45 protein-coding genes and 1 riboswitch are annotated in these 57,671 nt (G+C 71.9%); of the genes, 19 read left to right on the forward strand and 26 right to left on the reverse strand.

The features are described 5' to 3' along the window. Positions 1-75: 75 nt before the first annotated feature. Complete coding sequence (locus ACIO5E_RS27540) at positions 76-1,722, reverse strand: NRAMP family divalent metal transporter (protein ID WP_400672707.1); 1,647 nt, start codon at positions 1,720-1,722, stop codon at positions 76-78. A gap of 361 nt (positions 1,723-2,083) precedes the next feature. Continuing rightward, a riboswitch (M-box (ykoK) riboswitch) is annotated at positions 2,084-2,260 on the reverse strand. A gap of 136 nt (positions 2,261-2,396) precedes the next feature. Between ACIO5E_RS27540 and ACIO5E_RS27545 the strand changes: the two genes are divergently transcribed. From ACIO5E_RS27545 to ACIO5E_RS27560, 4 genes are all read left to right on the forward strand, one after another. Next, on the forward strand, positions 2,397-3,251 hold the full coding sequence (locus ACIO5E_RS27545; protein ID WP_400672710.1) for an ABC transporter ATP-binding protein: 855 nt from the start codon (positions 2,397-2,399) through the stop codon (positions 3,249-3,251). Then, on the forward strand, positions 3,248-5,989 hold the full coding sequence (locus ACIO5E_RS27550) for an FtsX-like permease family protein (RefSeq protein ID WP_400672712.1): 2,742 nt from the start codon (positions 3,248-3,250) through the stop codon (positions 5,987-5,989). Before ACIO5E_RS27545 ends, ACIO5E_RS27550 begins: the two co-directional genes overlap by 4 nt. A gap of 256 nt (positions 5,990-6,245) precedes the next feature. Then, positions 6,246-6,614, forward strand: a complete 369-nt coding sequence (locus tag ACIO5E_RS27555) for a BlaI/MecI/CopY family transcriptional regulator (protein ID WP_400672983.1) — start codon at positions 6,246-6,248, stop codon at positions 6,612-6,614. Next, positions 6,611-7,522, forward strand: coding sequence for a M56 family metallopeptidase (locus ACIO5E_RS27560; protein WP_400672714.1), 912 nt, complete (start codon positions 6,611-6,613; stop codon positions 7,520-7,522). Before ACIO5E_RS27555 ends, ACIO5E_RS27560 begins: the two co-directional genes overlap by 4 nt. A gap of 123 nt (positions 7,523-7,645) precedes the next feature. Here ACIO5E_RS27560 and ACIO5E_RS27565 read toward each other — a convergent pair whose 3' ends face one another. The 6 genes from ACIO5E_RS27565 to ACIO5E_RS27590 form a co-directional block, all read right to left on the reverse strand. Further along, positions 7,646-10,285, reverse strand: coding sequence for a TniQ family protein (locus ACIO5E_RS27565; protein ID WP_400672716.1), 2,640 nt, complete (start codon positions 10,283-10,285; stop codon positions 7,646-7,648). Beyond that, positions 10,282-11,358, reverse strand: a complete 1,077-nt coding sequence (locus tag ACIO5E_RS27570) for a TniB family NTP-binding protein (protein WP_400672718.1) — start codon at positions 11,356-11,358, stop codon at positions 10,282-10,284. Before ACIO5E_RS27570 ends, ACIO5E_RS27565 begins: the two co-directional genes overlap by 4 nt. Further along, positions 11,355-13,397 carry an integrase gene (locus ACIO5E_RS27575; RefSeq protein ID WP_400672721.1) on the reverse strand — a complete coding sequence of 681 codons (2,043 nt, stop codon included), beginning with the start codon at positions 13,395-13,397 and terminating at the stop codon, positions 11,355-11,357. Before ACIO5E_RS27575 ends, ACIO5E_RS27570 begins: the two co-directional genes overlap by 4 nt. Then, the gene (locus tag ACIO5E_RS27580; protein WP_400672724.1) at positions 13,394-14,074 is read right to left on the reverse strand and encodes a TnsA-like heteromeric transposase endonuclease subunit; all 681 of its coding nucleotides are present in this window, start codon (positions 14,072-14,074) and stop codon (positions 13,394-13,396) included. The genes ACIO5E_RS27575 and ACIO5E_RS27580 overlap by 4 nt, the downstream gene beginning before the upstream one ends. Before the next feature lie 206 nt (positions 14,075-14,280). After that, positions 14,281-15,027: an SMI1/KNR4 family protein gene (locus ACIO5E_RS27585; RefSeq protein WP_400672727.1), complete on the reverse strand. Its 747-nt coding sequence runs from the start codon at positions 15,025-15,027 to the stop codon at positions 14,281-14,283. Positions 15,028-15,269: 242 nt separating this feature from the next. Then, complete coding sequence (locus ACIO5E_RS27590) at positions 15,270-15,839, reverse strand: exonuclease domain-containing protein (RefSeq protein ID WP_400672730.1); 570 nt, start codon at positions 15,837-15,839, stop codon at positions 15,270-15,272. Positions 15,840-16,262: 423 nt separating this feature from the next. Here ACIO5E_RS27590 and ACIO5E_RS27595 point away from each other — a divergent pair, with 423 nt between their 5' ends. Beyond that, positions 16,263-16,793 carry a hypothetical protein gene (locus ACIO5E_RS27595; protein ID WP_400672732.1) on the forward strand — a complete coding sequence of 177 codons (531 nt, stop codon included), beginning with the start codon at positions 16,263-16,265 and terminating at the stop codon, positions 16,791-16,793. On the opposite strand, the gene ACIO5E_RS27600 is transcribed toward ACIO5E_RS27595, so the two are convergent. From ACIO5E_RS27600 to ACIO5E_RS27620, 5 genes are all read right to left on the reverse strand, one after another. Continuing rightward, on the reverse strand, positions 16,794-17,663 hold the full coding sequence (locus ACIO5E_RS27600; protein WP_400672735.1) for a TniQ family protein: 870 nt from the start codon (positions 17,661-17,663) through the stop codon (positions 16,794-16,796). It abuts the gene before it with no gap. Further along, positions 17,647-18,717: a TniB family NTP-binding protein gene (locus ACIO5E_RS27605; RefSeq protein ID WP_400672737.1), complete on the reverse strand. Its 1,071-nt coding sequence runs from the start codon at positions 18,715-18,717 to the stop codon at positions 17,647-17,649. The genes ACIO5E_RS27600 and ACIO5E_RS27605 overlap by 17 nt, the downstream gene beginning before the upstream one ends. Next, a complete protein-coding gene (locus ACIO5E_RS27610; protein ID WP_400672739.1) occupies positions 18,711-20,783 on the reverse strand; it encodes a Mu transposase C-terminal domain-containing protein in 2,073 nt (690 codons plus the stop codon). Before ACIO5E_RS27610 ends, ACIO5E_RS27605 begins: the two co-directional genes overlap by 7 nt. Next, positions 20,776-21,501, reverse strand: a complete 726-nt coding sequence (locus ACIO5E_RS27615; protein ID WP_400672986.1) for a TnsA-like heteromeric transposase endonuclease subunit — start codon at positions 21,499-21,501, stop codon at positions 20,776-20,778. Before ACIO5E_RS27615 ends, ACIO5E_RS27610 begins: the two co-directional genes overlap by 8 nt. A gap of 285 nt (positions 21,502-21,786) precedes the next feature. After that, positions 21,787-22,857, reverse strand: a complete 1,071-nt coding sequence (locus ACIO5E_RS27620; RefSeq protein ID WP_400672741.1) for an NlpC/P60 family protein — start codon at positions 22,855-22,857, stop codon at positions 21,787-21,789. Between the two features lie 303 nt (positions 22,858-23,160). On the opposite strand from ACIO5E_RS27620, the gene mutA reads away from it, so the two are divergent. The 4 genes from mutA (at position 23,161) to ACIO5E_RS27640 (ending at position 28,712) form a co-directional block, all read left to right on the forward strand. Then, a complete protein-coding gene (mutA, locus tag ACIO5E_RS27625) occupies positions 23,161-25,080 on the forward strand; it encodes a methylmalonyl-CoA mutase small subunit (RefSeq protein ID WP_400672743.1) in 1,920 nt (639 codons plus the stop codon). Further along, positions 25,077-27,284, forward strand: a complete 2,208-nt coding sequence (gene scpA, locus ACIO5E_RS27630; RefSeq protein ID WP_400672745.1) for a methylmalonyl-CoA mutase — start codon at positions 25,077-25,079, stop codon at positions 27,282-27,284. The genes mutA and scpA overlap by 4 nt, the downstream gene beginning before the upstream one ends. Before the next feature lie 12 nt (positions 27,285-27,296). After that, positions 27,297-28,289: a methylmalonyl Co-A mutase-associated GTPase MeaB gene (gene meaB / locus ACIO5E_RS27635; RefSeq protein ID WP_400672747.1), complete on the forward strand. Its 993-nt coding sequence runs from the start codon at positions 27,297-27,299 to the stop codon at positions 28,287-28,289. A gap of 120 nt (positions 28,290-28,409) precedes the next feature. After that, a complete protein-coding gene (locus ACIO5E_RS27640; protein WP_400672989.1) occupies positions 28,410-28,712 on the forward strand; it encodes a GNAT family N-acetyltransferase in 303 nt (100 codons plus the stop codon). 88 nt (positions 28,713-28,800) lie between these two features. Here the strand turns inward: ACIO5E_RS27640 and ACIO5E_RS27645 are convergent, their stop codons facing one another. The 5 genes from ACIO5E_RS27645 to ACIO5E_RS27665 all read right to left on the reverse strand — a co-directional run bounded on the left by ACIO5E_RS27645 (position 28,801) and on the right by ACIO5E_RS27665 (position 33,918). Further along, entirely contained in the window at positions 28,801-30,270 is a 1,470-nt protein-coding gene (locus tag ACIO5E_RS27645) for a DUF6529 family protein (RefSeq protein ID WP_400672749.1), read from the reverse strand. Next, complete coding sequence (locus tag ACIO5E_RS27650; protein WP_400672750.1) at positions 30,267-31,220, reverse strand: metallophosphoesterase family protein; 954 nt, start codon at positions 31,218-31,220, stop codon at positions 30,267-30,269. The genes ACIO5E_RS27645 and ACIO5E_RS27650 overlap by 4 nt, the downstream gene beginning before the upstream one ends. Continuing rightward, positions 31,217-31,738 carry a plastocyanin/azurin family copper-binding protein gene (locus ACIO5E_RS27655; RefSeq protein WP_400672753.1) on the reverse strand — a complete coding sequence of 174 codons (522 nt, stop codon included), beginning with the start codon at positions 31,736-31,738 and terminating at the stop codon, positions 31,217-31,219. The genes ACIO5E_RS27650 and ACIO5E_RS27655 overlap by 4 nt, the downstream gene beginning before the upstream one ends. Positions 31,739-32,041: 303 nt before the next feature. Beyond that, the gene (locus ACIO5E_RS27660) at positions 32,042-33,073 is read right to left on the reverse strand and encodes a glycosyltransferase family 2 protein (protein WP_400672756.1); all 1,032 of its coding nucleotides are present in this window, start codon (positions 33,071-33,073) and stop codon (positions 32,042-32,044) included. Between the two features lie 242 nt (positions 33,074-33,315). Then, a complete protein-coding gene (locus ACIO5E_RS27665) occupies positions 33,316-33,918 on the reverse strand; it encodes a superoxide dismutase (RefSeq protein ID WP_363587062.1) in 603 nt (200 codons plus the stop codon). A 178-nt stretch (positions 33,919-34,096) separates the two neighbouring features. Here ACIO5E_RS27665 and tsaD point away from each other — a divergent pair, with 178 nt between their 5' ends. After that, entirely contained in the window at positions 34,097-35,149 is a 1,053-nt protein-coding gene (gene tsaD, locus ACIO5E_RS27670; RefSeq protein ID WP_400672991.1) for a tRNA (adenosine(37)-N6)-threonylcarbamoyltransferase complex transferase subunit TsaD, read from the forward strand. Between the two features lie 259 nt (positions 35,150-35,408). Next, positions 35,409-37,676, forward strand: a complete 2,268-nt coding sequence (locus ACIO5E_RS27675; RefSeq protein ID WP_400672758.1) for a M9 family metallopeptidase — start codon at positions 35,409-35,411, stop codon at positions 37,674-37,676. A gap of 94 nt (positions 37,677-37,770) precedes the next feature. Here the strand turns inward: ACIO5E_RS27675 and ACIO5E_RS27680 are convergent, their stop codons facing one another. After that, positions 37,771-38,223, reverse strand: a complete 453-nt coding sequence (locus tag ACIO5E_RS27680) for a DUF5990 family protein (RefSeq protein WP_400672761.1) — start codon at positions 38,221-38,223, stop codon at positions 37,771-37,773. A gap of 212 nt (positions 38,224-38,435) precedes the next feature. Here ACIO5E_RS27680 and ACIO5E_RS27685 point away from each other — a divergent pair, with 212 nt between their 5' ends. The 3 genes from ACIO5E_RS27685 to ACIO5E_RS27695 all read left to right on the forward strand — a co-directional run bounded on the left by ACIO5E_RS27685 (position 38,436) and on the right by ACIO5E_RS27695 (position 40,856). Continuing rightward, complete coding sequence (locus ACIO5E_RS27685) at positions 38,436-38,588, forward strand: hypothetical protein (protein WP_400672763.1); 153 nt, start codon at positions 38,436-38,438, stop codon at positions 38,586-38,588. A gap of 178 nt (positions 38,589-38,766) precedes the next feature. Next, positions 38,767-39,780 carry a cytochrome P450 gene (locus ACIO5E_RS27690; RefSeq protein WP_400672766.1) on the forward strand — a complete coding sequence of 338 codons (1,014 nt, stop codon included), beginning with the start codon at positions 38,767-38,769 and terminating at the stop codon, positions 39,778-39,780. 59 nt (positions 39,781-39,839) lie between these two features. Then, positions 39,840-40,856, forward strand: coding sequence for a JmjC domain-containing protein (locus tag ACIO5E_RS27695; protein WP_400672769.1), 1,017 nt, complete (start codon positions 39,840-39,842; stop codon positions 40,854-40,856). On the opposite strand, the gene ACIO5E_RS27700 is transcribed toward ACIO5E_RS27695, so the two are convergent. The 3 genes from ACIO5E_RS27700 to ACIO5E_RS27710 all read right to left on the reverse strand — a co-directional run bounded on the left by ACIO5E_RS27700 (position 40,786) and on the right by ACIO5E_RS27710 (position 45,039). Then, positions 40,786-41,151, reverse strand: a complete 366-nt coding sequence (locus ACIO5E_RS27700; protein WP_400672772.1) for a hypothetical protein — start codon at positions 41,149-41,151, stop codon at positions 40,786-40,788. The genes ACIO5E_RS27695 and ACIO5E_RS27700 overlap by 71 nt on opposite strands. Positions 41,152-41,536: 385 nt before the next feature. Further along, entirely contained in the window at positions 41,537-44,713 is a 3,177-nt protein-coding gene (locus ACIO5E_RS27705) for a type 2 lanthipeptide synthetase LanM family protein (RefSeq protein WP_400672773.1), read from the reverse strand. Positions 44,714-44,859: 146 nt separating this feature from the next. Beyond that, positions 44,860-45,039: a hypothetical protein gene (locus tag ACIO5E_RS27710; RefSeq protein ID WP_280680520.1), complete on the reverse strand. Its 180-nt coding sequence runs from the start codon at positions 45,037-45,039 to the stop codon at positions 44,860-44,862. A gap of 371 nt (positions 45,040-45,410) precedes the next feature. On the opposite strand from ACIO5E_RS27710, the gene ACIO5E_RS27715 reads away from it, so the two are divergent. Continuing rightward, on the forward strand, positions 45,411-45,965 hold the full coding sequence (locus ACIO5E_RS27715) for a histidine kinase (RefSeq protein ID WP_400672776.1): 555 nt from the start codon (positions 45,411-45,413) through the stop codon (positions 45,963-45,965). A 22-nt stretch (positions 45,966-45,987) separates the two neighbouring features. Here ACIO5E_RS27715 and ACIO5E_RS27720 read toward each other — a convergent pair whose 3' ends face one another. Both ACIO5E_RS27720 and ACIO5E_RS27725 read right to left on the reverse strand, forming a co-directional pair. Next, a complete protein-coding gene (locus tag ACIO5E_RS27720; RefSeq protein ID WP_400672779.1) occupies positions 45,988-48,348 on the reverse strand; it encodes an FtsX-like permease family protein in 2,361 nt (786 codons plus the stop codon). Positions 48,349-48,365: 17 nt separating this feature from the next. Further along, the gene (locus ACIO5E_RS27725) at positions 48,366-49,055 is read right to left on the reverse strand and encodes an ABC transporter ATP-binding protein (protein WP_400672780.1); all 690 of its coding nucleotides are present in this window, start codon (positions 49,053-49,055) and stop codon (positions 48,366-48,368) included. Positions 49,056-49,275: 220 nt separating this feature from the next. Between ACIO5E_RS27725 and ACIO5E_RS27730 the strand changes: the two genes are divergently transcribed. Then, positions 49,276-50,517 (forward strand): sensor histidine kinase, encoded by a 1,242-nt coding sequence (locus tag ACIO5E_RS27730; protein ID WP_400672782.1) that lies wholly within the window; start codon positions 49,276-49,278, stop codon positions 50,515-50,517. Further along, positions 50,514-51,251: a response regulator gene (locus ACIO5E_RS27735; protein WP_400672785.1), complete on the forward strand. Its 738-nt coding sequence runs from the start codon at positions 50,514-50,516 to the stop codon at positions 51,249-51,251. Before ACIO5E_RS27730 ends, ACIO5E_RS27735 begins: the two co-directional genes overlap by 4 nt. A 134-nt stretch (positions 51,252-51,385) precedes the next feature. On the opposite strand, the gene katG is transcribed toward ACIO5E_RS27735, so the two are convergent. Then, on the reverse strand, positions 51,386-53,614 hold the full coding sequence (gene katG, locus ACIO5E_RS27740) for a catalase/peroxidase HPI (RefSeq protein WP_400672787.1): 2,229 nt from the start codon (positions 53,612-53,614) through the stop codon (positions 51,386-51,388). Positions 53,615-53,803: 189 nt separating this feature from the next. Between katG and ACIO5E_RS27745 the strand changes: the two genes are divergently transcribed. Next, a complete protein-coding gene (locus tag ACIO5E_RS27745) occupies positions 53,804-54,220 on the forward strand; it encodes a Fur family transcriptional regulator (protein ID WP_400672790.1) in 417 nt (138 codons plus the stop codon). A 322-nt stretch (positions 54,221-54,542) separates the two neighbouring features. Beyond that, entirely contained in the window at positions 54,543-55,829 is a 1,287-nt protein-coding gene (locus tag ACIO5E_RS27750) for a hypothetical protein (protein WP_400672793.1), read from the forward strand. A gap of 37 nt (positions 55,830-55,866) precedes the next feature. Here ACIO5E_RS27750 and ACIO5E_RS27755 read toward each other — a convergent pair whose 3' ends face one another. Both ACIO5E_RS27755 and ACIO5E_RS27760 read right to left on the reverse strand, forming a co-directional pair. After that, a complete protein-coding gene (locus tag ACIO5E_RS27755) occupies positions 55,867-56,706 on the reverse strand; it encodes a helix-turn-helix domain-containing protein (RefSeq protein WP_400672796.1) in 840 nt (279 codons plus the stop codon). 113 nt (positions 56,707-56,819) lie between these two features. After that, complete coding sequence (locus tag ACIO5E_RS27760) at positions 56,820-57,620, reverse strand: SDR family NAD(P)-dependent oxidoreductase (RefSeq protein WP_400672798.1); 801 nt, start codon at positions 57,618-57,620, stop codon at positions 56,820-56,822. Between the last annotated feature and the right edge of the window lie 51 nt (positions 57,621-57,671).

A 57,671-nucleotide genomic window follows, 5' to 3' on the forward strand; every position in this document is an offset into this window, starting at 1 on the left:
CCTTCTGGGGGAAGACGGACGGATGGGCGGCGGGCCGCTGCCCACCACCCGTCCGTTCGGGCTGCGGTCGGCGGCTCAGTGGCTCAACGCGGTCTGGACGATCTTGATGATGACCATCACCATCGCGAGCAGCAGGTAGGCGCGCAGGGCGCCCATGCCGACCTTGCGGGCGGTGGACATGACCGGCCTGCTCAGGGTCTCCAGCGGGGGCATCCGCCACTGCTCGCGGCCGGTGCGGTCGATCGGGTCCTCCTTGGTGGCCGTGCGGCCGAAGGTGAAGGAGTACCCGGCGACCAGGACGCCCGCCACGCCGCAGCCGGCCATGATCCACAGGATCGCCGCGGAGCTGATGTCCGGCCAGACCACGGCGGCGGTCAGGATCAGCGACAGCGTGACCAGGACGCCGACCACGGCCGAGGTGAAGGCGTTGGTCTTCGGCCCGTTGACCCAGGGGCCGAGGACGTCCTTGTCGTTGCAGAGCAGCAGCAGGAACACCGTCGCCGAGGGCAGCAGCACACCGGCGAGCACCTGGACGAACTGCGTCATCAGACCCTGGGTGTACTCGGTGGACAGCAGGGTGATCGCGGCGGCCACCACGACCAGTCCGGCGTAGATCCCGTAGAAGCCCTTGGCACCCTTGACACCCCGGTGCAGCGAGTGCTTGATCCCGAACACGTCGCCGATCGCGTAGGCGGTGGAGAGGGACACCGCGAAGGCGCCGATGATCGAGGCGTCCAGCAGGGCGATCGCGAACAGCACGCCCGCCAGGTGGCCGGCCTTGTCCTCGATGCCCCGGGCGAGGGCGGCCGCGTCGGAGAACTGCCCGAAACCGTCGGTGCCGGCGAAGGCCGCTGAGGTGAAGCCGATCATCGCGGCGGCGCCGACGATGACCACGACGATCCCGATCCACAGGTCGACCTTCTCGTACTTCATGAAACGCGGAGTGATCCGCTTGTCGATGACGTACGACTGCTGGAAGAACAGCTGCCAGGGCGCGACGGTGGTGCCGACGATGGAGATGATCACCAGCATCACGGCCGCCAGCTGGCCCGAGCCCCCCGGCATGCTGGGCACCACGAAGTCGTGCGCCATCTGCGAGGTCTTCGGGTGGACCATGAAGTAGATCGGCACCAGCAGCAGCGAGCCCGCGCAGAGGGTGACGGCGACGCGCTCGAAGCGCTGGAAGGAGCCGGTGAAGGCCGAGGCGATGATGATGCCGGCGGCCAGCACCACCGAGGCGGCCTTGGGCAGGCCGAGGTAGCCGGCCGCCAGGGTGACGCCGATGAACTCGGTGACCAGCGTGAGGGCGTTGAGCAGGAACAGGTCGATGACGCTGAACGCGCCCCAGAACTTGCCGAAGCGCTCCAGGATCAGCCGCGCGTGGCCGACGCCGGTGACGGCGCCCAGGCGCAGCACCATCTCCTGGTTGACGTAGAGGACGGGGACGAGCATCAGGAGCGTCCACAGCAGCTGGGTGCCGTAGTTCTGCCCCGCCTGGCCGTAGGTGGAGAAGGCGCCCGCGTCATTGTCCCCGACCATCACGATCAGGCCGGGGCCGATGATCGCGAGCAGCGTCTTGAGACGGGCGGAGATTCCGTGGCGCGGGGTGGTGTCGTCGAGCTTGATGGTGCCGAGGGCGCCCTTGATGTCGCCGAGGTGGGCGTCGTCGAGGACGGCGGTGCGGGCGGTGGGGACCTTGGGGTCCAGCATCACGTTGGTCATGGCAGGGGCCTCCCTGCCCCCTTCCCAGGGGGCGACAGGGGGCACGCAGCAGCGATCCTCCCTGCGGATGCGGGCGCACGCCGGCGGACCGCACGGCGGCGCTGAGCGGCGGCGGCCGTGAGGGCATGACGATGCGTCAGACGTCTTGCGTCAAGGCGCGGTTGAGCGCATGACGAAACGTCGGGTGAACGCGCAGGGAAGGTTGTTACCGCGTGCCGGAGGTGATCGAGAGCATGCGGGGGCAGGGGCAACTGTGGCCCGGACTACTGCAGTCCATATCTCTCGCCTCCTCCCGGTCGGGGGCGCACCGACTGTGCGCCGCTTCACGACACGGCAAGGAGCGGACCGACCCGACGGGACCGGTACACCCCAACTCGTCAGAGCTTTGGCACTCCACGGCGTGTCCAGCCTGGTCGGCCGGAAGCCACTTGGGGTCAACCCTTAACTCGGGAAGACCTGTCCTGAACCTGGGCGTCTCTCGACGTCGTCGGGTCAGTGGCCTGTGTCCGTGAAGACGCCTCACCGAACGAGGTGCCTTTCAAATCTCTCCGAGCATAGACCCTCGACGACCGCCCGACTGCCGCTTTGCGACCAATCATCGACAGCTTTGTAGAAGTTTGACCAAGCCACCCCTCCACAAGCACCCTCGTCCGGCATATATAGTTCACCGACATATGCAGTTCGAAAGCCCACTAGGGGGAAGTGTGTCCCACAGCGATCCGACCCGTTCCGCACCCGTCCTGCACCTGGCCAACGTCACCCGGGTGCACGGGCGGGGCGCAGCCGAGGTGCACGCCCTGCGCGGCGTCGATCTCGCCGTCCATCCGGGCGAGTTCGTCGCCGTCATGGGGCCCTCCGGCTCCGGGAAGTCCACCCTGCTGACCCTGGCCGGCGGACTCGACGCACCCAGCGAGGGCGAGGTCCGGGTCGAGGGCGTCACCCTCGGCGGCCTCGGTCGAGGCCGACTCGCCGACCTGCGGCGGCGTTCCATCGGCTACGTCTTCCAGGACTACAACCTGATCCCCGCCCTCACCGCCGCGGAGAACATCTCGCTGCCGCGCGAACTCGACGGCGTCTCCGGACGAACCGCCCGCCGGGAGGCGCTGGCCGCGCTGGAGGAGCTCGGCATCCTCGAACTCGCCGACCGCTTCCCCGACGACATGTCCGGCGGACAGCAACAACGCGTCGCCATCGCCCGCGCGCTCATCGGCGAGCGCCGGCTCGTCCTCGCCGACGAACCGACCGGCGCCCTCGACTCCGCCACCGGCGAGGCCGTCCTCGCCGTGCTGCGCGCCCGCTGCGACGCCGGCGCGGCCGCGATGATGGTCACCCACGAGGCGGCGCACGCCAGTTGGGCGGACCGGGTGGTCCACCTGAAGGACGGCAGGGTCGCCTCCGAGAGCCACGGGCGCCGCACCGGCAAGCGCCGACTGGGCGGCGACCCGCTCGGCGCCCCCGCAGGGGGCCTCGGCCACGCGAACGACGGGGCCGGGCACGCGGCCGGCGGCTTCGGCGAGGTGGCCCGATGAGACTCGGCGCATGGAAGGTCGCCCTGCGCATCGCCCGCCGCGACGCGCTGCGCGCCAAGGGCCGCAGCGCCCTGATCGTCGCCATGGTCGCGCTGCCCGTCCTCGGCGTCACCGGCGCCGACGTCGTCCACCGCAGCGGGCAGCTCACGCCGGCCGAACGGGTCGAACGGGTCGTGGGCGGCGCGGACGCGCTGGTCACCGCGCTCGCCCCCGGCCGGAGCGTCGAGCAGGCCCCGGTCGCCGAGGACGGCGCCTTCGCGGTCGAACCCCGCCCCGGGCAGGCGCCCACGCCCGAGCAGCAGAAGGCCGCCGGCACCGACCCGGTCGCCCTGGTCACCGGCCTGCTGCCGCCCGGCAGCGTGCTGACCGCCGCCCGGCCGGGTCCGGAGACCGGCGCGACCTCACCCGAAGGCCTGGTCCGCACCCTCACCGCCGAAGCCGACGTCGCCGACCCGCTCTGGCACGGCCGGCTCAACCTGGTCGACGGCCACGCCCCGGGAGGCCCCCGCGAACTGGCCGCCACCCGGGCCTTCCTCGACCACGCCGGGCTCGCCGTCGGCGGCACCACCACCCTCCCGGGCCTGGAACGGACGACCTTCACCATCACCGGCGTCGTCGAGCACCCGGACGACCTCCGCCGGGTCGAACTCGTCGCCCAGCCGGGCGCGTTGCTGGACCAGATCGCCGCCGCCACGCCACCCGACAGCCCCGCCGGGGAGCGCTCCGGGCCCGAACACGGCGCCTGGCTGGTCCGGCTCCCCGCCGGGGCCGCCCTCGACTGGGCCAAGGTCCAGGAGTTCAACGCCCACGGCTACACCCTCACCGCCCGCTCGGTCGCCCTCGCCCCGCCGCCGCGCGCCGCCGTCCCCTACTACCGGGACGCCTACCGCTCCACCGGCCCCTCCGCCGACAACAACACCAAGGTCGTGGTGGCCACCGTCACCGGCATGGGCCTGCTGGAGGTCGCCCTGCTCGCCGGGCCCGCCTTCGCGGTCGGCGCCCGCCGCTCCCGCCGCCAACTCGCGCTGCTCGGCGCCGCCGGCGGCCGGCGGTCCCACGTCGGCGCGGTGGTGCTCGGCGGCGGCCTCGTCCTCGGCGTGGCCGGGGCAGTGGTCGGGGTGGCCCTCGGCACCGGCGCCGTCGCCGGGCTCCGTCCGTGGATCGAACGGGCCGGCGGCGCCCGCTTCGGGCACTTCGCCCTCCCACCGCTGGACCTGCTCGCGATCGCCGGCATCGGCCTGCTCACCGCGCTCCTCGCGGCCGCGCTGCCCGCACTGCAGGCCGCCCGCCGCAGCGTCACCGCCGGGCTCACCGGCCGGGACACCGTCCGCGGCCCGAACCGGTGGGTCACCCTGCTCGGCCTGGTGCTGCTCGCCGCCGGCGCCATCCTGGCCCTGTACGGCGCGGGCGCGGTGCAACGCGGCCTGCCCGTCGTCAGCACGTACGACGCCCGCACGCTGACCGTGCTCGGCGGCTCCATCACCGCCGAACTCGGCCTGCTCGCCTGCACCCCGTTCCTCGTCGCCCTGGTCGGCCGGGCCGCCGGACGGCTGCCGCTCGGGCCCCGGCTCGCCCTGCGCGACTCCGCCCGGCACCGCTCGCGCACCGCGCCGGCCGTCGCCGCCGTCATGGCCGCCGTGGCCGGAGCCGTCGCCATCGGCGTCTACAGCACCAGCACCGACGCCGAGAACCGCCGCGACTACCGGCCGCAGGCCCCGTACGGCGCCGTCCAGCTCATCGCCACCACCGACGGACCCCAACTCGACATCATGCGCGCTGAGTTGGGCAAGCAGCTGACCGATCTCGGCCCGCGCGCCGACCTCGCCGACGCGGTGTACCGGTTCTGCGCCGGCTGCTCCAGCACCGTCCAGCTCAAGGGCACCGCGAACTGGCGCACCGCGTCCGGCCCCCCGCACCTGGCCGCCGGGGACGCCGCCGTGCTCCGCACCCAGTTCGGCGTCCACGACCCGGCCGCCGAACAGGCCCTGGCGGCCGGGAAGATCCTGGTCTTCGACCGCGCGTTCCTCGCCGGCGACGGCCGGACCGTGCTCCAACTGCGCGGAGGAAGCGGCGCGCCGCTGCAGCCGGGCGAAATCCCCAAGCCCGACCTGCAGGAGCTCCCGGTCGACGCCGTCCTGGTCGAGAACCCGACCGCCGCCCGCTTCGCCCAGGGCCTGATCCTGCCCTCGGCGCTGCCGAAGCTCGGACTCGCCGCACAGCCCACCGGCTCGATCTGGGTGCCCACCACTCCGCCCGACCGCAAGGCCCAGCAGCGCGCCGAGGCATCCGTCGTCCGCCTCAACCGGGCCGCCCAGCTGGAGGTCGAGCGCGGCTACCAGCCCCGCGGCGACGCCCTCACCCTGGCGCTCAGCGGGTTCGCCGCACTGGTCGTCCTCGGCGCGGCCAGCATCGCCACCGGGCTGGCCGCCGCCGACTCCCGCCAGGACCAGGCCACCCTGGCCGCCGTCGGCGCGCCACCGCGGATCCGCCGCACGATGGCGGGCCTGCAGTGCGCACTGATCGCCCTGCTCGGGGCGCTGCTGGGAGCGGTCAACGGCTTCGTCCCCGCGGTGGGGCTGCTCAAGTCCCGGGCGAGCGGGTTCGGCAGCCATCCGGCCCTGATCACCGCGCCCTGGGGACAGCTGCTGCTGGTCGTCCTGGTGCTCCCGGTGGTGGCGGGCCTGCTCGCCGCCCTGTTCACCCGCACCCGGATCCCGCTCGGGCGGCGGCTGTCCTGAGGCTCCGGGTGCCCTGAGGTCCGTAGCGCCCGCCTCCCCGACTCGGGGCAGGCGGGCGCTCGGCGTGCGGTGTGCGGGCGGGGCGCGTGCCGTGGGCGGGGGTGGCCCTGGATGTCCTGCGCGCCCGACGGCGCCCACGTACGACGGCGGGGCGCAGCGGGCCCTGGATGTCCTGCGCGCCCGACGGCGCCCACGTACGATGGCGGGTTGCAGCGGGCGGTGGGCGCCGGCGGTCGGCGAGGGAGACAGGGCAGTGCTGCGCGGGTTCGGCGAGCTGGAAGCCGAGATCATGGACCGGCTCTGGGCCTGGGGCCGGCCGGCCCCGGTACGCGAGGTCGTCGACGACCTCCAGCTGCAGCGGCCGGTCGCCTACACCACCGTCACCACGGTGGCCGACATCCTGCACACCAAGGGCTGGCTGCGCCGCGACAAGGTCGGCCGCGCCTGGGTGTACGAGCCGACCTGCACCCGCGAGGAGTACACCGCCAGGCTGATGCACCAGGCCCTGGAGACCACCCCCGACCGGGCGGGCGCACTGCTCCACTTCGTCGACCGGATAAGCGGCGACGAGATCTCCGCCCTGCTCGCCGCCCTCGAACAGGTGAAGGCCCGGGACACCGAGTGACCCTTGCGCTGCTCGGCCTCTACCTGGCCGTGACCGGGGTGCTGCTGCCCCGCCGGATGGCCGGATCGGCCCGCCTGCAGGCGCGTCCGGCGGCGGGCGCGGCGCTCTGGCTCGCGCTGATGGCCTCGTTCCTGGTCGCGCTGCTCCTGGCGGCGCACCACGCGGTGGAGCCGTTCGCCCACGAGCCCGCCGGGCTGGTCGGGCTGGTCCCGCACGTGGAGCCGACCGGGCCGGTCGCCGCGCACACCCACGACTGGTGGCTGCTGGCCGCCGCCGGGACCGCGCTCGCCGCGGTGGTGGCGGCCGTCGGGGTGCGGGCCGGGCGGGCCCGGCGGCGGCACCGGGCGTTGCTGGACGTGGTCGCCGTACGGGACCGGCGCTGGGGCGCCCTGGTCCTGGAGCACGCCCACCCGACCGTCTACTGCCTGCCGGGCCGCCGCTCCCGGGTGGTCCTGTCGCGCGGGGCGCTGCAGCTGCTCGACGAGCGGCAGCTCGCCGCGGCGGTCGCCCACGAGCACGGGCACATCCGTGGCCGCCACCACCTCTTCCGGCTGCCGGCGGACACCTTCGCGCTGCTCCTGCGCCCGCTGCCGCTGGCCCGGATCGGGCGCTCGGAGGTGGCGCTGCTGCTGGAGATGGCCGCCGACGACGCGGCGCTGGCGCAGGTGTCGCGCACCGACCTGGCCTCCGCGCTCTGCTCCCTGGCGACCGGCGGCGCCACGCCGGGCTCCGCGCCAGGCTCCGCGCCGGGCGGGGCCCTGGGGGTGGCCGCCACCGGGGTGCCGGCCCGGGTCCGCCGTCTGGCCCGACCGGGCGGCGGCCGGCGGCGGCGCCAACTCGCCTTCCGGCTCGGCGTGGTGGCGCTCCCCCTGCTGCCGTACCTGCTGGTCTGCGCGCCGCATCCGTAGCCCGGCGGCGGGCCGCGCGCCCCGGACGGGCCCTCACGGTACCGGCGCAAGGCCTTCACCGACGCCATGCCGACCCTCGGCGGCGGGGACGACGAAAGCCCGTGTAGGTTCCAGCATCACTTGTCATTCTGAGTGAACTCGACCTGGGGCTTTGTGTGAGTGTCCGGTCGACTTGTCATCGGTTCTGTCCAGACGACTTGTCGTCCACTTGAGATTCTCGCGGTGAAGGACGAACTCGCCGGGCGGCGCCAGAGCCTGGATGTCAGCCCGTGCCAGTGCCGCGAGGAGCTCGGCGCCTCGCTGGGTCGGGCTCATGGGTGTCCCGTTCTTGGTCTTGGCACTGCGGTGGAACAGCGGGGCGCCGATGTCGGCTTCCAGCCGGGCGAGCTGGGTGACGAGGGCGGAGGGGACGATGCCGAGGGCCTCGCCGGCCAGCTTGAGGTTCGGGAACTCAATGGCGGCCTGGAAGCGGGCAAGGCGGAGCCACCCGTAGCGGGTTCCCTGGACGGCCTTCTTGATGTCAGCCGGTGCGTCGTCCGGAAGTTGGGCCAGCATGACCTCGCTGCTGTGGACCCCGGACGGCCGGATGGGAATGTCGAGCTGACGCAGCCTGCGCAGGATGGTCATGTCCTCGGTGCCGATCTCTTCGGCGAGCGAGAGCGTCGATCGCTTGTGGTTGACGTACTGGTCTCGAAGCCAGGCCGGGTCGATGTCGACGGGGCGGGGCGAATGGTGGCGTGTGAACCCGGCGTCGTGGGCGAACTCGACCACGATGTCGCGGGGAAGGCCGTGTTCCTTGGCGATCGCCCCGGCGTTCTTGCGGGCCATGACGTACTCGCGTTGGAAGAAGTCGGCCGTCAGCAGGGTCCGGGCGCGTTCGCGGTGCTTCCAGGTCGAGCCTCGCGTTGTCGGCTCGCCGCGGCGGGGGCGCTTGGGCTCGATCAGGTCCAGCGCGAAGCGGACGTGGGTGTGGTTGGTGCGGAGCGCGGCGGCCGCCTGGACGACCGGCACGCTCTCGCGGTGGACGAGGCGGTGCAGGGCTTTGAGGTCGATATCGTCGAGGCGTGGGCCAGGCAGGCGGATGTCGTGGCAGATGTGGTCGGGGGGGCTCCATGTGAGGGGTTCGTCGATCCCGAGCGTGCGGAGGGCCTCGCATCCGTGCTCGCGCAGGGCATGGCGCTGTGCGGGTGGGAACGACTCGATGGACTGGAAGTATCGGGCGCGCTCACCCCGTTTTGTCCAGGTCAGCGGGTGGATGGGTGCGGAGAGGTCGTCGCCGGTCATCAGCTGGACCAGGTAGCGCTGGGCCTGGCGGAAGCGTGGAGTGGGTGCGGCCTTCGGGCCGTGCTCGCCAGGGTTGGTTCCGGTGCGGTAGCAGAGTTGCATCCAATCGTCTTCGGCGAGGATGTCCGCGGTGACCAGTTCCCGGCGGCGGTGGTAGTCGATCGGGCTGCCCTCGCTATCCAGGAAGTCCGCGATCCGGCAGAACACCTCCAGGAGCGGGGAGTTCCCGGCCTGAATCATGTCCTGGAGAGTGGTGGCGAGCAGATAGCGGCCGATGTGGGGGTGTAGGTGCTGGACCGTGCTCCGGATGGTGTGTTCGGGTTGTCCGACGTGAAGGACGAGCGCCGATGCGACGGCGCGGAACAACTCCGGGCGCATCGTTTCGGGCAGGATCCGCAATGTCCAGTCGGGCCAGAGGAGTTGCGGGACCAAGCGGGCGCGGCTGGCCGGCTCGTCGGTTCGCGGAAGACGTGCGGTGGAGGTGCAGGACCGCAAGCGGATCCGGCTGGTCGGTTCCAGGCCCGCGTCGGCGGCCCGGATGAACCTGCTCTGCAGGGCCGGTGAGAGCATCGCGAAGTGGCGGGGGTCCATGGTGTGAGGACGCGTGGAGAGACCGTTCGGGCGCCGGTGGTTGAGGATGCGCAGGCGGTCGATTGCGTGCTGGTCGTCGGCGCAGATCAGAGTCTGTCCCTCGCGGGCGACGACGGCGGCGACCGGGGCGGTCAGTTGTGCCTTCCAGGTGCTCGAAGCGGCGTCGGAGGCGGCGGTCGGCCGGCGCTTCCATCCTTCGGCGGCGATGGGGTCGAGGTCGGCGGTGTCACGTTCGTCCAGGGTGCGTTGCAGCCAGTTCGCCAGATACTCCAGGTCGTTGAAGACCTCGGCCGCGGTGCGGTCGGCGCCTCCCGCGGTGACGGCGTCGATCCAGTGCTGGGTGTCCAGCAACGGGCTGCTGGGGGACAGTTCGGTCACAGGAACTGTGGTCAGGTTGGTGATGCAGTGGCTCTGTCGCTTTTGCGGGGCGGCGCAGATTCCGGGCGGGGAGGGAAGCGGCATGCGCTGGTGGGGCAGAGTGTGGCAGGTGGGGCAGCGGTCGGCCAGCAGGAGGCGGTGCTGCGTGCAGGCGAAGGTCCAGGGTGACCACCAGCTGAGGCGGAACCTGCCGCCCCGATCGGCTAGGCAGGGAGGGCAGTAGCGCGGGGTGCGGGTGCGCGGCCGCCCGGGAAACCATGTGGCGGACGGGACGGTGCTGTCCAGCCGCCCGGTGGGCAGCGCCGCGAGCATCTCCAGTCTGCGGAGGTCCTCGGGTGGCCCTTCCGTGAGGAGTTCCTGCGGCTTGACGGGGCTGGGCAGGCCCAGGACGCTCAGCAGTCGGCGCACGGTGATCCCGTAGCGGCGGGCCAACGCGTGCAGCCAGCTGTCGATGCTCTCGCCGTCCAGCGGGGCGACTCGCAGCGGCAGGACGCGGGCTGCCGGGCTCACGATGCCGCCTGGCGGGCGGGCCTGCGCCTGGGGGCGGGCAGGCAGCGGCGGGCCTGCTCGGATGCCTCGTCAAGGAGGATCTCGTCGAGCAGGTCACGGGTGAGGGCCTCCGTGCCGGTGCGGATCGCGCGGTAGCAGCCTCGGACCAGCAGCGTGAAGTACGAACCGATGTGCCCGGTGGTCCGCTCGAACAGGTAGTCCTCCAGCTCGACCAGCATCCCGGGGCGGTGGTCGGCAAGCACCAGCTGCCGCTCGGTGGATTTGATCAGGCTTCGCCAGTGTCGGCGCCCGGTTCCGTCCTCCTGGTGGAACGGCTCGACCCCAAGACGTGTCCACCGGCGCGCGGTCTGGGCAAGGACGGTGTTCTTGCCCGTGAGACCGTCGGCGAAGAACCGGCGCTCGGCCAGGCCGACGCCGACGTAGATGAAGGTGACGGGCAGCTCGTTGGCCAGCCACTTCAGGTGGTTGCTGACCGCCAGACCGTCGCGGCGGGCGAGATCGATAAAGTGGATGTCGTCGATGATCCCGACGCGACTCTCGCAGCTGAGCACGCAGTCCAGCGCGTGGCTGGCCAGCGCGGCGGCGCTCGCCCGGTCGGTGGCGGGGTGGCCGTAGAACTCGCAGATCATCCGGTTCAGGGTCCGCAGGGTGGTATTCGAGGTCAGTCCGACGCGGAACACCGGGACGCGCTCGTTCCCGAGTTCGGTGACTGGGCCGTGCCGGCGGATCTGGGCGCGGTCGAAGTCGCGGCCGAACAGGTTCGCGATGGTGGTCTTGCCCAGGCCCGGCAGGGCATCGATCACCGCGGCGGAGCGAATTCGGTCGGCGTCCTGCCGGTTGCTGTGGACGATCTGTTCCAACTCCCCGTGAATGGATGCCAGTTGCGGGGTCTGGATGATGCCGAAATTGGCGTGCCAGTCGTGGCGCCGGTCGTTGTAGTCATCCACGGCGTCCTCGCCCAGGGCGGTCAGCTGGGCGAGGGTGAGCGTCTCGGGCCGGACCCGGGGCGGGGTGTCGACGAAGCGCCGCCAGCCCTCCTTGCGGGAGAGGCTGAACAGCGGCGGGGGCGTCACTGCAATACCTCGAAAGCGTCGTCGTAGAAGTCGTCGTCGGGGCCATCGAAGATCTCGTCGTCCTCGTCGGTATCACCCGCCGTCACCGCGGCCGGGACCAGGTGCAGGCCCGTCCTGGCGGCGGACTCGGACGCAGGCGAGGGCTGAGGGAAGGCTGGCCGGTCGGCCGAGATCCGAAGCGCCATCCTGCGCTCGCGGCGGCCGGTGACCGACCCCTTCTCCCAGCGCCCCAGCAACTCGGTCAGAGCCTGCTCGGGTTCGACATGCCGTCCTTCCCCGGTGGCCAGGCGCCGGGTGTAGGCGGCGGCCTCCGCGCTGAACGGCGAGGCGAGGCCTGGGGCGTGTTCCCATTCCAGCCGGTGCCAACGGCCGTCGGCCGGATCGTGGAAATAGACGAAGCGGACATCGTCCGGGTTGACCCGGATCGGCCACCGGCCCGCCAGGCGCCCGCCGTAGGGGCTGGTCTGGTTGCGGTAGCCGTCCAGCACCGCCCCGTTGTAGCGGAGTCCGCCGACCTCGACCCCGTAGTGCTGGATCGTGCGCGGTACCACCTCCAGGAAGTCGTAGGCCAGGTCCGGGTTCGGCGCCATCCGCAGCCGTCCGGCCTTCGCAATGCCAATTCGCAGCATTTCCAGCGGTGACAGCGCGACGCCCGGCCACTGCGGGATGACCAGCCCATCGTGCTTAGAGCGGTGGTGAACCTCCCGAAGCCACTCACGGATCACGTCTTCGAGCTCGTGGACGAAGAAGAACGCCTGGTCCTCGACCGCCAGCCCGCGGCTGTGGACGTCTGGGCCCTTGTAGGCGGGAAGGTGCTGGATCAGGCCCTCGCGCAGGGTCTTGAAGAACCGCTCGACGGTCGGCTTGTCCGTGGGCTTCTTCGGCTGTGCGGGCTGGATGGAGATCCCCAGCCGGGTGCAGACGCTGATCACCTGCGTGGACAGGAACGCGCGACCGTGGTCAACCACCAGGGTCTCGGGTGGGCAGAGGCCGCGGCCAGGCGAGTCCTCCTCGGTCCAGACCAGTTGGTCCGGCAGCCCGTGGAACGGGGCCAGTGTCCTCGGCTCGTCCTCCTCGGCCGGTGGCGCGATCGCCTCGAACAGCACGGCGGCGACGTCGACCGCCCGCGTGGACACCGCCGTGACGCGCAGGCCGACGATGCAGCGCGTGAACAGATCTTGTGCGACGGTGAGTTGGGTCCTCACCCAACGGCAGGTGACTTCCTCCATCGCGTAGACGTCCAGGTCCTGCGTGTCCAGCACCACGTACTCGCCCGGCCTCGTCGCCCGCAGCCGGCCATAGACGCCCTTCGGGCGCTCGGCGATCGACCGGCGGGCTTTCGCGCTGCCCGTCAGCGCGTTCGTGCCCCGTCCCAACGCCTCCAGCCGCGCGTAGGCCGTTGACCGGGCCGGCAGCGGAACCGTCCCAGGCCCGTGTCGTTCCTCCAGCAGAGCCTCGACCTTGCGGATCACGGCCGACCGCGTCGGCGTGGAGGCGTCGACCAGCGATGCGAACACCTCGCGCACCGCGTCGTCCCAGCGTGGGTCCACCCTGCTGTCGCGCCCCTTGAGCTGCCGCAGGTCCACCAGTCCGGAGACCCCGGCCTGCTCGTAGGCGGCGATCCAGCGTTGGAGAGTGCGCGCGGACACCTCCAGCTCGAAGGCCTTCGCCTCGATGCGCTCGGAGACCGCGAGCTCCGGAGAGAACTGCGGGCGAGGCTCACCGGCCGCCGCCATCTCGGCGAAGCCGCTGCGAAATCCGCTGAGGACCTCACGGATGTGCCCGGCCCGCTCCTCGACCTCCTCGCGCTGCCGATCCGACAGACCTGCCAGGGCCACTCCGCCGGTCGTCTCCTCCAACTCGGCGGCCGACTCCATCCGAGCCCCCGCCGCGAGCCGGGCGAAGGACACCGCGCTGAACGCTCCGGTACGGATGTTGCGCAACGTGATGTGCGCGCCGTCGAACTCCACCACCTCCACCAAGTCGCCGTCGAACATCAGCCGCGACCCGGCGAAGACCGCCATCGCACCGCCGGTCATGTGTCCTCCCCAGTCAGCCGGACCTCGCTCCATGCCCCGAGCAGACGGTTCAGGTCGCAGGTCAGCGCCCCGGACCAGAGCAAATACAGGACGGCGGGCCGCACCAGCTCCGGGGGAAACCGGCTCGCCAGGGCCTGCTCGATCGCGGAGATGCTGCGGTGCGTCCTCGCGGCCTGGGCCGCATGGCGCGCTGCATCTTGATCGATGACTTCCGGCCGCCGGTAGCCGGCCAGGAACCGGACGTTCTCCACCAGGACCGGATCCGCTCCGTACCACGTCTCGAACGCCCAGCCCCGCGTCGCGCAGACCTGCTCGGTCCAGGCGAACTGCGCGACCACCTCGGGTGCCTTCGCCCGCCAGGCCGCCTTCACATCGACCACCGTCACCGAGCCGTCCTCACGCGCCAACAAGAGATCGGGGACGTGCCTTCGCACCGAGGATCCGTCCGCGCCGACCGGTTGGAAGGGCTGGGCCGCGATCGCTACCACCGACGGATCGAAGTCGGCCAGCAGAATCCGTGCCAACTCCAGGCGGCTTTCGTAGGCCACCAGCCCCTGGGTGGTGGCCGCCCAGTACCAACCCGAGTAGTGCCGCCGCCCTCGGTACGAACGAAACTCGCGCACCGGCATCCCCGCCGTGACCTCGGAGACCACCAGCCGGTCCAACGAGGTCTCCACGACCTCTCCGTCGATCTGGCGATACCGGACACGGACCCTCCCGCTCCTCACCGCACCCACGCTTGCTGACCCTAGGAGCAGGAACAGGAGCGGCCAAGATCTCGATCGGGTGATTGTCCGGCGTCGTTGCAGCAGGCGACGGACAGGTCCCTGGGCTGTGGGAGTTTCGTGTGGCTACGCGATCGATCTGGAACGGAATCGAGCCGCTATCTGTCCAGGACCTCTCGCCAGACGTTGCCACCGTCGGCCCAGGTCCAAAGCCACTTCCGCAACGACTCGGCCGCGTAGGAGAGCCCGTCGTGAGGATCCTCTCCCCATTCGGGCACCCACCTATCGCAGTCGTATAGCAACACCGGGTTGTCGACGGCGAGCAATGAGACGTGCCAGTACATCGAGCAGCCGCCTGCCGTCAGCTCGAACCACGACTCCGGTACCCCCGCCGCTCGGTTGCGTTCGCGAGCACGTGCTGCGGACGGCCAGTCGCTCAGGTGGCCCGGTGCCCGGTTCCCGTCACACAGCGAGACGAGCCCACAGTCGGGCCCGAAGCCCCCGTCTGCGACCTCGGTGTAGACACGGCGGAGCAACTCGGGCAATCGAAGCCCCAGCCTGCGCTCGACGTCCTCAACCTGCGCCAAAGTGACCGGAGCAAATAGCGGACCACGCGGAGCGTCCGCGTAGTAGGCGGCCACCACCTCGGTCAACGACTTGAACGCAATCGTCCCGTCGCTGCAGGACCCGCGTCGACCGTCCTGGGACTGCCCCAACCAGTCCGTGCCGTAGCGCTCTGCTATCCACGCGCCCGGCACATGAGCCTCATCGAAGCGCCGACCGGGGTCCCAGGCACGTGCACGCAGCTTCTCGATCAACGCGTCGTCGTTCGCCGCCTCGCGAGCAGGTCCAGGCCGCCGTCCGAGGTGTGGCGGCGTGGGGACATCATGCGAAGCAGCGGTCATGCACGGGGAGCATAGCCGTGGGGCGACGGTGGTGTCCGGTCTCGGTGAGCTTGTCTTTGGATCTTGTCCTCAGCTGTGGAGTTGCCAAGTCGGCTGAGAACACTCGGCGCAGGATTCTCAGTGAATCTGGCTTCCGCGGAATATGCCGTGGGCTGAGAGCCAATCCCGGAGATCCGTCTTGATGCGCCCGGCCCCGATCTGCTGTCCGGCCTCCGCGTGCAGAGGGCTGCCCAGCACGGTCATCACTGATCCGGCCAGACGCCCCGCTCGGACAGGTGGAGAACGAGGGCGGCGATGTTCCAGGCGTCGTCCTCGCCGCGGTGGTGACGGCCTTCGAGCCGCCGCCCGGCGATCTCCAGGGCCTGCGCCATTCCAGGGCGTTTGCGCAGGCCGTATGCCTCGGTGAAGGCCGCTTTGGCGTTGGTGTGGTGCCGGCCGAAGGGATAGGGCGTCCGGGTGTTCTGGCACTGCCGGGTGAACTGGTTGCGGTCGTAGTCGCCCCAACTGGCCCACGGACGGGACCCGGTGTGGTGTTCGACCGCCAGCAGCCGACACGCCTCGGCGAAGCTGACCCCTCCGTCCACCTCGTGTTGTGTGAGGCCGGTCAACTCCGTGCAGAACTCGCTGACCGTGGACCGGGCGGGACGCACCAGAATCCGATGCCGGGCGAGGCGCTCCGCGGTGGCCAGGTCGACGACGGTCAGCCCGATCTCGATGATCTCGCTGACCGCGCCCGGCGGTCGGCCGCGGGCCCAGCAGGTGGCTTCGACATCCACGACGTTAAGGAGCCGCTCGGCCCCGGTGCTGTCCATGGCGGGAAGCGTAGGGACGAGTGGCGGCCGGGGCACCTGGATTTTCCTGCTGCGGTGCGGATGCGGCGGTGCCGCCCCCGGGCAGGCGACGGATGCGGGGCGGCGTCGCGATCGGGCGGGCCCGGTCCCGAACCAGGCGATGTTCGCCACTCTGCGGGCGAAGCGGTGAGAATCCGACAGCTCGGATGAGACCGAGCGGGAATCCGACAGCTTCCATGCGGCAGGACACCTGTGTCCTGTCGCGTTGAGCTTGTCTGTGGATCTTGCGCCGAGCTGCGGTGTTGCCAGGTCGAGTGAGAACACTCGGCTCGGGATTCTCAGTGCATCTGGCTTCTGCGGAATCCGGGGGCTGCGAGCCGCAGTCTTGGCAGGGCAGTCGGGGGGAATCTGGACTGGGCCTGGGGCGACGTAGGCTCACGGGCTGTGAGCCAACAGGGTGAGGTCGGGAAGACGCGCTATCTGGTCCTTCATGACTATGGGATGGGGGGTCTGTGGTGGTGGGTGTGGGCGGGCTCGGCGGAGGAGATCGTCAGTGCCTGCGCCGAGGTTGAGGTGATCGCGGACCCGGACGTGGTGAGACGTGCCGAGACGTGGGGTTTGGAGGAGGTCCGTCTTGACGATCCGGACCCGAATCCGCTGTCCAGCCTCCGCGCTCAGCGGGATGCCCAGCGTGGCCAGCCGGGATTCGGTGTCCTGGCGGGACGGGACCGTGTGTGCCTGCGCTGGCCGGAGGGCGAGGAAGGAGAGGTCTTCTTGATGGAACTCGGGCCGGACGGACGGCGGTTGCGGCAGGTTGAGATCGGCCCGGACGGTGGTTCGGTCAAGACGGGCATTGAGGATTGGCCGTTCAACCCGCCGTTCGACCTTTGTGATCCGCAGTATGCGTCCATGGAGATCGGACCCGATGACTTCGAGGAAGCGTGGCAGCGGGCCCGTCATGAGTCCGAAGGCTGATCAGGCGGCTTCCCGGGCTGTGTGAGGTCGGCAGAAGCGCTGGTAGAGCGGGTCCTGGCGGCCGCGGGTGGTGTAGATCCGCGCGAATCTTCGGCTCAGCTCGGCCGTTGTGGCCAGGTAGAGCTCCTTGGGATCGACGGCCTCCGTCGGTGGGTTGAGGATCAGGTCCGTCAGCACCGCGGTCTCGGGGAAGGACGCCAGGCGATGGCGGTCCTCGAAGGGGATCTTCGTGCGGACCGGGTGGAGCTCGATGCGGTCGAGGCGGCGGGTCCATTCCCGCCCGAGGTCGAGTGGCATGCCGCCGGCGGACCACTCGTCGATGATCTTCCAGGCCAGGTCGAGGGCATGCTGGATTCGGTGGTCGTGACGGCGGGCGAGCCGGTCGAGGTGGTGCTGGGCTTGGAGGATCTCGGGCAGGTGGGTGAGCGGGATGTCGTGGGTGGACCTGGTCCAGCGCCGGTGACGAGGGCAGAGGTGCTGGTGGGCAGGCGCGAGGATGATCACCATGGAGGCTGAGGGGCTGCGGCGGGCCGTGCAGCAGTGACAGGGACGGCCGATCACTTGCTCCGGCCGGGTCTTCGAGTGTTGAGGGTCGAGGAAGTCCGCGAGTGCGGGCAGGGCTCTGGCGAGTCGGGCTGTTGGGCGTCCGGCAAGGACGGCCAGTCGGGTTGGGGACTGGGTGGTCCAGCCGGCGGTGGTGTTGCTGAGCGGGGAGAACTCCGGAGGAAGTGGCCCCAGGAGCTGGGCGAGGCCGTTGACCGGGCGGTTGTTGGCGACGGCCAGGCGGTGCAGGTAGGAGCCGATGGTCTCGCCGTGGACGGGGCCGGGCGAGAGGGGCAGCGGGCGGAGCGGGTCACGCCGCGTCGGCATCGGGCCTCCGGCGGCGGGGTCTGCGGGCCCGGCGCCGTTCGACGCGTGCGCTCTCGGCGGTCTGGTCGACTTCGATGGTGTCGAGGGTCTTGCGGGTGATGGATTCGCTGCCGCTGATGATGGCCTCGATGGAGGCGCCGCGGACCAGTTGGGAGAGGCTGCCGATCGCGCCGTCGGTGCGTTCGTGGAGGTAGCCGTCGAGTTTCACCAGGCTGCCGGGCTTGTGGCGGTGGAGCCGCAGGGCTTCTTCGAGGGAAGCGACCAGGTTGCGCCAGTTCTGGCGCTGTGCGCTGGTGCCGTAGGCGAACGGCTCGGTGTCGGTGACGGTGTAGCGGCCGGCGATCTGCTGCCCGCGGACCCCGTTGAACAGACCGCTGGCGGCGACGTCGATCCCGGCCAGCACGAAGGTGGCCGGGATCCGCTCGGACAGGTATTTGAGCTGGTCGGAGGCTTCGGCTCCTGCCTGGGTCGCAAGGTTGAGGTTGTGGATCTCGTCGACCAGCGCGAGTTCGACGCGCATCTTGATCAGCAGGTCGCAGACCGCGTTGGTGATGGAGGTCTGGGTCTCTTGCCGGAAGACCGGGATGCCCAGGAACCGGGCGAACTCGATGGCGAGCATCTTGGGGGTGGCCCGGGGCGGGACGGTGACGTAGACGACCGGCAGGCGCCCGGCAGCGGCTGGACCGAGGCGCTTGCGGACCAGGAGTTCGTGGTTGCGGCCCAGTTGGGCGATGGCGGTGGTCTTCCCGGTTCCGGCCTGGCCGGTGACGATCAGTCCGCGGCGGCCGGAGATCTGGTGCCGGTTGAGCAGGACCAGCCGTCGCCCGGTGGTGAACACGTCGCGGACTGTGGGGGTGGCCACGACCACGAGCCTGGAGTGGTAGTCCAGCCTGGGCTCGTTGTAGGCGATCAGGTCCTCCTCGCTCAGGGCCTTGAAGGCCGCGAGCGGGAGCATCTGCGGGCAGGCAGGGGTGTCGTCGACGAACCGCTTCCAGCCGTCCTTGGTGGTCAGCGGGTTGTGTTCGTCGTCGGGGACGGCAGGCGGGGTCACCATAGTGGCCTTCCTTCCTCTTCCAGGGGGTTGAAGACGCCGAACGGGGTGACCGGCATCTCCTCATCGGCGGCTTCGGTGTCGTCGATATCGGCCTGCGGCGCGGGTGGGAGTTCGGGGCGCGAGGTGGTCTCGAGGGCGGCCCGGGTCCGGGCCATGACCTGCTCGGAGCCGGCCGGCGCTTTCCCCGACCGGTGGAGAAGGTTCGCGAGGACGCGGGCGATCGCGGTCTCGCTGGTGTCGTCCTGGCCCTGGTCGGCCAGGAGCTGGCGCGCGTGGCGCCAGGTGAAGTCGGCGAACGGGGCCCGGACCATGGGCAGATGCGTCCAGGTGGCTTCGATCCACCGCCGGGTGTCGCTTCGCCGTATCCAGACGCGGGAGACGTCGTAGGGGTCGTAGTGGACTTCCCACAGGTCCTGCTTGGCCGTCACGCCGGAAGGCTGACGCCGCAACCGGTTGAGTTCCGGACTGTCGTAGGTGCGGTAGTCGACCTTGACGCCGTAGTCGTTGACCGCCCGCCAGACCACGGGCAGCAGCTCGATGTAGTCCTCCGCCGACAGCGCGACGGGCAGGTAGCCGGCGCGGGCGACGGCGATCGCGTACGACTCGTTCGGTGACAGCGTCCGCCCTGGCATGTAGGGGTTGCGAAGACCCTCGTGCGGGCGGTGCTGCCAGCAGATGATCCACTCGTCCAGCAGGTCCTGGAGCTGGGCGAGAGTCCAGACCGCCTCGGCGGCTGGGTCGCTGCCGCGACGGGTGACGTCGGAACCGGTGTAGCCCGCGACGTACTGGCAGAACAGCGAGTTGATCGAGGTGAACGTCCGCTCCACGATCGCCTTGTCCGTCGGCGTTCGGGGAGGCGCGAGCTGGAGCGAGATCCCCAGCAGCGAGCACGCCGAGGAGAAGGTCTTGGAGACGAAGACCTTGCCGTGGTCGATGACGATGGTGTCCGGGACGATGACCGGCTTGGCGGCGGCGTGCTCCAGTCGCTTGTCCACGGCCACCAGCCGCTCGTGCGGCAGGATCGAGTCCGCCATCGCCAGCGTCTGGCTCCAGCCCGGTCGCATCGGCTCTGGCACCAGCATCCTCGCCAGCAGCACCGCGGCGTCGACGCCCTTCGTGCCCGCAGGCCTCAGCAGGGCCGCGCAGATCGTGCGCGTCGTGACATCAACCGCGATCGTCAGCTCCGGCCGGGCCACGACCCCGTCATCCAGCACCGCCATCACATCCAGCCGGGTGGAGTCGACCTGCACGATCTCCCCTGGTCGGGCGGCCATGGACGGGGTGAACGGCCCGGCCGGGCGAAGAGCCCGTTGACGGCGAACCGTTGCCGATCCGAACGGGTCGTTGCCCTTGGCGAGGGTGTTCACGAGCCGGTAGAAGGTCGCCCGCTTCGGCAGTTTCACCTCTTGCTCGCCGTGCCGGTCGGCCAGGATCTGCTGCGTCCGCATGATCACCCGCTTGCGGTCGCCGGTGGACAGGTCCGTCTGTCCGGCCAGGGCCTCGGTGACGGCTGCCACCACCCGTTCGTCCACCCGGCCGGTGCCGGGGACCGGTGCGGGAGGCTTGCGGGAGCGGCCGTCCACCAGACCCCACAGTCCCTCGGCCTCGTAGCGCTGGCGCATCCGCAGGAAGGTCCGCCGGCTGATCTGTTGACCGGCGGCTGCCAGCTCGGCGACCTTGGCGGCTTCCCGCTCCACCAGCGTCCGCCAGGCCGGGTCGTACTCCGGACGCGCAGGCGTGCCCTCCTCCGCGTCCGGGGGCAGACCGGTGACGACTTCCACGACATGCCTTTCCCAAAACCGGGCCTGCTCGACCACGGCCTCGGGCAGGGCGTCCATCAGCGCGAACGGAGGCAGCGTCACCGCGGGAACCGCCTCCGGCCCCCGGTCGAGGAGTTCGAAGTCGTCGGCGGCCATCACATGCCCGGCCGCAAGCACGCTGACGTCCCCCTCCTCTCCGACCAGCCTCAGAGCCGTCCCCTCCAGCCCGACGATCTGCTTGGTCCGACCGTCGAAGCGAATCCGGTCCCCGACCCGAAGCACCCCTCTGGGAGCCAGCTCACCCACGGCCCGCCTCCGCGCGGCCGATCACGGAACCGTCGCTCAGCGGAACCGTCAGCTCCGTGGTCAGGTCACCGCACCACAGCAGATGGAACAGCGTGGGCAGCACCGCCAGCGGATCGCCCGCCGCTTTGGCTCCGTCCACCAGCCTCCGGGGCTCCCGGAAGGCCTCACCGAGCCGCCCCACTACGTCGTCGACCCGGTTGCGCAGGTGTCGATAGCCCGATAGCCAGCGGACGTTGGCCATATGCACCGGCTCCGGCTCGTGAACCAGGGCATACGACCAGCAGCCCATCGCCTGGCACATCGCCTCGGTCGCGGAGAACTTCACCGTGTCATCAGGGCCCACCCGGTCAGCCGGCCGGACATCGACCACCAGCCCCGACCCGTCCTCCAGCCGGACGAAGTAGTCCGGCGTGTGCGAGATCCGGCGCGTCGCCCCATGCCAGGTCACCCGGAACGGCTGCGAAGCTAGCCCCACCACGCGCTGGTCGCGGTCGAGCAGCATCAGCCGGTCCCGCTCCAGCCAGGACTCGAACCCCACCAGTGACGCCGTGGTCGCCGTCCAGTACCAGCCTGGGAAGTGCCGCTGTCCGCGGTACGACGCAAAGCGCCGCACCGGACTCGCGGACTCGAAGGCAACCCGGGCAACCTCCTCCAGAACGGACCGCCGCAGGCCGCCGTCAGCATCGGCCCACTCGACATCGACCAACCCCAGGTCCATCAACACCCCCGGCCCTCACGTACACGCGTCGAAGCGACCGTGACAGGTGCAGTGAGAGCCAGACCGGCGAAGCGAGATCAAACCCCCCGAACGAAGCAAAACCCGCCGCTCAGGGTGCGACGCAGTGAGAATCCGACAACACGGATGAGACCGAGTGAGAATCCGCCAGCTGCGATGCGACAGGACAGTGGATGTCCGGACGAGTTGTCATCAGCGACAAGTTGATGACAACTCATCCGGAATGTGACAGGTCTAACTGGAAACTACACCGTGCGACCGGACGGATCAGGGCCGGACGGCGCCTACGTACGGCATGGCGGAGATCGGGAGGACCTCGATGTTCTTGCCGGTGCGCGGGGCGTGGATCATCTTGCCGTCGCCGATGTAGATGCCCACGTGGTGGATGTCGGGGTAGAAGAAGACCAGGTCGCCGGGCTGGAGGTCGGCCCGATCGACGCGGGCGCCGGCGTTCCACTGGTCCTGGGATATCCGGGGGAGCTTGATGTTGGCCGCGCGGTAGGCGCCGCCGGTGAGGCCGGAGCAGTCGAAGCTGTTGGGACCGGTCATGGACCAGCCGTAGGGCTTGCCGAGCTGGGCGTAGGCGAACTGGAGGATGGCGGCGGCGCGCCCGCTGGCGGGCGGCGCCGGGGTGTTCATGTTCGGGCGCTCGGCGGAGCGGGAGGCGCGGTCGGCGGCGGCCGCCTGCTGGGCCTCGGCCTTGGCCTTCTCGGCGTTCTGCTGGGCGTTGATCTTGGCGCGGTCCTCGGCGCTCAGCTTGTTGAGCATGCCCTGGGCCTGGGCGAGCTTGGCCTGGATCTGCTTCTTCTTCTCCCCCAGCTCGGTGCCGACGGAGTCGAGCTGGGCCAGGGTGGCGGTGGCCTCGGCGCGGTCCTGGTCGAGCTTGCGCTGCTCGTTCTGGGCCTGCTTGAGCAGGGATATCTGGGAGTCGGCGAGGTGGTTCTGCACCGAGGCGCGCTCCAGATAGGCGGCCGGGTCGGAGTCGAGCATCAGCTGAAAGGACGGGTCGATGCCGTTGGTGCGGTACTGGTCGGCGGCCACCGCGCCGAGCTGGGAGCGCAGTTCGTTCATCGCCTCCTGCCCGCGGGCGACCTTCTCCTGGATCTTGCCGGCATCGCTCTGGAGCTTCTGCTGCTTCTCCTGGAAGCCGTTGTACTGCTCGACGGCCTGCTCGGCCTCCTCGTTGAGCTTGTCCACCTGTTCCTTGACGGAGGCCAGGCTGGGGGTGGGCTCGGCGTGGGCGGTGCCGGAGGCGAGGACGGCGCTCCCGGCCATGGCCGTGGTGAGGACCGCCAGGCGGGCCCGGCTCGGGGGGCTGGGCTTGCGGCGCTTTCCCATGGGCGGGGGGCTCTCCTTCGGGGGAATCGGGGGACGGCGAAGGCGGACGGAAACGCACGGGGGATGACGCCCCCGCCCACCTTCTTCGAAGTAACTTAATAGATAAGGGAGGAGGTTCCGCAATCCCCCTGTTCCGGGCCGTTCCGGGCAATCGATCGTGCTCCCTGACACCGGCGTTGACCTCGCGTGCCGCCGTTCGCGGCACTCCTCGCCGTCCGCAGTGCTGAAGACGGGCCAAATCGAGGGAAAGGTCACACGCGCCGCCCCTCCTGCGGTCTTGCGAACGAGCGCTAACCTGCGGTCATGAACGTCCTGCCCGAAGGGCTCCCCCTCGCCGCCGAGTTCCCGGCCGCGCACCGCGAGCAGTGGCAGCAGCTCGTCGAGGGCGTGCTGCGCAAGTCCGGCGCGCAGCCCGCGGACGGTGCCGCCGCCGAGCGGGCGCTCACCACCGAACTCCCGGACGGGCTGCGCGCCCGCCCGCTGTACACCGCCGAGGACGCCCCGACCGCGCCCGGCTACCCGGGCTTCCCGCCGTTCGTGCGCGGCGGCCGCCCGCAGGGCTCGACCGTGGCCGGGTGGGACGTCCGCCAGCGGCACGCCGACCCGGATCGCCGGCGCACCAACGAGGCCGTGCTGGCCGACCTGGAGCACGGCGTCGGCTCGCTCTGGCTGGAGCTGGGCGGCGCAGGCCTGCCGGTGTCCGCCCTGCCCGAGGCGCTGACCGGGGTGTACCTGGACCTGGCCGCCGTGTCACTCGACGCCGGGCCCGAATTCGGCGCCGCCGCCGCGCAGTTGTTCGCCCTGTACGAGCAGCACGAGGTCTCCCCCGGCGCCGCCGGCAACCTCGGCGCCGACCCGCTGGGCCTGCAGGCCCGCACCGGAGAGACCGGGCGGACGGCCGCGCTGCTCGCCGAGGCCACCGCGCTGGCCGCCCGCTGCGCCGCCGAGTACCCGGGCGTCCGGGCGCTCACCGTGGACGCCCTGCCCTACCACGAGGCCGGCGCCTCGCCCGCGCAGGAGCTCGGCTGCTCGCTCGCCACCGGCGTCGCCTACCTGCGGGCGCTGACCGCCGCCGGGCTCTCGGTGGACGCCGCGCTCGGACAGCTGGAGTTCCGCTACGCCGCCGACGCCGACCAGTTCCTGACCATCGCCAAGTTCCGTGCCGCACGCCGCCTCTGGGCCCGCGTGGCCGAGGTGTCGGGGGCCGGCGCCGAGGCCTCGGCGCAGCGCCAGCACGCCGTCACCTCCCGGGTGATGATGACCGCCCGCGACCCGTGGGTGAACATGCTGCGCACCACCGTGGCCTGCCTGGCCGCCGGCGTGGGCGGCGCCGACGCCGTCACCGTGCTGCCCTTCGACAGTGCGCTCGGCCTGCCGGACCCCTTCGCCCGTCGGATCGCCCGCAACACCCAGTCGGTCCTGCTGGAGGAGTCCCACCTGGCCCGGGTCGTCGACCCGGCCGGCGGCTCCTGGTACGTCGAGCAGCTGAGCGAGGAGCTGGCGCGGGCCGCCTGGGACTGGTTCCAGGAGATCGAGCGGGCCGGCGGGCAGCAGGCGGCACTCGGCTCCGGGCTGGTCGGCGAGCGGATCGCGGCGACCTGGGCGGAGCGCTCGGTCAAGCTCGCCAGGCGGCGCGAACCCGTCACCGGCGTCAGCGAGTTCCCGCACCTGGACGAGCAGCCGCTGGTCCGCGAACCGGCCCCGGCCGGGCCCGGCGGCGGACTGCCGCAGGTGCGCCGCGCCGAGGCGTACGAGGCGCTGCGGGACCGCTCGGACGCCCACCTCGCGGCCACCGGCGCCCGGCCGACGCTCTTCCTCGCCTCCATCGGCACCGCCTCCGCGCACACCGCGCGGACCACCTTCGCCGCCAACCTGTTCCAGGCCGGCGGCATCGCGACCACCGGCGCCGAGGGCACCGACGCCGTGGCCTTCGCCGAGGCCTTCACCGCCTCCGGCGCCAGCGTCGCCTGCCTCTGCTCCAGCGACGCGCTGTACGCCGAGCACGCCGGGGCCGTCGCGGCCGCCCTGAAGGCGGCGGGCGCGCGGCGGGTGCTGCTGGCCGGACGGCCCGGCGAGCAGCGGGCGGCCTACGAGGCGGCGGGCGTGGACGGCTTCGTGGCCGCGGGCGGCGACGCCGTCGCCACGCTGACCGGCCTGCTGACCGAGATCACCGGTGCGGGCACCGACACGACGAGCAGCACCGACGAGAGCAAGGTGGCGTGATGATCCCCGACTTCACCGGAATCGGGCTGGACGGCGACGCCGCCCGGGACGTCACCGACGGCCAGTGGCGGGCCGCGTGGCGCCAGTCCACCGGCAAGGACGTCGACGAGCTGGTCTGGGACACCCCCGAGGGCATCGGCGTCAAGCCGCTGTACACCGCGGCGGACCTGTCCGGCCTGGACTTCCTGGAGACCTACCCCGGCATCGCCCCGTACCTGCGCGGGCCGTACCCGACGATGTACGTCAACCAGCCGTGGACCGTCCGCCAGTACGCGGGCTTCTCCACCGCCGAGGAGTCCAACGCCTTCTACCGCCGCAACCTGGCGGCCGGCCAGAAGGGCCTCTCGGTCGCCTTCGACCTGCCGACCCACCGCGGCTACGACAGCGACCACCCGCGCGTCACCGGCGACGTCGGCATGGCGGGCGTGGCGATCGACTCGATCTACGACATGCGCCAGCTGTTCGACGGCATCCCGCTGGACAAGATGTCGGTGTCGATGACGATGAACGGCGCGGTGCTGCCCGTCCTGGCCCTGTACATCGTGGCCGCCGAGGAGCAGGGGGTGGCACCCGAGAAGCTGGCGGGGACCATCCAGAACGACATCCTCAAGGAGTTCATGGTCCGCAACACCTACATCTACCCGCCGCAGCCGTCGATGCGGATCATCTCGGACATCTTCGCGTACACCTCGCAGAAGATGCCCCGGTACAACTCGATCTCCATCTCCGGCTACCACATCCAGGAGGCCGGGGCCACCGCCGACCTGGAGCTGGCCTACACCCTGGCCGACGGGGTGGAGTACCTGCGCGCAGGCCTGGACGTGGGGCTGGACGTGGACGCCTTCGCGCCGCGGCTGTCGTTCTTCTGGGCGATCGGCATGAACTTCTTCATGGAGGTCGCCAAGCTGCGCGCGGCCCGGCTGCTGTGGGCCAAGCTGGTCAAGCAGTTCGACCCGAAGAACGCCAAGTCCCTTTCGCTGCGCACCCATTCGCAGACCTCCGGCTGGTCACTCACCGCCCAGGACGTGTTCAACAACGTCACCCGGACCTGCGTCGAGGCGATGGCCGCCACCCAGGGCCACACCCAGTCGCTGCACACCAACGCGCTCGACGAGGCGCTGGCGCTGCCCACCGACTTCTCCGCCCGGATCGCCCGCAACACCCAGCTGCTGCTCCAGCAGGAGTCCGGCACCTGCCGGGTGATCGACCCGTGGGGCGGCTCGGCGTACGTCGAGAAGCTGACCCACGACCTCGCAGCCCGCGCCTGGCAGCACATCCAGGAGGTCGAGGCGGCCGGCGGCATGGCCAAGGCGATCGACGCGGGCATCCCGAAGATGCGCGTCGAGGAGGCCGCCGCCCGTACCCAGGCGCGGATCGACTCCGGCCGGCAGCCGGTGATCGGCGTCAACAAGTACCGGGTGGAGAACGACGAGCAGATCGACGTGCTCAAGGTCGACAACTCCTCGGTGCGGGCCCGGCAGTTGGAGAAGCTGCACCGGCTGCGGGAGGAGCGCGACGAGGCCGCGACCCAGGACGCGCTGAACGCGCTCACCCGGGCTGCCGAGGCCGGTCCGCAGCGCGGCGGCTCACTGGACGGCAACCTGCTGCACCTGGCCGTCAACGCGGCCCGGGCCAAGGCCACCGTCGGCGAGATCTCGGACGCCCTGGAGAAGGTGTACGGCCGGCACTCCGGCCAGATCCGTACCATTTCCGGTGTGTACCGAGACGAAGCGGGCCCGTCGGCCCCCCTCCAGCGCACCCGGGACCTGGTCGAGCGGTTCGAGCGGGCCGAGGGCCGGCGGCCGCGCATCCTGGTCGCCAAGATGGGCCAGGACGGCCACGACCGCGGCCAGAAGGTGATCGCCACCGCCTTCGCCGACCTCGGCTTCACGGTGGACGTCGGCCCGCTGTTCCAGACCCCGGACGAGGTGGCCCGCCAGGCCGTCGAGGCGGACGTCCACATCGTCGGCGTCTCCTCGCTGGCCGCCGGACACCTCACCCTGGTGCCCGCGCTGCGCACCGCGCTCGCCGAGGCGGGCCGGGAGGACATCACCATCGTGGTCGGCGGGGTGATCCCCCCGCAGGACTTCGACGCGCTGTACGAGGCGGGCGCGGCGGCGGTCTTCCCGCCCGGCACGGTCATCCCGGACGCCGCCTACGACCTGCTGAGGTCACTGGCGGCCGACCTCGGCCACGAGCTGTGAGCCGTTGATCGCATGCCTCCGCGGATGATCGACCTCGACAGCTACGTGACGGGCGTCCTGGACGGCTCGCGCGCCTGGATCGCGCGGGCCGTCACCCTCGTCGAGTCCTCCCGGCCCGACCACCGCTCGCTCGCGCAGCAGCTGCTCCAACGACTGCTGCCGCACGCGGGCGGGGCGGTCCGGGTGGGCGTCACCGGCGTCCCCGGTGTCGGCAAGTCGACCTTCATCGACTCCTTCGGCAGCATGCTGACGGGGTCGGGCCACCGGGTCGCGGTGCTGGCCGTCGACCCGACGTCAAGCCTCACCGGCGGCTCCATCCTGGGCGACAAGACCCGGATGGAGCGCCTGGCCGTCGACCCGCACGCCTTCGTCCGCCCCTCTCCCACCTCGGGCACTTTGGGCGGCGTCGCCAAGGCCACCCGGGAGTCGATGGTGGTGATGGAGGCGGCCGGCTACGACGTGGTGCTGGTGGAGACGGTCGGCGTCGGCCAGTCGGAGACGGCCGTGGCCGGGATGGTCGACACCTTCCTGCTCCTCAGCCTGGCCCGCACCGGCGACCAGCTGCAGGGCATCAAGAAGGGCGTGCTGGAGCTCGCCGACGTCATCGCCGTCAACAAGGCGGACGGCCCGCACGCGACCGATGCCCGCGCTGCGGCCCGTGAACTCGCGGGCGCCCTAAGGCTGTTGCAGGCGCCTGACGCCGTGTGGACGCCTCCGGTGCTCACCTGCAGCGGGCGGGACGGCGCCGGGCTGGACGTGCTGTGGGAGCGGCTGCAGCAGCACCGCAAGGTGCTCGACGCGACGGGCGCACTGGCCGTCAAGCGGCGGGAGCAGCAGGTGCAGTGGACCTGGACGATGGTCCACGACCAGCTCTACGCGCGGTTGCACGAGCACCCGGACGTACGGCGCTTGGCCCCCGAGTTGGAGCGCCAGGTCCGGGAGGGCTCGCTTCCGGCCGGCCTGGCGGCGCAGCAGATCCTGGACGGCTTCTTCGGCGGCTCGTAGCGCGGGTGCCGTCCGCTGCCCGATGTCGGCGGCGGTGGAGGGCGGACGGCTGCAGGTGAGGGGCTCCGGCCGGCCGCCGTCGAATCCGGTTGCCGACGGGGACCGCCGCATACGATCCTCCTGCCCCCCGACACCGGCCGCGAGATCGGCTACTGGCTGCACCCCACCGCCACCGGCCGCGGGGTGGCCGCCCGGGCCGCCCGCGCCTTGGTCGAACAGGCCTTCCTCCTGCCCGGCGTCGACTACGTCGAGGTCGTCCACGACCCGGCCAACCTCGCCAGCGGCGCCGTCCCGGCCCGCCTCGGCTTCACCGAACACCTCCGCCGCCGCTCCGAGCGCCTCGCCCCGGCCGATACCGGCGAGGACCTGATCTGGCGACTCACCCGCCCTCAAGCAGTAGCCCTGGCGGCCGCAGCCCGCTGATCTCACCACGGACGCCCCGGGCGAGGACGACCTGGGGCCGCCGGCGGGTATCCGTTGTCGGTCGTCGGGAAAGGGCCTCACGTTCTGCTCACAGGCCCGGTGCCTGGGAGCCGTTCAGGTACCAGAAGGGGGCGACGTACCAGATCAGGGCGATCGCGGTGACGAGAGTACCGCCGGCCAGGGGGAGCGCCCAGCCGGGCCAGCGGCGGTGCCGGACCACGATGACCTTGGCGACGAAGGCCCCGTAGAGGAAGCAGCCGGCGAGTGCATGCAGCGCCACGCGGGTGTCGGTCAGTTGGACGCCGTAGGCGGTGATGCAGTGCCGAGCGATGGGCAGGGAGAGGAGGAAGGCGGTCAGGCCGATGAGGCGGTGCGTGGTGCGGACCCCGTGCGGTGCGGCTCGCAGTACGGGCAGGCGGCCGTACATCCACAGGGCGAGAAGGAGTTGAATCAGCGCCAGGCCCAGGAGCGCGGAGCCCAGTTGGGCCTTCAGCAGCATCGCGTCGGTTCCGCGGTTTCCGAAGAGGCTGGTCTCGTAGTTGGGGGTGTGCACCCGGCCGTACCAGTAGAGGCCGGCCATCACCGCCACGGGCAGGAGAAGCCACAGGACGTCATGGAGCCGTCGGTGTCCGACGGGGTGAGCGAGGCCCTCCGCCTGATCACCCTCCCCCGACTCCGCCGCCCTGGACCTCGACGGCACAAGCCCGAGCTCGAAGGCCTGCCAGGTCGCGACGACCAACAGGACGAGCACCTCGGCGATGATGCTGAGCAAGGCCTGCGGAGCGGGCTGCAGGCCCTGTTCGGAGAACCCGAACAATCCAACGGTGCGCGATGCGACGAACCCCGCGAGTGCCCCGACGGCGATCGCGGCAGCGGCGATCCGCAGGAGCAAGGGCGCCCCCAACAGCAGGAGCGCGGCCACCGCGAAGGCGGCGCTGGCCTGCAGCAGGAACAACGAGCCGATGATGTGGATGAAGCGGTATCCGTCGATGTAGAGCTGGGCGTGAATGTATCCGCTCACCGCGAGCACGGCGGCGAGCACCAGGCGCAGCGCGAGGGCGGGCAGGCTCCGGAGGGTCATGCGAGCTTCTCGTCCTTGACGGCGGCCGGCGGGGTGAGCGAGGCCCTCCGCCTGATCACCCGCTCCCGACTCCGCCGCCCTGGACCTCGACGGCACAAGCCCGAGCTCGAAGGCCTGCCAGGTCGCGACGACCAACAGGGCGAGCACCTCGGCGATGATGCTGAGCAAGGCCTGCGGAGCGGGCTGCAGGCCCTGTTCGGAGAACCCGAACAATCCAACGGTGCGCGATGCGACGAACCCCGCGAGTGCGCCGACGGCGATCGCGGCAGCGGCGATCCGCAGGAGCAAGGGCGCCCCCAACAGCAGGAGCGCGGCCACCGCGAAGGCGGCGCTGGCCTGCAGCAGGAACAACGAGCCGATGATGTGAACGGAGCGGTATCCGTCGATGTAGAGCTGGGCGTGAATGTATCCGCTCACCGCGAGCACGGCGGCGAGCACCAGGCGCAGCGCGAGGGCGGGCAGGCTCCGGAGGGTCATGCGAGCTTCTCGTCCTTGACGGCCAGCGCGTGGTTGCCCTGCCAGTAGTTGACGGTGCGGATGCCGAGTGCGTCCTTGAGGCGTCCGGCGGGCAGCACCTGTGGAAGTGGGGCAGGGCCCTGGCCGGGTTTGGGGAACGGGTAGCAGGTGGGAGCGGCCGAGTGGAAGGTGATGTTGCCCTCGGTCTTGCTGAACAGTTGGTGGACGTGCCCGTTGAGGCACGTGACCGAGGAGAAGCGGCGGAACATCGACAGCATCTGCACCGCGTCGTCGGTGCCCCAGCCCCAGGTCGGATACATCGCGAACAGCGGGATGTGACTGAAGATGACGATGGGGGTGTCCGACGACAGGCCGGCGATGTCCTTGCGCACGAAGTCGATCTGCTCGTTGCCCAAGTGGCCGAGTTGCTCCAGGTGCAGTGTGTTGACCAGCGCGATGAAGTGCACACCGTGGGTGTCGAAGCTGTACCAGCCGTCGCCGAGGGTGTCCTTGCCGAAAGCCTGTCGGTAGGCGCGTGGTCCGTCGTCGCCGATCGAGTCGTGCTCGCCCGGCACGGTGAAGACCCGGTCCGTGTCCAGCTGCGACAGCATCTGCTTGACCTGGTCGAACTGGGCGGGGGTGGAAAGGTGCGTCAGGTCGCCGCTGTGCATGACGAAGTCGGGACGGAACCCCAGGGAGTTGACCTGGTTGATCGCCGTGCCGAACGTCCCGACGACGTCCATGTTGGCCGGGCCCTGGAAGCCGATGTGGCTGTCGGAGACCTGCACGAAACGCAGGTCTGCGCTGCTGGCCGGAGCCGCGTGCGCCGAACCGGGGATATGACTGATCACCTCTCCGGCGGTGACCGTCAGGACCACGGCACCACCGAACCAGGCGGAGTGCCGCATGAGCTGCCGGCGGGTCATGCCGTGCTCGCCGCCGCCGTCGGAGTCGGGTGTGTGCTCGGTCATGGGGTCACCTCCACGGTGGCGGTCATGAACGGGTGGATGGTGCAGTAGTAGGGGTAGGTGCCGGGTTGGGCGAACGTGTAGCTGTAGGTGTCGTTGGTGGCCAGGGCTGCCGACTGCAGCGGCCCGCCCGATCCCTGCTTGCTGGTGACGGTGTGAGCGTCGGAGTCGGCATTGGTCCAGGTCACCGTCGTGCCCGCCTTGACCGTCAGTGTGGCCGGGGCGAACGCGAAGTTCTTGATCGTCACCGCGTTGGCGGCCGCTGGAGCGGACGGCTGGCCGCTGGCAGCCGAGGTCGGAGCCGTGGTCGGTAGCGGGCTGACCGCGACCGTACCGCTCGTTCCGGAGGCACCGGGAAATCCCGGCAGGGTCTGGCCGGGGCCGGGACTCAGCGCGCCGGTGGGTCCGGGATGTGACGATCCGCCGCACGCGCTGAGCAGTCCCAGTGCGCCGGCGACGGCAACGGCGACCAGGCACGCCGTACGAGACCGCCGCACCGGCGCAGAGGAGTTCACATTCATGGCCATCGTTCCTTCTACACATCCCCAGCCGCACGGGACGGTGTGGTCCAAGACCGATCCGGGATCGGTCTTCTCAGGCAGATAGACGACCGCGTTACACCCTCCGGGGGATGCCGGCAGGGGATGCGACCCGGTGGGCCACGTTATGTGGGTGGGTAACACATTCCTCGCAGCGAAACGAATTCCACAGCGGAGTCCCGTTGTTTCACCCCGGCGGCGGGCAGCTGCGGCAACCGGATCGACCGGTGACCGCCCGGCCGTGATCGCCGAGGCGGCCCCGCCGTCGTCGCCGCGGAGGACGGCTCAGCGGCGGCCGATGGTCTGGCGGGTGCGGCGGGCGAGGCGGTGGGCGCGCTGGACGGCGACGAAGCTGTGCATGGAGTCGGCCTGGGTGAGGCGGTACTTGAGGCGGAGCTGGCGGCTGAGGCCGGTCCGCGCCTCCGGGCCGATGGCCTGGAGCAGGCGGCTGACGTGCTGCTGGTAGGCGGCGCGGTAGGCGCGGTCGCCGTCCGGGACGGTCCAGAAGAACATCGGGATCTCCTCGACCAGGCAGTTGCGGTCGTAGGCGCGCAGGTGCTCGGCGAAGGCGGGCTCGGGGCGGGCAAGCAGCCACTCGCGGACGAGTTCCATCGAGCGGACCCGGTCGACCAGGCCGCGCGGGTCGGTCTTCCTCTGGGTGATGGAGAGGTCGCCGTCCTCGCGCACCCGCCAGTGGTAGATCGGGTCGGCGAGCACGTCGACCCGTTCGGCGAGGAAGTGGTGGGGCACGCTGACCGGAGCGTCCTCGTAGAGGATGCCCTCGGGGTACGACAGGCCGGCGCCGTCGAAGAAGGAGCGCCGGTAGACCTTGTTCCAGGCGGTGCGGTCGGTGACCAGGGCGGGCAACTCGCTGACGTGGGTGCGCAGTCGGGTCTCGCGGAACGGGCGGCGGTGGCCGTGGGAGGGGCTGAGGCCGGTGGTGCGCAGCCGCAGGGCGTTGCCGGCGGCGAAGTCGGAGCCGGTCTCGTCCAGGGTGCCGGTCATCAGCTGGTAGGCGTGCGGCGGCAGGGTGTCGTCGCTGTCCACGAAGGCCAGGTACTCGGTGCCGGGGGTGAGGTGCCGCCGGCCGGTGTTGCGGGCGGCGCCCAGGCCCCGGTTGTCCTGGCGGACCAGTCGGAAGCGCGGGTCCTGTTCGGCGTACTCCTCGGCGATGGCCGGGCCGCCGTCGGTCGAGCCGTCGTCGACCATGACGCACTCGAAGTCCCCGAAGGTCTGCGCCGCGATCGAGTCCAGGCACTCCTGGAGGTAGCGCTCGACGTTGTAGATCGGGACGACGAGGGAGAGACGCGGGGCCATCGCACGGCCTTTCGCACAGGAGCGGACGGGCCGGGCGGCCGTCGACCGCCGGTCACCGACAGGTGGCCCGAGCATACGGACCGTACGCGGCCCGTGGGCGAACGCCGGGTTGAATCGAGCCAGTGGATCGGCGCCTCGGCCGCGCCCGGCGCCAACCCGCCTTCGCGGGACGCCCCTTGTGGCACAAGGGAAAGGCCCCGGACCGCCCGACCGGTCCGAGGCCTTCCGTCACCCGATGCCGATCAGGCGGTCTTGGCTGCCGCGAAGCGTGACGAGACGTCCTGCCAGTTGACGACGTCCCAGAGCTTCTCGACGTAGTCCGGGCGGACGTTGCGGTACTGCAGGTAGTAGGCGTGCTCCCAGGCGTCGAAGGCCAGCAGCGGGGTGGTGCCCTGGCCGACGTTGCCGTGGTGGTCGTAGACCTGCTCGACGATCAGGCGCTTGGCCAGCGGCTCCCAGGACAGGATGCCCCAGCCGGAGCCCTGCACGCCGGTGGTGGCGGTGGTGAGCTGCTTGCGGAAGGCCTCGAAGCTGCCGAAGTGCTCGGTGATGGCGTCGGCCAGCTCGCCCTCGGGGCGGTCGCCGCCCTCCGGGGAGAGGTTCTGCCAGAACAGGGAGTGCAGCACGTGGCCGGACAGGTGGAAGGCGAAGGTCTTCTGCAGGCCGACCAGGCCGCCGAACTGCTCCTTGTCGCGCGCCTCGGCGAGCTGGTCCAGGGTGTCGTTCGCGCCCTTGACGTAAGCAGCGTGGTGCTTGGAGTGGTGCAGCTCCAGGATCTCGGGGGACATCGCCCGCTCGAGCGCGGAGTAGTCGTACGGCAGGTCGGGAAGCGAGTAGGTGCCCATCAGGACACGGCCCCTTTCAGCGGGTTGAACGGTGGTGATCGTGCCGGGACAACACTATTGCGTATGACTTGCAGGAACGAAGCATGGGCTCCTGCTTATTCCGCACGTCTCGTCGGGCACAATGGTCACCGGAAGATGTAATGAGTGACAAGGGTGAGTGACTGTGACCGGATCGCCGGTGGTGCTGGGGATCGAGTCCTCCTGCGACGAGACCGGCGCGGGCCTGGTCCGGGACGGCGTGCTGCTCGGACAGGCGGTGGCGTCGTCGATGGACGAGCACGCCCGCTACGGCGGAGTGGTGCCGGAGATCGCCTCCCGAGCGCACGTGCACGCGATGGCGCCGGTGGTCCAGGAAGCACTGGAGCGGGCCGGACTGACGCTCGAGGACGTCGGCGCGGTCGCGGTGACGACCGGTCCGGGGCTGGCGGGCGCCCTCCAGGTCGGGGTGGCCGCCGCGAAGGGCTACGCGTTCTCGCTCGGCGTCCCGCTGTACGGGGTGCACCACCTCGCCGGGCACGTCGCCGCCGCGACGCTGGACGGCGGGCCGCTGCCGAACCCGTGCGTGGTGCTCATCGTCTCGGGCGGGCACACCTCACTGTTGCTGGTGCGCGACCTCGCCCGCGACCCGATCGTCCACCTCGGCGACACCCTGGACGACGCGGCCGGCGAGTGCTTCGACAAGGTGGCCCGGATCCTGGGGCTCCCCTACCCCGGCGGGCCGGCCATCGACCGCGCGGCACGCGAGGGAAACGCGGCCGCCGTCCGGCTCCCCCGGCCGCTGACCGGGCCGCGGGACGACCCGTACGCGTTCTCCTTCTCCGGACTGAAGACTGCCGCCGCCCGCTGGGTGGAGGCACAGCGGACGGCCGGCGCCGAACCCCACGTCCCGGACGCGGCGGCCGCGCTGCAGGAGGCGATCGCCGACGTACTGACCCGCAAGGCGGTGCGGGCCTGCACCGACCACGGGATCGGCACCCTGGTGGTGGTCGGCGGGGTCGCGGCCAACTCCCGGGTGCGGGCGCTGGCCGAGCGGCGCTGCGCGTCGGCCGGGATCACGCTGCGGGTGCCGCCACTGCGGCTCTGCACGGACAACGGGGCGATGGTCGCGGCGATCGGCGACCTGCTGGTCCGCGCCGGGGCCGAACCGGCTCCGGCGGACCTGTCGGTGGATCCGTCGGCGCCGCTGGAGTTCGCGGCTCTGACGCCGCGGGTGCGGGCCGCTGCCGCCTGACGGCACGTCCGATCAGGCGGCGGCCCGGCAGCGGCCCGGTCCGGCAGTGGTGAGGGACGGCGGCAGTGAGGGGCGGCAACGGCTAGGTCCGGCAATGATTCGGTCCGGCAACGGTTAGGTCTCGCCGGTCGAAAATCCGTTCCCGGATCTTCCCTCCACGTTACTCCGTGTGCCATTTTACATGTCACACATCAGGTGTTCGTGTGCTCGTGTGCCCCAACCACACGACGACCCCCAACAGCCCCGGAGGCCCCCACAGATGCGTCCCTTCCGGATATCCACGGCCCAGGCGCGCAGGTTGCCCGCGCTCGGTGCCGCCTTCTTCCTCGCGCTCGGGCTGTTCGCGCCGCAGGCCCACGCGGTCGACGCCCCGTCAGCCGCCCCGGCCCCCATCCCCAAGGCGGCCGCGCCGCGCTCCGTCCCCGTGCCCAAGTCCCCCGACACGCCCAAGGACGCGCGCCCGCTCGCCTCGGACGCCCAGGCCAAGGCCACCGCTCCGGCGGCGGGCAGCGCCACCGGCGCCCAGGCCGCCGCCAAGGCCGCCAAGCAGCTCTCGGCCGCCGCCTGCGACGTCTCCGCCTTCACCGGCAACTCCGGTGCCGCGCTGGTCCAGCAGGTCAAGACCGCCGGACTGGACTGCGTCAACACGCTGTACAACCTGACCGGCAACGACGCCAAGGCCGCCTTCAACGAGGCCCAGATGGCCACCGTCGCCAACGCCCTGCGCGACGTCTCCGCCGCCTACCCCGGCGACGACTCCACCTCGGCCGGCCAGCTGGTCGTCTACCTCCGCGCCGGCTACTACGTCCAGTGGAACAACCCGGACGTCGTCGGCCCGTACAGCACCACCCTGCAGACCGCCATCCGCGGCGCGCTGGACGGCTTCTTCGCCGCCCCGCACAGCAAGGACGTCACCGAGGCCAACGGCGCCACCCTCGCCGAGGCCGTCACCCTGATCGACAGCGCCCAGGAGAACGCCCGCTACACCGGCGTCGTCAAGCGCCTGCTGACCGACTACACCGGCGCCTGGACCGGCTCGATGGCCACCGCCGTCGCCAACACCAAGACCGTCATCGAGCGCGGCTTCGACCTCCCGGCCTTCACCGCCGCCCTCCAGGCCGACCCCTCCTTCGCCACCACCATGGCGTCCTTCGTCACCCGCAACAGCGCCCAGCTCACCGGCTCGGACCTGGTCACCTCGATCGGCATCCAGATCGGCAACCTGGTCGCCGTCGACGCGCTCAAGGCGCAGGGCCGGCCGATCGTCAAGGACCTGGTCAACCGCTACCCGCTGGTCGGCGCCACCGCCCCGCTCACCATGAACCTGGTCTGGTTCGCGGAGAAGAAGGACACCGGCAACTGCGCCTACTACGGCACCTGTGACCTGCCCACCCGGCTCGTCCCGCTCGTGCTCACCGTCGACCACACCTGCAACGCCAACCTGCGCATCCGCGCCCAGGACATGACCGCGCAGCAGCTCGCCGACACCTGCACCAGCCTGATCAACGAGGACGCGTTCTTCCACAAGGTGGTCAAGGACAACGGCCCCGTCGCCAACGACAACAACACCAGCCTTGAGGTCGTCGTCTTCGACGACTACTACAACTACAGCCTCTACGCCTGGGAGATGTACCACATCGCCGTCGACAACGGCGGCATGTACGAGGAGGGCGACCCGGCCAAGGCGGGCAACCAGGCCCGCTTCATCGCGCACGAGGCCGACTGGCTGCGCCCCAGCTTCCAGATCTGGAACCTCAACCACGAGTACACCCACTACCTCGACGGCCGCTACGACTTCTACGGCGACTTCGACGCCGGCATGACCACCCCGACCGTCTGGTGGGTCGAGGGCCTCGCCGAGTACGTCTCGTACAGCTACCGGGGCGTCCACTACGACGACGCGGTCGCGCAGGCCGCCAAGGGCACCTACGCGCTGAGCACCCTCTTCGACAACACCTACGACAACTCCGACTCCACCAAGGTCTACAACTGGGGCTACCTGGCCGTCCGTTACATGCTCCAGTCGCACCCGCAGGACGTCGACGCGCTGCTCGCCAAGTACCGCGTCGGCGACTGGAACGGCGCCCGCACCCTGCTCAAGACCACCATCGGCACCAGGTACGACGCCGACTTCGCCACCTGGCTCAAGGCCTGCGGCGCCGACAACTGCGGCAGCCTGCCCACCGGCCAGGCCCCGCTCTGCACCGCGGGCGACACCCGGCAGTTCGACAAGAACTGCCGCCGCGACGGCGTCACCGCCACCACCGGCAACTACAGCTACAGCTTCCTCAACCTGCCCGCCGGCGTGAAGCAGCTGACCATCACCACCAGCGGCGGCACCGGCAACGCCGACCTCTACTACAACGGGGGCGCCTGGGCCACCACCGGGTCGTACCTGGCCAAGTCCGCCAACGCGGGCAACGGCGAGACCCTCACCATCACCAACCCGCCGTCCGGCTGGGTGTACTTCAGCCTCTACGCCCAGCAGGGCTTCGGTGGCGCGACCGTCACCACGACCTACAACTGAGCACCGACGCACGGCTGACCGCCATGACGTACAACTGAACACCGACGCACCAGGAGGGCCCCGCGGCGACGCGGGGCCCTCCTCTTTTCTCCGGCTACCCCGCCGACCAGGTGACCACCGGTGGGCGGACGGCCGCGCACAGCGGGTGCCCCTTGGCGTCCGTCAGCCCGAGCCGGGCCACCAGCAGCCCGGTGCCCACGGCCTCCTCGACAGTCGCACGGTCGACCGCCGCCAGCAGCAGCTTCGCCCGGCGGAACAGCGTCCAGGCCTCGCCGTCGCGCGTCACCCAGTTCAGGTAGACGAACCGTCCGGCCGGCCCGCCCTGGACGTACCGGCCGGTGATGTCCACCCCGCCGTCCGGAAGCCGCTTCGCCTCGCACTCCAGCGACCAGCCCGCCCCGGCCGCGTCCCCGGGGGTCGGGTCGAGCAGCTCGGCCGGGCGGCCCCGGCGCTGGACGGCCACGTGGATGTCCCGGTACCCGGGGAACCCGGGCCCGGTGCCGCACTCGCGCCCCGGCAGGTCGGTGGCCTCGATCCTCAGCTCCATACCACCCATGGTCCCCCACCCGCGTCTGCCACGGTCCCCCCGCCGCGATCCCTCCCCGCGAATCGCCGGAAAAGGTTATAACGATTTGCCCATCGAATAGGCCGTCAGTGTTGCATAGCGAGTCGGATATCTGTTGTCGAAGGGGTGTCAGAGAGCCCCCGTTTCGGTTAAGGTCCAGAGTCAGGTGAAGCCGTTCGGCCTTCCGGATCGGAATGCCGAATTTCACCGACAGCGCGGCCACACCCGTTTGCCGTGCCTGCAATCCCGAGATTGGAGAAGCCATGAAGAAGATCAAGGCGCTCGTGAAGAAGTTCAAGAAGGACGAGGACCTCGCCAACCACGCGTGGATCCTGCACGTGATCTGACGCACCACGGTCGGCGGAGGCAGCGGCCAAGCCATTGCTGCCTCCGCCGGCGCCGCAGAGTGCCCCGACCTCCCTCCGCCTTCCCCGGGACCGCATTCCATCGCCGTTCCATGGAGGCGGGATTCTCGTGGAAGAAGTGGAAGAAATGGCGCCGACAGTGGTTCGCGACCATTCCGTCGTGTACGCCCCGCGAATTCAGGACCTGCTGGCCCGGGAAGAGAAGGTATTCCGGATCGACGCGACCACGGTCGGCGTCTCCGATTGCCAGCTGATGGCCGAGATCGTCGCGGCGCGCCCCGTGCTGTCGACGGAACGCTCGGTCTACAAGCCCGCCGCAGGCGCCGACATCCACCACGACAGCGCGACCCGGACGATCCGCGCGCTGGGGCAGGACGTCATGGCGGGCATCCGGAATCCGCCGCCGCCGGCGCGCGGGCTGTCCGGCGCCTGGCCCTACGCGTCCACCTCCTACCTTCGCCGGTGGCTGTTCGCCTCCGACCCCCTGCCGGTCTCCCTGCTGTCGAAGCGTGGCATCACCCGCTCCGACACCCTCTCCCGGATCGTCGACCACGCCGTCGCCGCCTGGCCGGGATCCGGCCCTGACGGCAGTTCCACCGCGCTGGCCGAGCTGATCCGCAATGCCTCCGGCACCCTGGAGCGGAAGCAGGCCATCGCCATGTACCGGCGGGCGACGGCCACCCTGTGCGACGGCGTGGCGGCCCTGGCCGGCAACGCCCTGTGGCTCATGGGACCGGCGCGGGAGCAGGAGGAGGCCCGCGCCGACCTTCCCCCGGTCCTGTGGGAGACCCTGCGACTGCTCCCGCCCGCGTGGATGCTGTACCGCAAGGGCGGGGACGCGTACACCGAGCTGCATCCCGAGATCCGCCCCGAGGACAACGTCGCGCTCTTCCCGCTCCTGATGCATCGTCATCCCGACTACTGGGCCGACCCGATGGAGTTCCGGCCCGAGCGGTGGGCCGGGGTCGCGGACCCGGAGAAGACGCCCGGGTTCATGCCGTTCGGGTTCGACGGCGCCCGCTGCTGGGCCAAGCACCTGATCGTGCCCCTGGCCGAACGCCTGCTGACCGTCGCCTTCGACAACCGGCTCGTCATCCGCAGCCCGCGGCAGGACGCGGAAGTCCCCCTGCGCTCCCTGCTCTCCGTACGGTTCGAGGCCGAAGCCGGAGCCTGACCCGGGGGCCGACGCTTCCGGCCGCACGCACCGAACACCCTGACACCACGGGAAACACCATGGAATCGCCCACGCTGGCCGGCTGGGTCGGCGACGTCAAGGCCTTCACCGGCCGCCAGTGGCAGCGCGAGCCCGCGGTCTTCACGCCGGAGACCCTCGCCGCGCCGTTCGACCTCGACGCGTTGGACGCCGCCTTCGACGGCGGACTGCTGCGCACCCCCTACCTGGAGATGGTCCGCTCCAACAAGGTCACCGTCCCGCCCGCCGCCTACACCACGTCACGCGTGGTCAACGGCACGACGTACGACGGCTTCGCCGACCGCACGAAGGTCGTCGGACTCCTGCAGGCCGGGGCGACGCTGCTGCTGCGCTGCGTCGACCAGTGGCACCGCCCGACGGGCGATCTGGTGGCGCGGTTGTCCGAGGAACTCGACCGGCGCGTGGAGGCGTTCTTCTTCGTCACGCCCGCCGGCGGTCAGGGTCTCGCGGTGCACCGCGACGACGCCGACGTGTTCGTCCTCCAGGTGGCCGGACGCAAGACCTGGTACGTCCACGACGCCCCGACGGTCGCGGACTGGTCGCCGGGAGAGCTCCCGGACGACGAGCACTCCCCGCGGCTCCTGCACAGCGTCCTCGAACCCGGCAGCGTGCTCTACGTCCCGCGTGGCTACGCCCACCACGCGGTGGGCGCCGCCGGACTGTCCGCCCACCTGTCGCTGACGATCCGCGACATCTCCCTCCAGGACCTGCGCACGGCCCTGGAGCACTGCTTGTCCGAAGGGCTGGACCTCCCGCCGCGCCCGCTGGGCGAGGCCGCGATCGCCGACGCCTGCGCCACGTTGCTCGGCCACGTCCGGGCGAAGCTCGACACGATCGAACCGGAGGACGTACGGCTCGCCGCCCGGGCCGCGCAGGCGCGGCGACCGGTCGCGACGCCTCAGGCGCATCCCCAGACGCTCGCCGAGACGGCCCGGAACTGGGAGACCGACGGGCCCGGCGCCAGGCTCACCGGACTGGCCTCCGTCGGCCGCACCTGGCGCAGGCTACGCGGCGGCGCGGAACGCCCCGCGCGCTGACGCGGCGGCCCAGCGCGCCCAGGGTACCGGTGGTGGCGTACAGCGCCAGCGCCCCGAACACGCCCGCCAGTGCCTGGCAGACCAGCAACAGCGCGGTGGACGTCCGGTCGGCCGCCCAGGCCAGCGCCAGCGCACGGCGTACCAGGTGCGGCAGGCGGCGCAGCATCGCGCTCGCCGACATCGAGGCGCCGGCCTCGGCCCGGCGGTCGCCGGGGAACCGCAGGTGCAGCTCCTCGTCGTGCTCCTGCTCCTGTCGTGGTCGGGGCATCTCCGGTTTCGCGATCTGCTCGGACACAGTGCTCCCTGTTCCCTCGTACGGCGGCCGGTGGCCGGTAGCCGGTGGCCGCAGCGGATCCGCACGCGGGCAGCCCTCAGCGCCGGGTGGGCGTGGTGGGGCGGCAGCGGTGCCGATGGGCACGTGCGAAGGGCGGGCTGCCGGTGCGGACCCCGATCCTGGCAGCGGTCCGCGGGGCCGTCCGGCGTGTCCCGGCGGGTCTCACTCGATCCGGGCGAATCCGTGTCGGCGACGGCGAGTTGGTGGCAATCGATCACCGGAGGGGTTCGCGATGTTCGATTCGAGGGCAGGCCGCAGCGCGCTGCGGGCATGCGATCCGACGATCACAGGAACCCCCCGCCCCGGCACGGGATGTGCCGGAACGGGGGGTCGGGCGCGGGTCGGGTCAGGCGCGGGTCGGGGGGTGGAGGGCGAGGAGGGACGGGGTGGTGGCAGGGGCCGCGAGGCGGAGGAGGCCGTGGCCGATGCCGGCGAGGCCGACCATGAGGGAGGGGCTGTGGGCGCCCTGCGGGAGGCCGCAGATCCAGCCCCGGGTGTCGAGGTCGTCGAGGGTGGACTGCGCCTGGCGGAGGGCGGCCGCGCGCCATGGGCCGCCGGCCAGGAGGAGGGGTTCGAGGTTGCCGAGGTCGCCGTGGCAGAGCGAGAAGTTGTGGCCGAAGCCCTCGCCCAGCACGGTGGTGAGCGCGGTGTCGCGTTCGGCGAGGAGCAACTCATCCTCGCCGGACAGGAGTTCGGCGAGTTCGGTGCGGGCCAGGGAGATGCCGGCGGCGCCGTGGCACCAGAGGGTGGGGTAGAAGGGGGCGCCGGGGCCGCCGTCCTCGCGGACGTCGCGCCAGTTGGCGGCGGCCCGGTCGAACAGGGTGCGTTCGTACGCGACTGCGGCGAGGGCGAGTCGGGGCAGCCGCGGGTCGCCGAGGCGGTGGCCGGCCCGGGCGAGCGCCCAGGCGATGCCGGAGCCCCCGTGGGCGAAGCCGGCCAACGGACGGGCGGCGGTACCGGCGAGGGAGGCGGGCAGCCAGCCGACGCCGCCTTCGGGGTGCGGGGCGGCGGCCTGTGCGAGGCGCTCGGCGCAGACGGCGAGGGCGTCGGTGACCGCGGGCCCCGGGCGGACCGCCTCCCAGGCGAGTAGCCCGCCGATGGTGCCGGCGTTCCCGGCGATGAGGTCGTGCTGGGCGTCCTCGGCGGCGGTGCCGGCGATCCGGGAGACCACCAGGGCCCCCAGGGCGTCGAGTTCGGCGTCCTGGTGGTGGGCCGCGAGGTGGGCCAGCGCGTAGAGCACCCCGCCGGTACCGGCCAGGCCGCCGCCCAGGCGGTCGGCGCGCCGCCGGACCTGGTGCCGGAGCGTCACCTCCGCGGCGGTGGCCGCCTGCCGGTGCTCCCGCTCCCCGGTGGCCGTGGCGAGCTGGTGCAGGAAGAGGGTGACGCCGGCCGTCCCGCTGTAGAGGTCGGGGCCGAGTTCGGCGGGCGCCCAGCGACCGGGCGGGGCCCAGTTGGGGCCGACCCAGGCGAGGTCGGCGCTCCCCCGGTAGGCCTCGCGGAGCAGCTGCCCGCCGGCTTCGACGGCCTTGGCGAGGGCGCGGGCGGCGAGGTCCTCGGCCGGCTCGCCGGGCCTCGCGGCACGGACCGCCACCGGGCGGCGGCGCGGCTCGCGGGCGCCGTCCGCAGTGGTCACCGACAGGCGCAGCAGCTGCAGTTGGCGGGTCAGGTCCTCCTCCCCGAGGACGTCCGCCTTGGCGAGGGCGAGGTCGAGTGCGGGCCGGTCGGTGACGCCGGGGATGACGGCGCCGGTGGAGGAGCGGGCGTCGACGCCGTCGGGGCGGATGGTGAACACCGGGACGTCGCCGCGCCAGAGGTCGGCGCGTTCGTGGTCGACGTAGGCGAGCGCGTGCTCCTCCCAGGCGGCGAGCGCCCAGAGCCGGTCGAGGTGGCGGTCCTGGTCGAGGCCGTCGCGGAGCAGGTCGGGGTGGCAGGCGGTGCTGGAAAGGCTGCGGTACTCGAAGGTGTCGCGACGCAGCATCCTGGTCTCGTCGGCGGCGAACGCCTTGATGAGGTCGCGGAGTTGGTCCTTGTGGGCGGCAAGCAACCGATAGGCCTCGGTGAAGCCGGCTTCGAGTTCGCCGACGTGGTCGGCCAGCCGCAGCGGCTGTCCGGCCGGGACGGGCCGGCTGTCGGGCGCCACGACGGGCATCCGGCGGTACTCCAGCCGGAGCCGGTCGGTGCCCTGGTCGACCAGGACGGGCGCCGGACGGGGCGGCAGGCTGTCCGGGTCCCAGCCGAGGGCGGAGAGGTCGGTGCCGCCGTTGCCCTCGTCCCACATCCGTTCGGGCAGCAGGCCGGAGCGCAGGACGGAGTGCCGGGCCTGGTGGCGGGCGAGCCGTTCGGACTCGGAGAGCTCCTTGGCGGGTTCGGGCAGGTCGGGGTGGAGCAGTGCCTCCAGGTCGATCAGTACGGGCTGGTCGCGGACGGCGAGCAGGTTCTGGGCGTGGCAGTCGACCGCGTCCAGCACGTACAGCAGCGCGGCGAGCGTCCCGGCGCGGTGGTAGAAGGCGCTCAACTCGGCGCCGTCACGGGCCGGTTCGGCGGTGACGTAGGCGACCCAGCCGTAGCCGTCGCGGGCCAGGTGGGCGAGGTCGTGCAGCGGCAGCCGCAGTCGCGGGTTGAGCCAGCGCAGGAGGTGCTGGAAGTGGGTCTCGGCGCCGAGCGGGCGCGGCTTGTAGACGATCCGGGTGCCGTGTCCGAAGCGCAGGGCGCTGACGGTGGCGCCGCCGCGGTGCGGGTCACCGAGGCCGGTGGCGAGTTCGGTGAGCCGGCCGAGCGGGCGGCCGCCGGCGAAGGTGCGGGCGAGGGCGGGAAGGTCGGCGGCGAGGCGGCGGTAGAGGGTGAGGCAGGTGGCGGTCCACTGCTCGGCACCGACGCTGAGCCGGTACGCCAACACCGGGTACTCCGTCAGGAGTCGGAGCGCCCGCTCGGGTTCGGTGAGCCGGTCGAGGAAGTCCCGGTAGCGCTGCTCGGGGGTGTCGCCGGTCAACTCGCCGCCCAGGCGGGCGATGTGGAGTTCGGTGATGACGGTGCGGACGGCGGTCGCGTGCGCGGCGGCGGTGAGCGCGGGCAGGACGAGGGCGGTCAGCTCCTCGGGGGTGCCGAGGTCGGCCAGCGGCAGGGCGGCGAGGCCGGTGCGCAGGCGGTCGCGGGCGTCCGCGAGCAGCGGGCCGGCGAGCCGGGCGAAGGCGTGCTCCTCGGGGAGGTCGAGGGTGAGGTCGAGGGCGGGCCCGGCCTCGAAGGCGGCGGCGAGGCGTTCGGCCCACGGCGGCGTGCCGAGGCGGTCGGCGAGCGCGTCCGGGTCCTCGGCGAGCAGGGCGCGCAGCCCGTCCGGGTCGAGGCCGTCGGCGGCGAGGCGGCGCTCGAACCAGCCGTCCCGGTCGAAGGGCGGTTGGGCGCGCCAGCGGTCGAGGATCCGGCCGGCCCGTTCCGGGTCCTTCCCGGCGGCGCCGGGCCGGGGCCCCCGGTCGGCGAGCGGGAGGGCCCGGGCGGCGGCCCGGCGGAGTTCGGACGCGTCAACCACGGGCGGTGCGGCCTCTCTGTACTTGGCTGAAGGCGGGGCAGCGGGTGGGGCGCCCCGGCGGTGCTGCCGCGGCGCGGCGGTCGGGTCGTGCGTCCACGGCGCGGGCTCCGGCGGTGCGGCCGGGGCCCGCGCCGCGGACGGCGGGCTCAGAAGCTGCAGACCTGGCCGCAGCTGCTCCAGCCGCCACAGGTGCCGGACTGCACCGCGGCGGTCACGTAGACCTCGTCCGACAGGTCGCCGGCCGGGTGGACCTGGTGGCCCTGGCCGAGGGTGAGCCGGTAGTCCTCGTCCTTGAGCGCGCGGACCTGCTCAGCCGTGGGCTGCATGGTGCCTCCTTCAGACGGTCGGGTCTGGCACGGTCGTGCCGGGTCGGGATCCTGACACCGCCACACCCGTCACACCAGGGGCGTGCAGCGCAGCGGGCCAAATTTCGGCCAGGATCGAAATAGTGTCGATGTCGCCCACCGGGGTCCCGTTCCCCAGGCCGGGCCCGTGCCCCGGGCGGCCCGTCGGCCCTCCTGCCCCGGTACACCTGTCCGGAATCCTGGCGGTGGCGGGCACCCGAACCGGGGCCCACGTTTGAACGGCCGGGCCCCGGGCATTCCGCGCCGACGGTCGCTCCTGTGGCCGGCCCGGGCACCGAGGGTCACGATGGAACCCGGCACCCCGGCCCCGGCCTCGGCCCGATCGGAGCGCGATGAGCGACCAGCACAACGTCGTCCTGCTGACCTTCCCGGACGCCGCCGCGTGGCGGCCGGCCTTCGACGAGGCGCAGCACCTGCCGGGCCTGCGGCAGGTGGCGGCCCTGGAACGCAGCGCCGACGGCCTGCTGGAGGCCAAGGACGCCTTCACCCGGGGCGCGGGTGTGGCCACCGTCGGCTCCGGCGTCCTCGGCGGCCTGGTGGGACTGCTCGGCGGGCCGATCGGCGTCCTGCTCGGCTTCGCGGCGGGTGCGGCGCTCGGCAACGCCGCCGAGGAGGGCCGGGCGACGGAGGGCGGCGCCGGGCTGATCATGCTCTCGCCCCGGGTCCCGGACGGCGGCGCGCTGCTCGTCCTGGAGCTGCGGGAGTCCTCCCCCGACCCGGCCGACGAACTGGCCGCCCGGCACGGGGCCACGGTCGAACGGATCGACGCGCACACCTTCACCGAGCAGGTCCGGGCCGCCGAACACAAGGCGGAGGGAGACGGGACGGACGAGGGCCGGACGGGCGAGCAGCGGACGGGCGAGGACAAGGCCGCCGGGGACGGCTGACCCGCCCCCACCCCGCCCGCCGCTACTCCGCCCGCAGTGCGTCCACCGTCCGTGCCCGGCCCGCCCGGACCGCGGGCAGCAACGCCCCGAGCACCGCGATCAGCACCCCACCGAAGCCCAGCAGCACCAGCCCCGGAGTGCCGAACACGTCGAGCGCCGAGGCCGGGAAGCGAAGTCCCGCGCTGTGCCCCATCGCGGGCACGGTCAGCCGGTGCAGCACCAGCCCCACCGGCAGACCGATCGCGCCACCGACCGCGCCGACCAGGACCACCGAGGTGAGCACCGCACCCACGCTCTGCGCCGGGGTCATGCCGAGCGCCTTGGTGACGCCCATGGCCCGGGTCCGCTCCCGGATCTCCAGCACCACGGTGTTGAAGACGCCGAGTCCGGCGACCAGGACCAGGAGCGCGGTCAGCGTGGCGGTGAGCGAGTTCAGGGCCGCGATGGAGTCGCTGGAGCCGTGCGACCCGCCCGCCTCGGCGGTCATCCGTACCGGGGCGAGGGCGGCACCGAGGGCCGTGGCGTAGACGGCGCGGTCGGTGCCGGGCTTCAGCCCGACGAACCAGAAGTCCGGGCGCGGGGCGGCGCCGGGCGGGTAGCTGGCGGCGTCGGTCAGCAACTCGTTGGTCTGCACGTGCGGGTCGAAGACCTCGCCGACGATCCGGACGGTGACCGCCCTGCCGTGGGACGTGAAGGTCACCTGGTCGCCCAGCTTCACCGAGGCCTCGGTGAGGAAGGTCGCCGGGGCGACGGCCTCGCCCGGGCCCCGGTACCAACGCCCGGAGACCATCCGGTAGCCCGCCCCGGTCGCGTCGCCGTCGAAGGCGGTCACCGTGGTGCTGCCCGCCACTCCGGGGACCGTCACGTCCTCGGTGCCGTTGCCGAAGTAGTCGGCCGTGCCCGGCTGGGCGGTCAGGGCGGCGATGACGTCGGCCCGGTCGGCCGCGGCGGGCATCGCGGGGGGTGTCGCCCCGGGCGGGCCGGCGGGCCGCTGCGGGTGCACGACGATGTCCGCGTGGTCGCGGTTCTTCGCCTCCTGCACCCACGTCATCGTTCCGCCCATGCCCACCGCGAAGACCGCGGCCGCCGTGCCGAACAGCACGGCCGCGAGCATCCCGGCGGCCCGGGCCGGGCGGGCGAAGGGCTGGGCGAGGCCGAGGCTGAGCGGCCGGGGCAGCGGCAACCGGGCGGCGAGCCCGGCGGCGCGGGCGGCGGCGACGTCCCGCCGGGTGCCGCCCGCCGTACGGCCGACGGCCAGCGCGTCCACCGTTCGCAGCCGTCCGGCGCGGGCGGCGGCCGCCCAGGCGACCAGCGCGACGGCGGCGAGGGTGCCGCCGGCCACCGCCACGTCCACCCAGGGGGCGATGCCCGAGGTCGTGGTGCCGTACAGCTGGCCTGTGGTGGCGAGCACCGGGACGGTGAGCAGGTTGCCCGCGACCACGCCCAGCAGGGTGCCGACGGTGGCCGGGATCAGCGCCTGGGCGACGTACGCGCGGACCACCTGGGCGGGGGTGCAGCCGAGTGCCTTGAGCACCCCGATCCGCCGGGTGGCGGTGCTGACGGCGCCGGCCACCACGTTCCCGGCCACCAGCACCGACATCGCCATGCCGAGCAGGCCGAAGGCGACCATGAAGGGCAGGAACAGCGCGGTGTTGCGGTCCGATCCCTGCTTGGCGGTGAGCCAGGACTGGGCGCCGGTGAGCGCCCCGGCGGGCGCGGCGGCGACGACGGCGGCCCGGTCGGCGGCCACCGCGTCGGCGGTGCCGGCCTGCCTGAAGCGGTAGAGCATCTGGTAGCCGGGGGTGCTGCCGGGCGCGGTGAGGGCGGGGACGGCGTCGGGCGTCACCCAGGCGTCGGCGGTACGGCTGACGGACCGGGCGAGGCCGACGACCGTCAGCGTGGGCGCTCCCGGCAGGGCGGGCAGGCGCAGCGTGCCGCCGAGCTCCACACCCGGGTTCCCGTACCTGGCGTCGAGCACCACCTCGCCCGGCCGCGTCGGCCAACTCCCTTGCAGGAGGTCGACCTTGTCGACGTCACCGGCGGCCTGGGCGCGGCCGGCGACGGTCATCGGCGACATCGTCACCCCCGCCGGGACCTGCGAACCGGGGCCCGGCTCGGGGGCGACGGTGACGGTGCGGAAGGGGCCGGCGGCGGCCGTCACCCCGGGGGCGTGCGCGGTACCGGCGAGCTGATCGGCGTGCGCCCGGGCGCCGTCGAATTGCGCGGTGAGGTGGGCGCCGTGCTGGCCGTCGAAGGCCTGGCCGAAGGGGTCCTCGGAGGCGACCAGCAGCGAGCCGCCGAGCACGGAACAGGTGGTGGCCACCAGCGCGGCCAGCCCCACCGCGACCGACTGCGTCCGACGCCTGCGGACACCTGCGCGCACGACCCTGCCCAGCGCACTCATGCCGCCGCCGCCGAGTCCGACGCGACGCGGCCGTCCCGCATCCGGACGGTGCGGGTGGCGCAGTCCTCGGCCAGCTTCAGGTCGTGGGTGACGATGAGGATCGTCTGGCCGTCCTCGTGCAGCTCGCGGAACAGCTCCTTGACGTCCTCGCCGGAGGCCGAGTCCAGCGCGCCGGTCGGCTCGTCGGCCAGCAGCAACGGCGGATTGTTCATCAACGCCCTTGCCACCGCGACACGTTGACGCTCGCCGCCGGACAGTCGGGCCGGGTGGGCCCGGGCGTGCCGGTCGATGCCGAGCGACTCCAGCAGTTCGGCGGCCCGGCGCCGGGCCTCAGCGCGCGGGACACCGGCCAGTTCGCCCGCGAGCACCACGTTGTCGGCCACGGTGAGGTCGTCCAGCAGGTTGAAGAACTGGAAGACCATGCCGATCGTGCCGCGCCGGTAGCGGGCGGAGGCCGCCTCGTTCAGCCGGTCCACCCGGACCCCGGCCACGGTGACCGTCCCGGCGCTCGGCCGGTCCAGCCCGGCCACCAGGTTGAGCAGGGTGGACTTCCCGCTGCCGGACGGGCCGAGCACGGCCACCGACTCCCCCTCCCGCACGCTCAGCGTGACCTCGTCGAGGGCCGTCCGGGCGCCCTCGTAGTGGCGGCTCACGCCGCTCAGTTCGATCACCGGTGTGGTGCTCATGCCCGTTCCGTCCCCTGCCGTTTCGCTCGCCTCTGCCGAGGTGGTCGGGAAGAACGTACGGACGGGCGCGCCGGGCCCGCGTCCGCCGCCCGCGCCATGTTCCGTACCGCGTCGGACGGACACCGCGCCGGGTCATCCTTCCGAGGTAGTCGCCGGGTGGAGCGGACGACCGCCGAACCGGGGCTGTTCGCGGCGGCACCCGGCCCGCCAGAATGTCCCGGTGATCAATCTCCCCCGGACGGACCGGCTGAGCGCGGCGGCCCGCCTCACCGGCGACCCGAGCGCCGACCCGCCGCCCCGGCCGACCCGGCGCGGCCGGGTGTTCGACGTCGCGCTGGCACTGTTCCTGGCCTGCGTCGCCGGCCGCTACGTGACCACCGCGTCAGGGCCGCACGAGACCTCCTGGCGGGGGCTGATGCTGCTGGTGCCGCTCGTGCCGCTGCCGCTGGCGCTGCGCCGCCGCTTCCCGCTGGCCGTGCTGTGGACGGTGCTGCCGGCCGCCCTGCTCATTCGGCACCAGTCCGCGGACATCGCCTACTCGGCGGGCGTGGTCGTCATCATCGCCGCCTACAGTGCCGCCGCGTACGGGCGCCGCCCCCGGCTGATGCTGCCGAGCCTGCCGGCGGCCGCCGCGGCCCTGGTGGTGCTCTTCGACGACGCCAAGCTGCCGCACTTCCCGAACTCGGTGATCGCCCTGCTGGTCCTGGTACCGGTGTTCGCGGTCGCCTACGAACTGCGGATGTGGCGCCGCCGGGTGGAGGATGGACGCCGGCGGCTGTCCGCCCTGGAGCGCGCGCAGCTGGCCGCGCTGGAGCGCGCTGTGGAGCTCGAACGGGCACGTATCGCCCGGGAGTTGCACGACGTGGTGACGCACAACGTGAGCATGATGACGATCCAGGCCGGGGCCGCCCGCAAGATCCTGGACACCGCCCCGGACAAGGCCCGTGAGGCGATGGCCGCGGTGGAGCGCGGCGGACGCGCGGCGATGACCGAACTTCGGCACGTCATGGGCCTGTTGACGATCGACTCGGAAACCGGTGACGACCCGGCCGCGACCGCCGACCTCAGCCCGCAGCCGGGGCTGGGCCGGCTGGACGCGCTGGTCGACGGCGTCCGGCAGGCCGGGCTGCCGGTCGAGCTGACCGTCACCGGCGAGCGCCGGGCCGTCCCGCCCGGGGTCGAACTCGCCGCCTACCGCGTGGTCCAGGAGGCGCTCACCAACACCGTCAAGCACGCGGGCGGCGCGGACGCCGCGGTGACCGTCGAGTACGCCCCCGACCACCTGCGGGTGGAGGTCACCGACACCGGCGGCCGCCCCACCGGCGCCGCCGCCACCGGCAACGGACACGGCCTGATCGGCCTGCGCGAACGCCTCGCCGTCTACGGCGGCACCCTGCACACCGGCCCCCGGCCGCGCGGCGGCTACCGCGTCAAGGCCCTGATCCCCCTGGAGAGTTCATGACCGGCGAGCAGACGGCTGGCGCACCGACGACAGCGGCGCCGAACGCGGGAGCGCCGCTGCGGGTGGTCGTCGCCGACGACCAGTCCCTGGTCCGGACCGGGTTCCGGCTGATCCTCGAATCGGAGGGGATCGAGGTGGTCGCCGAGGCCGAGGACGGCGGCCAGGCCGTCGCAGCCGTCCGCCGGACCCGCCCGGACGTCGTCCTGATGGACATCCGGATGCCCGGCCTGGACGGCCTGGAGGCCACCCGCCGGATCCTCGCCGACGCCGGCCCGACGGGCCACCCACCGCGGGTGATCATGCTGACCACCTTCGACCTCGACCAGTACGTCTACGCCGCGATGGCGGCCGGAGCGAGCGGCTTCCTGCTCAAGGACGTCACCCCGGAGCACCTGGCCGCCGCCGTCCGGCTGGTCCGCACCGGCGATGCCCTGCTCGCCCCGGCCATCACCCGCCGCCTGGTCGAGCGCTTCGCCCGCCCGGACGCCCCCGCCACCGCCCTGCACCGCGAACTGGCCGCGCTCACCCCGCGCGAACGGGAGGTGATGGGCCTGCTCGCCCGCGGCCTGAGCAACGCCGAGCTCGCCGCCCGGCTCCAGCTCTCCGAGGCGACGGTCAAGACGCACGTGGCCCGGATCCTCGGCAAGCTGAACCTGCGGGACCGGGCCCAGGTGGTGGTCGCCGCGTACGAGACCGGGCTGGTCAGCGTCGGCGCGGGGCCGGGCCCGCAGTAGCCCGCAGTAGCCCGCAGTAGCCCCGGGCACGGCATTGGCCCGGGGGCGTACGCCCCCGGGCCAATGCCGGCGCCGGGCTTCGGGCCGTCCGATCCGTCGGCCGGTCCGAAGCCGCGGCGATCAGACGAGATCGATCAGACGAGGTCGAACCGGTCCAGGTTCATGACCTTGACCCAGGCCGCGACGAAGTCCGCCACGAACTTCTCCTTCGCGTCGTCGCTCGCGTAGACCTCGGCGACGGCGCGCAGTTCGGAGTTGGAGCCGAAGACCAGGTCGGCCCGGCTGCCGGTCCACTTGAGCGCGCCGGTCTCGGCGTCCCGGCCCTCGAAGGTGTGCGCGTCCGCCGAGGTCGCCTTCCAACTCGTGTCCAGGTCCAGCAGGTTGACGAAGAAGTCGTTCGTCAGGACCTCGGGCGTCCCGGTGAGGACGCCGAGCGGGGACTGCTGGTGGTTGGCGCCCAGCACGCGCAGACCGCCGACCAGGACGGTCAGCTCGGGCGCGCTCAGGTTCAGCAGGTTCGCCTTGTCGAGCAGCAGGTACTCGGCCTGCAGCCGGTTGCCCTTGCCCACGTAGTTGCGGAAGCCGTCCGCGGCCGGCTCCAGCGCGGCGAAGGAGTCGACGTCGGTGAGCTCCTGCGGCGCGTCCACCCGGCCGGGCGTGAACGGCACCTCGACGTCGCGGCCGGCCGCCTTGGCCGCCTTCTCGACGCCGACGCCGCCGGCCAGCACGACCACGTCCGCCAGCGAGACCTGCTTGCCGCCGGCCCGGGCGTTGAACTCCTGCTGCACGCCCTCCAGGGTGCGCAGCACCGAGGCCAGCCGGTCCGGCTCGTTGACCTCCCAGCCGATCTGCGGCTGGAGCCGGATCCGGCCGCCGTTGGCACCGCCGCGCTTGTCACTGCCGCGGAAGGAGGAGGCCGCCGCCCACGCGGTGGACACCAGCTCGGACACCGAGAGGCCGGAGGCGGCGATCCGCTGCTTGAGGTCGGCGACGTCGGCCGCGTCGATCTGCTGGTAGGTGACCGCGGGAAGCGGGTCCTGCCACAGCAGTTCCTCGCTCGGGACCTCGGGGCCGAGGTAGCGGGCGACCGGGCCCATGTCGCGGTGGGTGAGCTTGAACCAGGCCCGGGCGAAGGCGTCCGCGAACTGGTCGGGGTGCTCCATGAAGTGCCGGGAGATCGGCTCGTAGATCGGGTCCAGGCGCAGCGACAGGTCGGTGGTCAGCATCGTCGGGGCGTGCCGCTTGGCCGGGTCGAACGCGTCCGGGACGGTGTCCGCGCCGGCGCCGTCCTTCGGCTTCCACTGGTACGCGCCGGCCGGGCTCTTGGTGAGCTCCCACTCGTAGCCGAACAGCGTCTCGAAGAAGCTGTTGTCCCAGGTCGTCGGGGTGGCGGTCCAGGCGCCCTCCAGGCCGCTGGTGATCGCGTCCGGGCCCTTGCCGGTGCGGAAGGTGCTCTTCCAGCCGAGGCCCTGCTGCTCCAGCGGGGCGGCCTCGGGGTCGGGGCCGACGTTGTCCGCCGGGCCGGCGCCGTGGGTCTTGCCGAAGGTGTGGCCGCCGGCGATCAGCGCCACCGTCTCCTCGTCGTTCATCGCCATCCGGTAGAAGGTCTCGCGGATGTCGCGGGCGGCGGCGATCGGGTCCGGGGTGCCGTTGGGGCCCTCCGGGTTGACGTAGATCAGGCCCATCTGGACGGCGGCGAGCGGGCTCTCCAGCTGGCGGTCGCCGGTGTAGCGCTCGTCGCCCAGCCAGGTGGTCTCCGGGCCCCAGTAGACGTCCTCGTCCGGCTCCCACTCGTCCACGCGGCCGCCGCCGAAGCCGAAGGTCTCGAAGCCCATGCCCTCCAGCGCGACGTTGCCGGCCAGGACCATCAGGTCGGCCCAGGAGAGGCTCCGGCCGTACTTCTTCTTCACCGGCCACAGCAGGCGGCGGGCCTTGTCGAGGCTGGCGTTGTCGGGCCAGCTGTTCAGCGGCGCGAAGCGCTGCTGGCCGCCGCCGGCACCGCCGCGACCGTCGCGGATCCGGTAGGTGCCCGCACTGTGCCAGGCCATGCGGATGATGAACGGACCGTAGTTCCCGTAGTCGGCCGGCCACCAGTCGTGCGAGGTGGTGAGGGCCGTCGCGATGTCGCGCTTCACGGTCGGCAGGTCGAGGGAACTGAACGCCGCGGCGTAGTCGAAGTCCGCACCGAGCGGGTTCGCCACGGCCGGGTTCTTGGCAAGGATCTTCAGGTTGAGCCGCTCCGGCCACCACTGGCGGTTTCCGCCGCCCTGGGTCGGATGCGGCGCGCGCCCGTGGGCCACCGGGCAGCCGCCCGTGCCCTCCGCCTGCGGCTCGGCAACGATCGGATCGTGGTTCTCAGACATGGGAATCCTTCCCTACAAGGCGGATCACGGTGTCTTCCTGCTACCCAGGCTATCGCCGGAGCCGATCCTACGATGGACGCAGTCCAAGTCAAGAAAGACACCAAACCCATATCCGATCGGGAACCGGAGAGAAGCCGATAACGGTTGATAAAATCCGGTCTTCCCATTGACCTGAATAGGTGAACCGATATGAGTGACCTGCTGGAGCGGCTGCGCGGGCGCGGCTGGCGCCTCACCTCCCAGCGGCGTGTCGTGGCGGAGGTCCTGGACGACGGCGAGCACGTTCACCTCACCGCCGACGAGGTCCACGCCAGAGCCGCCGAGCGCCTGCCCGAGATCTCCCGGGCCACCGTCTACAACACCCTCGGCGAACTGGTCACCCTCGGCGAGGTCACCGAGGTCTCCACCGACGGCCGCGCCAAGCGCTACGACCCCAACGCCCACCACCCCCACCAACACCTCGTCTGCACCGGCTGCGGCACCATCCGCGACGTCCGCCCCACCGGCAGCCCCCTCACCGACCTCCCCGCCGACCAGCGCTTCGGCTTCACCGTCACCGACGCCGCCGTCACCTACCGGGGACTCTGCCCGGCCTGCGCCTCCTGACCCCGACCGCCCGGCAGATCGGCGGGACGTGAGGCGCCGCGGTGGCGATCATCAGCTCGTCGCATCAGTCTGTCCTGAATGCGCCGTCACACCACGCACAGGCGTACCTTTCACGGTTCCGACGACCGGGCTCACGACACCCTGTTCACGCGCTCCTGATCGAGCGTCACCTCATCGACGCTACGGCAGCGCCGAGTGGCGCACCAGGGCTGCAGGGCGCGGGGGCGGCACGGTCTGCCTCGGTGTTGCCTTCGCGGCCCTCTCGCGCGGCGGCCCCCTGGTGCTATGGCTGGAGATCGAATACCCAGCGACAGGAGCTGCCATGAAACGCGAACGCGAACAGCCGGGGCGGCCCGCCCCCGCGCCCCGGGGCACCCCGACCCGGCCGCAGGCGCGGAACGCGTCCCCGGCGACCCGGAACTCCGTGCCCAGTCCGGACCTGCTCGCGACGCTGCAACGCACCCTCGGCAACGCGGCGGTGGCACGGCTGGTGCAGCGCTCCTCCGTGCACCGGGGGCTCGACCCGCAGGGACAGCCGCTCGCACCCTCGCCGCGTGACGCCGAGGCCGACGCCGTCCGCGCGGTGTCCGGCCCGGTACCGGCGCACGGTGCGCACGCCACGGAGACGGCCCCCGCCGGCGGGCGGGGCGGCGAGGCGGCCGTCCAGCGCACCCTGGCGCCGGGGCTCCCGAAGGGGACTGCCGTCGTCAAGCACGAGGACGACGGGGACAGTCCGGTGAAATACGAGATCAGCGGGTTCGGTTTCGGGTCCTATCTGATCGTCGACGAAGCCGGCAAGAAGGTTCGCGCGTCCCCCGTCGCCAAGGAATGGGGAACTGAAGAAGGTCGCGAGGAGTCCCGCAGGAACTACACGGCCGCCCGCGAGAAGGAGCTGGATCCGGCGGCCGTCGCCGCCAAGCAGAAGCAGGCGGACCTCGATCTCGGCGAGAACTACCTCAGCGCGGACTACCGCCGGATCAATCCGCTGCTGGCGGCCCTCGGGGCGGTCGGCTACGGCCCTGCCGAGATCGCGAGCCCCGACTTCTCCTTCCAGTCGAAGGAGGCGGAGGTCCTTGAGGCATGGCGCAAGGTGGCCATCGCGCGGGGCTACGCGGACGAGATCAGCACGGAGGGGTGGGACACGAAGCACCTCCGGGACACCTTCGAGATCTTCCGGCGGATCAACGGCGTGTGGGGTGACTTCTCGAAGCCGTCCGCGAATTCGGAGGGGAAGGTGCTGCGTGGCGACAGTAAGCACCTGTACGACTCGTTCGGCGGCATCCTGAAGCCCGACGACCACCCGGACGGCGGCTACGTCACGGTCAACAAGACGATCGCATGGCCGGCGATCCTGTCGACCACCTACGGCGATCCGCTGACCCACTCGTACGTGGCGGGCAAGGACATCGTGTGGGAATTCAGCCTGCCGGACGAACACCAGGGAAGGTCGCTCGGCCGGAACAACCAGTCCGAGCAGGAGATGACCTTCCCCCTCGGCACCAGGATCGACGTCAAGCAGATTCTCGTCCGGAGGGGCAAGTACCAGACCGAGAAGACGCAGAAGTACGGCGAGAGCGCCACCGTGATCGTGTTCGCCGACATCCTCTGACAGGTCGGCGGTGGCCGCCGCCGGGTGGCCTCTCCGATCAGCTCGTCGCGGCCCAGGAGAGGAGGAGGCGCAGGGCGTCGTCGGATGGGGTGGCGGGGTCGGGGGTGTAGGTGATGAGGGCCTGACCGGGGTCGTCGGCGGGGCGGAGGGTGTCGTAGGCGAGGTCGAGGGCGCCGGCGATGGGGTGGTGGAAGAGCTTGCGGCCGGAAGTCTTGTCGGCGACCGGGTGTTCGGCCCAGAGTTGACGGAACTCCTCACTGTGGACGCAGAGTTGGCCGACGAGTTCGGCGAGGAGGGGGTCGTGGGGGCGGCGGCCGGCTTCGAGGTGGAGGAAGGCGACGTTCTCCCGGGCGCAGGCCGTCCAGTCTCCGTAGAGTTCGCGCGAGGCGGGGTCGAGGAAGGTGCTGCGGGCGATGTTGCGGTCCTCGGGCGGGAGGGCGCCGTAGTCGCCGAAGAGGACGGCGGCGGCGCGGTTCCAGGCGAGGACGTCCATCCGGTGACCCATCACCAGGGCCGGGGTGTGGTCGAGTTGCTCCAGCAGGCGCAGCAGGGAGGGGCGGGGCTGCTGCGGGGCCGTGCGCCGGCGCGGGGTGCGGTGGGTGGGGCGGGCCAGGCGGTGGAGGTGGCCGGACTCGTCGGGGGCCAGTTGGAGGGCGCGGGCGACGGCGTCGAGGACGGCCTCGGACGGGTTGCCGACGCGGCCCTGTTCGAGCCGGGTGTAGTAGTCGACGCTGACACCGGCGAGGTGGGCGAGCTCCTCCCGGCGGAGCCCGGCGACCCGGCGTCGGCCGCCGTAGTCGGGCAGGTCGACGTCCTCGGGCCGCAGCTGGGCGCGGCGGGTGCGGAGGAACTCGCTCAGGGCGCTGGTCGGGTTCATACGGATGATTCTCACCCGTGGACGGGACGCCGTGCCTGGCCCTGCCAGGACCAGGCACGGCGTCCGAGCACGATCAGGCACGGCGCCCGAGCGCAGCCAGGCACGGCCAGGGCTCAGCCGGCGACGGCCTGGACCGCGGGGACGAGACCGCCGTCGATGACGATGTCCTGCGAGGTGATGTAGGAGGAGCGGTCGGAGAGCAGGAAGACGACGGTCTCGGCGACGTCCTCGGCCCGGCCGAGGCGGCCCAGCGGGATGCGGGCGCGGATCGGCTCGTGGGCGGCCGGGTCGGGGATGGCCGCGTGGAACATCTCGGTGGCGATGAAGCCGGGGCTGACCGAGTTGACCCGGATGCCGCGCCCGGCGAGGCCGGTGCCGAGGGTGCGGGCGAGGCTGAGGACCGCCGCCTTGGTCGCGGCGTAGACCGGGGCGTCGGGCAGGCCACGGTGCGGGGTCCAGGAGGCGTTGAGGACCACGGAGCCGCCACCGGCCGCCTCCAGCAGCGGCAGGGCGTGCTGGACGGTGAAGAAGACGCCCTTGAAGTTGACGTCGACGGTGTGGTCGAAGTCTCCCTCCGTGACGTCGGCGGCGGGCTGGAAGACTCCGACGCCCGCGTTGGCGAACACGCCGTCCAGCGTGCCGTGGCGTTCCCGGACGGTGTCGGCGAGCCGGGCGAGGTCGGCCGGGACGGCGACGTCGGCGCGGACGGTGAGCAGGCGGTCGCCGCCGGCCGGTTGTTCGGCGGTCAGCTGTTCGGCGGCGCGGGCGAGCCGGGCGTCGTCACGGCCGGTGATGACCACCTGGGCGCCGGCGGCGAGGAGGAGGCGGGCGGTGGCGAGGCCCATGCCGCTGGTGCCGCCGGTGACGAGGACGGTGCGGTCGGCGAATTCCCGGGAGGGGGCGTTGTCGGTCATGGGCCTCACTCTCCCGACGGCCGCCGGGGTGGGACCAGGCCCGGCTCGACC

This window comes from Kitasatospora sp. NPDC087314, assembly GCF_044744365.1.
GTDB lineage: Bacteria > Actinomycetota > Actinomycetes > Streptomycetales > Streptomycetaceae > Kitasatospora.

Excerpts from the sequence above, each read along its gene's own strand:
- ACIO5E_RS27605 (WP_400672737.1), bottom strand. The coding sequence starts at position 18,717 with ATGGTGACCCCGCCTGCCGTCCCCGACGACGAACACAACCCGCTGACC.
- ACIO5E_RS27665 (WP_363587062.1), bottom strand. The coding sequence starts at position 33,918 with ATGGGCACCTACTCGCTTCCCGACCTGCCGTACGACTACTCCGCGCTC.
- ACIO5E_RS27550 (WP_400672712.1), top strand. The coding sequence starts at position 3,248 with ATGAGACTCGGCGCATGGAAGGTCGCCCTGCGCATCGCCCGCCGCGAC.
- ACIO5E_RS27650 (WP_400672750.1), bottom strand. The coding sequence starts at position 31,220 with ATGACCGAGCACACACCCGACTCCGACGGCGGCGGCGAGCACGGCATG.
- katG (WP_400672787.1), bottom strand. The coding sequence starts at position 53,614 with ATGTCTGAGAACCACGATCCGATCGTTGCCGAGCCGCAGGCGGAGGGC.
- ACIO5E_RS27590 (WP_400672730.1), bottom strand. The coding sequence starts at position 15,839 with ATGGACAGCACCGGGGCCGAGCGGCTCCTTAACGTCGTGGATGTCGAA.
- ACIO5E_RS27710 (WP_280680520.1), bottom strand. The coding sequence starts at position 45,039 with ATGCAGCCCACGGCTGAGCAGGTCCGCGCGCTCAAGGACGAGGACTAC.
- ACIO5E_RS27685 (WP_400672763.1), top strand. The coding sequence starts at position 38,436 with ATGCCGAATTTCACCGACAGCGCGGCCACACCCGTTTGCCGTGCCTGC.
- ACIO5E_RS27660 (WP_400672756.1), bottom strand. The coding sequence starts at position 33,073 with ATGGCCCCGCGTCTCTCCCTCGTCGTCCCGATCTACAACGTCGAGCGC.
- ACIO5E_RS27655 (WP_400672753.1), bottom strand. The coding sequence starts at position 31,738 with ATGAATGTGAACTCCTCTGCGCCGGTGCGGCGGTCTCGTACGGCGTGC.
- ACIO5E_RS27715 (WP_400672776.1), top strand. The coding sequence starts at position 45,411 with ATGAGCGACCAGCACAACGTCGTCCTGCTGACCTTCCCGGACGCCGCC.
- ACIO5E_RS27645 (WP_400672749.1), bottom strand. The coding sequence starts at position 30,270 with ATGACCCTCCGGAGCCTGCCCGCCCTCGCGCTGCGCCTGGTGCTCGCC.
- ACIO5E_RS27725 (WP_400672780.1), bottom strand. The coding sequence starts at position 49,055 with ATGAGCACCACACCGGTGATCGAACTGAGCGGCGTGAGCCGCCACTAC.
- ACIO5E_RS27695 (WP_400672769.1), top strand. The coding sequence starts at position 39,840 with ATGGAATCGCCCACGCTGGCCGGCTGGGTCGGCGACGTCAAGGCCTTC.
- ACIO5E_RS27545 (WP_400672710.1), top strand. The coding sequence starts at position 2,397 with ATGCAGTTCGAAAGCCCACTAGGGGGAAGTGTGTCCCACAGCGATCCG.
- ACIO5E_RS27735 (WP_400672785.1), top strand. The coding sequence starts at position 50,514 with ATGACCGGCGAGCAGACGGCTGGCGCACCGACGACAGCGGCGCCGAAC.
- ACIO5E_RS27680 (WP_400672761.1), bottom strand. The coding sequence starts at position 38,223 with ATGGAGCTGAGGATCGAGGCCACCGACCTGCCGGGGCGCGAGTGCGGC.
- mutA (WP_400672743.1), top strand. The coding sequence starts at position 23,161 with ATGAACGTCCTGCCCGAAGGGCTCCCCCTCGCCGCCGAGTTCCCGGCC.
- ACIO5E_RS27615 (WP_400672986.1), bottom strand. The coding sequence starts at position 21,501 with ATGGACCTGGGGTTGGTCGATGTCGAGTGGGCCGATGCTGACGGCGGC.
- ACIO5E_RS27585 (WP_400672727.1), bottom strand. The coding sequence starts at position 15,027 with ATGACCGCTGCTTCGCATGATGTCCCCACGCCGCCACACCTCGGACGG.
- ACIO5E_RS27675 (WP_400672758.1), top strand. The coding sequence starts at position 35,409 with ATGCGTCCCTTCCGGATATCCACGGCCCAGGCGCGCAGGTTGCCCGCG.
- ACIO5E_RS27750 (WP_400672793.1), top strand. The coding sequence starts at position 54,543 with ATGAAACGCGAACGCGAACAGCCGGGGCGGCCCGCCCCCGCGCCCCGG.
- ACIO5E_RS27600 (WP_400672735.1), bottom strand. The coding sequence starts at position 17,663 with ATGCCGACGCGGCGTGACCCGCTCCGCCCGCTGCCCCTCTCGCCCGGC.
- meaB (WP_400672747.1), top strand. The coding sequence starts at position 27,297 with ATGCCTCCGCGGATGATCGACCTCGACAGCTACGTGACGGGCGTCCTG.
- ACIO5E_RS27755 (WP_400672796.1), bottom strand. The coding sequence starts at position 56,706 with ATGAACCCGACCAGCGCCCTGAGCGAGTTCCTCCGCACCCGCCGCGCC.
- ACIO5E_RS27745 (WP_400672790.1), top strand. The coding sequence starts at position 53,804 with ATGAGTGACCTGCTGGAGCGGCTGCGCGGGCGCGGCTGGCGCCTCACC.
- ACIO5E_RS27540 (WP_400672707.1), bottom strand. The coding sequence starts at position 1,722 with ATGACCAACGTGATGCTGGACCCCAAGGTCCCCACCGCCCGCACCGCC.
- ACIO5E_RS27575 (WP_400672721.1), bottom strand. The coding sequence starts at position 13,397 with ATGACCGGCGGTGCGATGGCGGTCTTCGCCGGGTCGCGGCTGATGTTC.
- ACIO5E_RS27620 (WP_400672741.1), bottom strand. The coding sequence starts at position 22,857 with ATGGGAAAGCGCCGCAAGCCCAGCCCCCCGAGCCGGGCCCGCCTGGCG.
- ACIO5E_RS27760 (WP_400672798.1), bottom strand. The coding sequence starts at position 57,620 with ATGACCGACAACGCCCCCTCCCGGGAATTCGCCGACCGCACCGTCCTC.